Origin of the sequence: Pseudoalteromonas sp. SR43-7 (assembly GCF_014163785.1) — a bacterium.
Classification (GTDB): Bacteria; Pseudomonadota; Gammaproteobacteria; order Enterobacterales; family Alteromonadaceae; genus Pseudoalteromonas; species Pseudoalteromonas distincta.
In genome coordinates, this window is sequence record NZ_JACJDY010000014.1 from 1 (window position 1) to 57,671 (window position 57,671).

Here is a 57,671-nt window from a genome sequence, read left to right on the forward strand (position 1 = left end):
CCAAGCAAGTCATAAAGCTATGTAAGAGACGTATTACACAAAGCTATATAGAAAAAAGTTTAAAAAACTTTATTTTGAATTACGAAAAAGAGGCCGCTGGATAAAATGGGGATCCCTCAGCCCATAGGGTTATTTATTAGAAAGAATCCAGCAACACCGCGGGCTAAATAAATAAAAGTTATTAATACGAGAGCTAGGCGGATGAATGGAAGTTTAAAAATAACACCTGCGGCTGAAAATGCATACAATGACCAAGTTGATAGAATCAGAACAATTATACTAGTAATAAGAGTTGGTTTAATACTTCCTTGCTCAGAAAGTAATGCCATTTGCTCTCCTGCACCGAAGAACCGATACCAAGAACCTCCAAAATAGATACAACCTAAATGCAAAGTTGCTACAACAGCACTTAATGTGCCTGCAATTATTAGAAAAACATTCATAGAGCGATAAAACCTCCGTGAGACATAAATAAACCTGTAAATTAGCTGGTTTATTTATCTTGATAAACAAACCATAGCCGTGTTTCTACCTGGGTACAATCGATTGTTGAATGTTTACGTGTAATATCAAAGTCCGCATTGGTGAATTTATGCAGTCTCACGTATTCCCTGAGGCCGCAATGCAAGTAAGAGATGTGTTTGTTACAACTGAGGAAGATGCAAAGCTTATGTTGGTGATACCGAATTAATTTGCATGAAATAACCAATAATAAAACCTAAAGGCAAAAAGAAAGACCTTACCTCTACTCTTACTACATTAGCTTCTATTTCCAAGACGGCTTAACCCGCAGCTAAATTAATCTATAAATTTAATTTTGACCTCTATAGCTTTTAGCTTTTTTCATCATACTTAAAGTAAAAATTAAACTTATTTACATTTATAGAACAGCTTTAGGGTAGTAAAACTTGTTCAAATAACAACTCATCTGACCACTTTTAAAGCAAACAAACCAAATATTTAAATATTTAATTGATTTACACTTAGGTGATTGTAAAATATCGCTTTTCTTAAGTTACCGACTTAAGAACAAGATAAATTTAAAAGGAAAATTTAGTGAAAAATAAGATAATATTAGCTTTTAGTTTTTTAGTTTTAGCTGGCTGTGCTTCCACTACCCCTACAAGAACAACAGAACAAGCCTACATGGTAATAGATGTTAAAGGCGATGCTACTATCAGAGATAATTTGTTAGATACTATTGTTGAAACTGCTCAAAGTAGTATGAGTAGTCTTTCAGTCAACCGAGGAATCCCACCTTCATTACTGCCAGAAACGGCTTCAAGATTTGAGCTAGTCAGCCCATTTGAAAATACACAATTAGGTGGGCTAGTAAGTGGATTCTCTGCTTTATCACAAGCCTCTGGTGGGGCAACTATGAAAATCCCACAGTGTAAAGACCCTCTACTTACAATGAAGTCAGATAAATCTGCAAGTGGTTGGAGTGAAAGAACGACATTTTTCATATGTGTTGTACAATATCAAAAAGGGTTTCAAGTTGATGTATACACGACCTTTGAACAACAAACTGGTGGCATATCTGTTAATGCACTAAGCCAAAGTTTAGTTCGCTCTATTGCAGGAGATACGAGTCAGAATATCCCTACTACGATGGTTAAAATAAAAGATTCATTAGCTAGCTTAAACGCAGAAGTAAAAGTTATTGATAGTTATATACCAAGTAAGTGGAAGGGTCTCTTCGCGGATGATACTAAGACACTCTCAGAGTAATAATAAATAAGTAAGTAATATTTATTATTAAAATCGGGGCTTTTGAAGAGCCCCTATTTTAACTTAAAGCTTCATATCACCCTCGACACGGAGGCTTAAAGTTATAATTTATAATTTTTAAACTCACTTCGAATAAGATTAAATTACTATATTTTACCTTTTGCTTCAAATCTTCATTAATTTAAAATTTATTCATCTACCAGAATTAATTTATATCACCAAATATATGTCGGAAATGAGTGCTCGAGCTCATGCGTAGAAATTGATTCAAATCCTTATCAGTCATTTTCCTTGGCGCTAAAGATAAAAATCTTTTACTTTATTAAAATTTCTTAGTACTAATACGAATCTTTACTTAACAAAAAAGCTGCTGTTCATTACAAACAGCGGCTTTTTAATTATAATTTACAAGCTTAAAGCTTGCTTAACTTAAACTAGATTTTTATTGTTTACCAATCACTTCAAGTCCACCCATGTATGGGCGTAATACTTCTGGCACAACTACTGAACCATCGGCTTGTTGGTAGTTTTCTAGGATGGCTACTAATGTACGGCCAACGGCTAAGCCTGAACCATTTAGTGTATGTAGTAACTCTGGCTTTTTAACACCTTCACGGCGAAAACGTGCTTGCATTCTACGCGCCTGAAAGTCAGCCATGTTTGAACATGATGAAATTTCGCGGTACGTGTCTTGCGCAGGTAACCATACTTCTAAATCGTATGTTTTAGCTGAACCAAAGCCCATGTCGCCCATACATAAAATTACTTTACGGTACGGAAGTTCAAGCGCTTGTAGTATTTGCTCTGCGTGACCTGTTAACTCTTCAAGCGTTGCCATTGAGTCTTCTGGTTTTACAAGTTGTACAAGTTCAACTTTATCAAACTGGTGTTGACGAATTAAGCCACGTGTATCGCGACCATAACTGCCTGCTTCACTTCTGAAACACGGAGTGTGGGCAACTAAGCGAATTGGTAAATCGCTTTCGTCGTAAATTTCGTCACGGGCGCTGTTTGTAAGTGGTACTTCAGCTGTAGGAATTAAGCTAAAGCCGGCTTGTTGTTCGCCGTCGTCATTTACAAGCCCTAATGTGTGGAATAAATCGCCTGCAAATTTAGGTAATTGGCTGGTGCCGTATAGGCTTGCGCTATTTACTAGGTACGGTACATACATTTCTGTGTAGCCGTTTTTATCAGCGTGTGTATCTAGCATAAATTGCGTTAGTGCACGGTGCATACGCGCTACTTGGCCGCGCATTACGGTAAAGCGTGCACCACTAATTTTAACGCCCATTTCAAAGTCTAAGCCGTTTAGGTCTTGGCCTACATCTACGTGGTCTTTAACTTCAAAATCAAACTTTTTAGGTGTGCCCCACGTTAAAATTTCAACGTTGTCGTCTTCGTCTTTACCTGCAGGTACTGACTCGTCCGGCAAGTTTGGAATTGCTAACGCAATGTCATTAATCGCGGCTAATACTTCATCTTGCTCTGTTTTAGCGGCGTCTAGCTCACTGCCTAAGTTAGCCACTGCATCAAGTAGAGGCTGTGCGTCTTCGCCTTTAGCTTTGGCTTGACCAATTGCTTTTGCGCTTGCATTACGTTGACTTTGAAGTTCTTGCGTTTTTACTTGTAATGTTTTGCGTTTTTCTTCAAGTGCCGTTACCGTCGCTACATCGAGTTCGTAACCGCGAGCCGCTAAACGTGCTGCAGTTTGTTCGATGTCTTGACGTAAAAATTTAGAATCTAACATGTTAGTTTTTTAACCTTTTTGCATTACTAGCTGAAGGCCCAGCCAAGCCATAAAAATACACACCATCACGTTTAAGATGATATTGAGGGCCATTTTAATAAAGTGACCTTGTTGTAATAACAACAACGAGTCCATTGAGAATGTTGAAAAGGTGGTTAATGCACCTAAAAAGCCAATACCGACAAGGGTTTTGGCGGGGCTTGCGGTGATAATTTCTTTATCTATCAAACCGTACAAAATGCCCATTAACAATGAACCCAGAATATTAACCGTCAACGTGCCAAAAGGGAATCCCCTACCGAGGAGTTTTAGCATGCTTTCGCTAATAAAAAACCGTAAACAGGCTCCTGAGGCGCCGCCAAGGGCGATCATCATATAAAGTTTAATCATTTTCGTACCGTTTAAGTGGGCTTTGCGCATCGCGCTCTTTTAGGTAATCGAGTTTTTGTTTAATTTTTTGCTCAAGGCCGCGTTCGCTCGGTAAGTAATATTCTTTGCCGTCCATTTCTGGTGGTAAATATTTTTCACCTGCGGCAAATGCACCTTCTTCGTTATGCGCATAGCGATACTCGGCGCCATACCCTAAGTCTTTCATTAAGTTGGTTGGCGCATTGCGTAAATGCTCTGGCACTGGGTAACTTGGCTCGTTTTTGGCATCAGCCTTTGCTTGGTTAAACGCCATATACACTGCATTACTTTTGGGTGCGCTGGCTAAATATAGAGTGGCTTGTGCAATGGCGCGCTCGCCCTCACTTGGACCGACACGTTGAAATATATCCCACGCATTTAAGGCTACTTCCATTGCACGCGGATCGGCGTTACCAATGTCTTCTGTTGCTATGGCTAGTAAACGCCTTGCAACATACAAAGGGTCGCCGCCACCGGCTAAAATTCGGCAATACCAATACAGAGCACCGTCGGGGGAGCTACCTCGTACTGATTTATGAAAGGCCGATATTAGATCGTAAAACTCATCTCCGCCTTTATCATATTTAGCTAAATGCGTTGGTAATACTTGGCTAAGTACGTGCTCATCTACGTTGTATTGACCGTTTTGCTCGGACGTTAAATCAACTGCTTGTTCAAGTAAATTAAGTACTTTACGCGCATCGCCGCCACTTGCTTGGCACAGTGCCTTTTTAGCGTTGTCGGCAATGGTGATGTGTTTTTGGCTTAGCTGCTCGTCTTGTTTAAGTGCCCGTTCTATTACGGTGTATAAGTCGGTATCGGCAAGCGATTTTAAAACATACACGCGTGCACGCGACAATATAGCGTTGTTAAGGGCAAACGATGGGTTTTCGGTGGTTGCACCTACAAATATAAAGGTGCCGTCTTCTATGTGCGGTAAAAAGGCATCTTGTTGGGATTTATTAAAGCGATGAACTTCGTCAACAAACATAAGGGTGCGTTGGCCACGGCTTTCTAGGTTGTCCCGCGCTTGCGTTACGCTGTCGCGTATATCTTTTACACCTGCAGTTACCGCCGACATTTGAATAAGTGAGGCATCAGCATGGTTGGCAATAATTTGCGCAAGTGTTGTTTTACCTACACCCGGCGGGCCCCATAAAATCAAACTATGGCATCGCCCCGCGACAATGGCTTGATGCAGTGGTTTATCACCGCTTAATAAGTGCTGCTGACCAATGTATTCATCAAGCGTTGTAGGGCGCATACGCGCAGCAAGTGGGCGTACATCGGGCCCAAAATTAAAACCTAAATTACTCACCGTTACTCTGATCGTCTATTTCAACACCTTCAGGAGGCGTAAATTCAAAAGTGCTTTGATCAAGCGGCGTATTAACTTGGGCATTGTTAAACGTAAATGACGATAGCTGCCCTGAGTTGTCGGTAACCACTAGTTTAGCAAGCCCTTGCTCGTTACCCGCAAATGCTATATCAAGTTGTTCTACTTGGCTTTCTACGCCTTTATTTGGCGTTACGCTAAAGCCTGTACTTGTTGCAAGTACGCTGTATTTTCCCCACTGTGCTGGGTCTTTTGATGTCAGTAGCACAAATGGTGTTGAGTCGATTAGGCTGCTGGTTTTCATAATCGTTACTTGCTCAGCAAAGCTGTCGAAGTAATAGGTTTTATCACCGTTTGATACAAATAACGTATCGTCTGGATTAGTTTGCTGCCAGCGAATCATCATAGGCTGTTGAAGCGCTATTGTGCCCTCGCCTTGCATAACTGCTTGGCCTTCTTTGTCTGTTACTTGTTGTGCAAACTGCGCTTTAAAGCTTTTTAAAGTGGCAAGTCTGTCTTGTAATGCTTGGCTGTCGTCAGCAAAGCTTGGTGCGGCAAGTACGCTGCCTAACACTAATAATAAGGCGTTAACTTTTTTCATGAATTTGCTCCATTAGGTACTAATACATCGCGAGCACCGTTATGACCTGGTGAACTCACGATACCCGATGTTTCCATTTGTTCTACTAAACGTGCTGCGCGGTTGTAGCCAACACGTAATTTACGTTGCACTGACGATACCGATACTTTGCCGGTTTCAATTACAAACGACACAGCTTCGTCGTATAAAGGATCAGATTCTTCATCTGCATTTTCGCTAGCTTCACCCGGTAATAAAATATCTTCAGTGGCATCGCCATTGAGTATTTCGTCAATGTAATTTGGTTTAGCACGTGCTTTCCAATCGTTTACTACGGCGTGTACTTCATGGTCGTCTACAAACGCGCCATGCACACGCTCTGGTACGCTAGTGCCTGGCGGCAAATAAAGCATGTCGCCCATACCTAGTAAGTTTTCTGCACCTTGTTGGTCAAGTATTGTCCGTGAATCTATTTTGCTCGATACCTGAAACGCCATACGTGTTGGAATATTAGCTTTAATTAAGCCGGTAATTACATCAACCGATGGGCGCTGCGTAGCAAGCACTAAGTGAATACCTGCCGCACGTGCCTTTTGGGCTATACGTGCAATAAGTTCTTCTACTTTTTTACCTACAATCATCATCATGTCGGCAAATTCGTCAATAACCACTACTATACTTGGTAGTTTATCTAGCTCGTTTGGGCCTTCTTTCATGCCGTCGGTGTCTTTAAATAACGGGTCAAGAATTGGGTAACCCGCCTCTTTGGCTTCCATTACTTTTTGGTTATAACCTTTTAGGTTACGTACACCTAATGCTGACATTAATTTATAACGACGTTCCATTTCGCCTACACACCAACGCAGTGCATTAGCGGCTTCTTTCATGTCGGTAACTACTTCACACAATAAATGCGGAATGCCTTCATATACTGAAAGCTCAAGCATTTTAGGGTCAATCATGATCATACGTACATCGTCAGGACCCGATTTGTAAAGCAAGCTTACTATCATGACATTAACGCCCACTGATTTACCTGAACCGGTTGTACCGGCTACCAATAAATGTGGCATTTTACCCAAATCAGCACATACCGGCTGACCGGCTATATCTTTACCAAGCACCATGGTAAGTGGCGACGGATTTTGCTCAAATTTAGGGGCGTTTATAACTTCTGACAAACGAACTATTTCACGGTGTTTATTTGGAAGCTCAATACCAACATAGGTTTTACCTGGAATAACTTCTACAACACGTACACTAATTGCCGAAAGCGAACGGGCTAAATCTTTAGCTAAGCCTGTAATTTTAGACACTTTAATACCTGGCGCTAAATCTAGCTCAAAACGTGTAACAACGGGGCCTGGGTATACCGCTACTACAGTCGCCTGTACATTAAAGTCGAGTAATTTTGTTTCTACTAGGCGCGATACGCTATCAAGCTCTTCTTGCGAAATTGGGTTTTTAGCTTTGTCTGGTCTGTCGAGTAAATCAAGCGATGGTAATGGCCCCGGTGGTGGCTCTTGTGTTAATAATTGCTCAAATTTTTCTTTTGCCGTTGGTGGTGGTTGATATTGCGCTTTTGGTTTAGGCATTGGTCTTGCTGGCGATACCACCGTTGTAACTGGTTTTTCTAGTTCTACAACTGGGCTTTGATCAAGCGCATTTAATGCAGCAGCCGTGTCCATTGGTTCGTCATCTATTGCGCTAAAACCAATTTCTTGATCGAGTATATCGTCAAGTTCATCAAACGGCATAAAGTCATCACTAACTTGTGGTTCACTAAACGGTGTTTGAGGTTTATCTATCGCTTTTTGTTTATCTGCTTTTTTAGCTGATGTAGGCAGTTCTATTTGCTCTTTTATATCGTCTTCAAAATGGGCGTCTACTTCATCGTTATTATTTACTTTACCAGCAGCGTGTTCTCGGTGCATCCAGCCTTTTGCATACGACACAACATAGCGGTAAAGCCTAACCATTAAATCGCCAAGGTAATCAACAAAATCAACCCACGACACTCCCGTCAATAAGGTAAGCCCTGCAAAAAAGAAACACAGCAATAATATAGATGTACCGGTAAAGTTAAACGCAGGCATCATGGCTGATGCAATAACATCGCCCACTACCCCACCCGATGAAAAGTTATAAATATCGTCGAAATTAATACTACTAATAGCGGTAGCTGAGGTAATAAATAAAGCAAAACCAATAACACGCAGCGCTAAGGTGGTGTAATCAAGCTGTAAAATGCGATGAGGTTGTTTAAATAGCAAGTAGCCAAATAGCTGAATGGCCGCAGGCACTAAGTAAGCCAACCAACCAAAGGTGAGTAATAAAATGTCGGCTATCCATGCACCGGCAGCTCCTGTGATGTTGCTTACTTCGCTAAAACTAGTTTGCGACCATGCAGCATCTGCTGGATCAAAGCTGATCAAGGCACATAAAATAAATATTGCCGTAAAGGTACTGATAATCAGCCCTGTTTCTAATAGTCTTTGCACACCGTTTAGGCGCATAGTTCCCTATTCCTCTTTATTATTCTATTTTTATTCACACTTACTTAGCAGTGAAATACCTTAGCAGGAAATGCAATTTGTTGCACTTTATCTTAACCTTGATGGCCTGATTATGAACAAGTTTTTATAATTTGAGCTTATATAAGCAAATGACGCAGTTAATATAAATAACCTCAAGTAATATAAGGACGAATAATTACGCCTTCTTCACCTTTTACTTCTTCCATTACTACATAAGTTCGGCTTTCACTTACATTTGGCAGTTTCAATAGTATGTCGCCTAATACGCCACGGTATTCTGACATATCATTTACGCGCGTTTTAAGTAAAAAATCAAAATTACCCGATACTAAATGACATTCAATAATTTCTTCGTGCTTTTTAACCGCAGCACTAAACTCATCAAATACGTCGGGAGATGTTTTAGTAATCGTTACTTCTACGTAAACAGATAAACCTTGCCCAAGCTTAGCGGGATCGACCACCGCTTTATAGCCAAGTATATAACCTTCTCGTTCTAGCTTTTTTACTCGCTCCAAGCAGGGCGTGGCGCTTAGGCCAACTCGTCTGGCCAGTTCTACGTTCGACAAGCGTCCATCGTGTTGTAATTCCATTAAAATTTTACGGTCAATTCTATCTAATAATTGATGCATAGTACCAACTAGTTTTTTATGCTGTTTATTTTTATTATCTAGATGATAACACTAGATTTGAGTTTAAAAAAGGTGAGACACACGGGCTTATGATGAATATAATAGTGGAAAATGTTAATCCGTTCTTAATAAGGCAAATGATATGATTATTGGTGTTCCTAAAGAAATTAAAAACCATGAATACCGTGTAGGTATGGTTCCTGCAAGTGTTCGTGAATTAGTAAACCACGGTCACCAAGTGATTGTAGAAACTGATGCAGGCATGGGCATTGGTTTTACTAACGAAGATTACACACAAGCGGGTGCTGAAATTTTAGTAACTGCTGCTGATGTTTTCGCTAAAGCAGACATGATTGTAAAAGTAAAAGAGCCGCAAGCTGTTGAACGTGCAATGCTACGTGAAGACCAAATTCTTTTCACTTACTTACACCTTGCACCTGATCTTCCACAAACTGAAGACCTTGTAAAAAGCAAAGCTATTTGTATTGCATACGAAACTGTAACTGACTCACGCGGTGGTTTACCGCTTCTTGCTCCTATGAGCGAAGTTGCTGGTCGTATGTCTATTCAAGCTGGTGCACAAGCGCTAGAAAAATCTAACCACGGTCGTGGCATGCTACTAGGTGGCGTACCAGGCGTTGAAGCTGCTAAAGTTGTTGTAATTGGCGGCGGCATGGTTGGTCGTAGCGCAGCGCAAATGGCTGTTGGCCTTGGTGCTGAAGTTGTCGTTCTTGATCGTAACATCGACGTATTACGTGCACTAGACGCGCAATTTGGTAATAAAGTTAAAGCTATTTACTCAACTGCTGATGCATTAGAAAAACACGTACTAGAAGCTGATTTAGTAATCGGTGGTGTACTGATCCCTGGTGCAGCTGCACCTAAACTAGTAACTGCTGAGCACATTAAAGCAATGAAACCTGGTTCTGCAATTGTTGACGTTGCAATCGACCAAGGTGGCTGTATTGCTACTTCTAAAGCAACTACGCATGCTGATCCAACTTTCATCGTTGATGAAGTTGTTCACTACTGTGTTGCTAACATGCCAGGTGCTGTTCCACGCACATCTACGTTTGCACTTAACAATGCAACATTGCCTTTCATCATTAACCTTGCAAACAAAGGTTATAAAAAGGCGCTACTAGATGACGCTCACTTCTTAAAAGGCTTAAACGTAATTAAAGGCCAAGTAACTTACAAAGAAGTAGCTGAAGCGTTCAACATGGAATATGTTGACCCACGCACAGCGGTAGAAAACGCTTAATTTAGCGTTTTGTAGTTAAGTTGGTATTGAGTAATGTAGCAACCTAACTACAACCCATAAAAAAAGCAGCTAATTAGCTGCTTTTTTTGTATTTAAATTTCAGATTTATATAAACTTATTTAGATAAAACGCTTAATTATAAAATCTACTTTTACGCGCTTAGCTTGGCCTAGTAGTTTTTTAACTGGCTGCGGGTAATCATCCATTGTTTCTAAATCATCTGGGCCTGTTAAACGGCGGCAGTGTTGTAAAATTTCCTGCTTTTCGTTATCAATAGCATCCATAATTGTTTGCTCTGGATCTTCTATTAAAATACCGTTTTCGATATCAAGACCCCATGCACGCGGATTTAAGTTATGCCCGCTCAGTAAATGTTTTGTTCTATCTGAGCAAATACCTTTTAAATGAAACGAATTACTTTCATCTTTCCACAGATACACATTTAAATTACCGTTATCGATATGGCGTTTTTGCGTTTTTACAAACTTATGCAAAATAGTTTCGTATAAATAAGGCAACGCACCTATTTTACTAAACGGCTCGCTTGGCGGTAAATAAAAGTCATTTGCTGTTTTATCGCCTACAACAATAGTCACTTGCTTGCCTTGCTTTAATAATCGGCGCAGTGATCGCATAAGTGGCGCCGGAAAATTAAAGTATGGCGTATACAACACAAGCTCTTGCTCTGTGGTATCAAATAACGCTTTTATTAAACGATTTAATTCGTTATTACGACGACCAAGCCCTAAAAACAAACGAATACCTAATGCTTGCGTATTTAGTTGCTCTGCTGCGTTGTAACTTGCGACTTTTAAGTCACGCATTAATTGCTTTTGATCAAGTTTGAAGTCGTGTAAACGCTTAAGCGGTCGTGTGTCTATGCGTGGCACAGCAACGGAGCTAATTAGCTTTGTCTCAATAAAATCAACCACTGAGTCACAAAGCTCGCTCTGCGTTATTAAAAAGTAACGATCGAGTCTGTAACGCTCGTTATATTGCAAATACACGTTGTTTAAGCTTGCGCCGCTGTAAAGTAAGGTATCGTCAATGACAAAACCCTTTAAATGTAATACGCCAAATAATTCTTTAGCTTTTACAGGTACGCCATAAACTTGCACGTTCGATTTAAACTTTTCTAAATCGTCACAATATAAACTTGCGTTACCATCAGATTTCTCTGCACCAATTAAACCACGTTGCGCACGATGAAAATCCACCAGCACTTTTACATCAAGCGCAGGGTTCTCTAATGATACACGATGCAAGGCTTCTAAAATCTCGCGACCTGCTTCGTCATCCTGTAAATAAAGCGCTGTGATATAAATTCGTTTTTTTGCATTAGCTATCAAACGTAGCAATTGCGTTCGGTAATCTTGCGCATTGGTTAAGACGTTAACGTCTTTTGAAGTCAACCCGAATGCGGGTTTTTCCTGCCAAAATAACATAGTTGCCTATTCGCTTAGGTCACATAATCTATCAGTGACAAATAAAATTAGGTAAAACATAACAAAAAAAATCAAAGGGGTCATGAATTAACGCTGTTTTGTTGCCTGTTAGTCTATTTATTGAGCTACTTAGGTGTTTTAACTGTAAAAGTACTGAGCTCTAGTACACAATACTGCACAGCTTTTCGATTTGCGAAAAAAAATAATCGCGGATTTTGTTTACATCCGCCTTGATTTTCTTAGAATCGAGCGCATTAAAGACCGTATTAAACGTTTAGGAAAAAATAATGACTGAAGCAAAACATTGTAAGCTACTAATTTTAGGCTCTGGCCCAGCTGGTTATACTGCCGCAGTATATGCAGCACGTGCAAATTTAAACCCTGTTTTAATTACAGGCATTCAACAAGGTGGCCAATTAACAACCACGACTGAAGTTGAAAACTGGCCTGGTGATGCACACGGCTTAACGGGCCCTGCATTAATGGATCGTATGAAAGAGCACGCTGAGCGCTTTGAAACTGAAATCATATTCGATCACATCAATAAAGTAGATGTATCTAAGCGCCCTTTCACACTAACTGGCGACCAAGGTACTTACACATGTGATGCGTTAATCATTGCAACAGGTGCTTCTGCTAAATACTTAGGCTTAGAGTCTGAAACTAATTTCCAAGGCCGTGGCGTTTCAGCCTGTGCTACATGTGATGGCTTTTTCTATAAAGGTCAGAAAGTAGCGGTTGTTGGTGGTGGTAATACAGCGGTTGAAGAAGCGCTATACTTATCTAACATTGCTGACGAAGTACATGTTATTCACCGCCGTGATAGTTTCCGTAGTGAAAAAATACTTGCAGACCGCCTTGCTGAAAAAGCAGCTAACGGTAACGTTGTTTTACATTACAACCGCACGCTTGACGAAGTATTAGGCGACCAAATGGGCGTAACTGGCATTCGTATTAAAGATGCACACTCTGATGCAACACAAGAGCTAGATTTAGCCGGTGTATTTATTGCTATTGGTCATAAGCCAAATACAGATATGTTTGTTGGTCAACTAGAAATGAAAGATGGCTACTTAGTTGTAGAGTCTGGATTGAATGGTAACGCAACTCAAACAAGTGTAGAGGGCGTTTTTGCTGCAGGTGATGTGTCTGACCACATTTACCGTCAAGCAATCACATCAGCGGGTACAGGCTGTATGGCTGCCCTTGATGCAGAACGTTTCTTAGATAATTTATAAGCAATTAAATAAATTATAATAGGGCTGATTATTCAGCCCTTTTTTTATGTCTAAAATATAGTTACACTTTTACGATCAATTATAAAATAAGTACTGTATGAGAAATCAGCTATACCAATTAAGTGAAACCGATATAGCATTCCCCAATCCGGAATACGCATTAGAATCCCCTGATGGCTTGTTAGCAATTGGCGGAGATTTAAGTTTACCTCGCCTAAGTAATGCCTACAAAAGCGGAATATTCCCTTGGTTTAGCGAAGATGAGCCTATTATGTGGTGGTCACCGAGCGAACGCGGGATTTTTGAACTGGATGATTTTCATATAAGTAAGAGCCTGCGTAAACATTTAAAAAAGCACCCTGTAAAAGTAACCATTAATAATGCCTTTGAGGAGGTAATAGAAGCTTGTCGCGATCAACGCCTTGATACCGATGGCACTTGGATCACCTCTGACATGCTCAACGCTTACGTTAATGCACATAATGCTGGCATTGCCCATAGCTTAGAAGTGTGGAGCAACGGAGAGCTTGCAGGTGGCTTATACGGTATTATGCAAAATGGTGTTTTTTGTGGTGAATCAATGTTTCATCATCAAACCAATTGCTCAAAGCTTGCTATGTGGGCACTGGTAAATTGGCTTAAACGTCATAATGCGCATTTTATTGATTGCCAGTTAGAAAACCCTTATTTAATGACTTTAGGTGCACAAGTAATCCCCCGCTCAACATTTTTGACTAAACTAAAAGCTGCACATAACTATATTATTAATCCTATTATGTGGGAGCCACAAGAACTTGACGCAATCTATGAATGAGCAACTTCCTGCACGTGTTGGTTTAACCCAAGAGTTTGACTGTAGTTATCTACCCAACAGACAAGAGCAACTTTTAGTTATTCTAGATCCTAGTTGCTATAGCACAGACAAATTTGAGTCATTATTAGGCTTAGGGTTTCGTCGCAGTGGTAACCAAATATACCGTCCACACTGCCCAATATGCAGTGCATGTAATTCTGTACGTGTATTAGCACAAGACTTTATCCCTTCAAAATCGCAAAAACGTAAACTAAACAAAGCAAAAAACCAGTTTGAAGTGAAATACTCGACGCAAGAACGCCCTGAGTATTATCCGCTTTATAGTAAATACATAACGATGCGCCATCAGGATGGAAGTATGTATCCTCCTGAAAAAGAACAGTTTCAAAGCTTTTTACTTTGCAGTTGGCTCAAAATCACATTTATTGAACTATGGCACCAAGATACTTTAGCCGCAGTTGCCGTAACTGATTGTATGAACAGCTCTATTTCTGCAATTTATACTTTTTTTGACCCCGACTTTGAACACTATAGTTTAGGCTCTGTGATGATATTAGAGCAGCTTAAATTTGCAAAAGAGCAAAATAAGCAATACGTGTACTTAGGCTATCAAATTGATGAATGCGATAAAATGAAGTACAAAACTCAGTTTTTACCAGCTCAAAAACAGCTCAATGATGAGTGGGTGGCTATTTAATTTGCAAATATAGCCCCTGCGCCTTTACTTATTGGTGTATTTTGGGCAAAATCTGCAGCGTTTAACTATTAAAGAGGTGTTACGCTAAACATGGCGAAAGAAGACGTAATCGAAATGCAAGGGACAGTCCTTGATACTTTACCAAATACAATGTTCCGAGTTGAGCTAGAAAATGGTCACGTAGTTGTGGCTCACATTTCAGGCAAAATGCGCAAAAACTATATCCGTATTTTAACCGGCGATAAAGTAACGGTAGAAATGACTCCTTACGATTTATCAAAGGGTCGTATCGTATTCCGTGCTCGCTAAGTAAGTGCGTAAACGAGATTTAGTTTTTGGCTAGTGTTTTACTAGCTTTAAGCGTTTATTAAATGTAATTGATAGACATTGACTAGCAATTACATTTAATAAACAAAAAACCCAGTTTTTACTGGGTTTTTTGTTGCCTATAAAAATGGCAAAAAAATGGCCCACTATTATTTAGCGGGCCATTTTTATTTAGCTTAGTTGTGTAATTAACGTTTTACGCTGGCGTTAAATTGCTCTCGTAATCAAAGCGGATCTTCTTGTCTTTAACCGATACTTTAACTGTACCGCCATCAACAAGTTCACCAAACAGTATTTCATTAGCTAATTGCTTTTTAAGCTCTTCTTGAATAACACGTGCCATTGGTCGTGCACCCATAGCCTTGTCATAACCTTTATCTGCGAGCCATTCACGCGCTTTAGGCGTAAGCTCAAGATTAACCGATTTTTTATCAAGCTGAGCTTGCAGTTCCACAATAAACTTATCAACCACCAGTAAAATAACTTCACGTTCAAGGTGGTTAAACCAAATAATGTTATCTAAACGGTTTCTAAATTCTGGCGAGAAAACTTTATTAATTTCGCCCATTGCATCGTGCGTGTGATCTTGCTCTGTAAAACCAATCGACTTACGCGTAGTTTCTTGTACGCCCGCATTGGTAGTCATTACAACCACTACATTTCTAAAGTCAGCTTTACGACCGTTATTATCAGTTAACGTACCGTGATCCATTACTTGTAGTAAAATGTTGTAAATGTCTGGATGCGCTTTTTCAATCTCATCTAGTAGTACAACTGCATGTGGGTTTTTAATCACAGCTTCTGTTAATAACCCGCCTTGCTCAAAACCAACATATCCTGGTGGAGCACCAATTAGTCTGCTTATTGCGTGGCGCTCTACATATTCAGACATATCAAAACGAATAAACTCAACACCCATACATTTAGCAAGTTGCTTAGTTACTTCTGTTTTACCAACACCTGTTGGGCCTGCAAACAAGAACGAACCCACTGGTTTTTCTTCGCTTGATAAACCTGAGCGAGATAAGCGAATAGCCGATGTTAGCGCATCAATAGATTGATCTTGTCCAAACACAAGCATTTTAAGATTACGGTCTAGATTTTTAAGCGTCTCTTTATCTGTTGAAGACACATTTTGTGGTGGAATACGTGCCATCTTCGATATTATTAGCTCTATATCAGCCACACCAATGGTTTTTTTACGTTTAGAACTAGGCTGTAAACGTTGGTTAGCGCCCGCTTCATCAATTACATCAATTGCTTTATCTGGCAAGTGGCGCTCATTAATGTATTTAGCACTAAGTTCAGCAGCTGCTTTTAATGCTTTTTGAGTGTAGCGAATACCATGGTGCTCTTCGTAACGCTCTTTTAACCCATTTAAAATTTTAGTGGTATCGGCAACACTTGGTTCAAGTACATCAATTTTTTGAAAACGGCGTACTAATGCACGGTCTTTCTCAAAAATATTTTTATACTCATTGTAAGTGGTTGAGCCCATACAACGTAACTTACCACTTGAAAGAAGTGGTTTAAGTAAGTTTGATGCGTCCATAACACCACCAGACGCTGCGCCAGCACCTATTATGGTATGTATTTCATCAATAAATAAAATAGACCCAGGTTGTGCTTGTAGCTCTTTTAATAAACTTTTGAAGCGCTTTTCAAAATCGCCACGGTATTTAGTACCTGCAAGCAATGCCCCCATATCTAGTGAGTACACAACTGCATCTGCAATTACTTCTGGTACTTGCTCGTTCACAATACGGTACGCTAAACCTTCAGCAATGGCGGTTTTACCAACGCCCGCTTCACCAACAAGTAATGGGTTATTCTTTTTACGACGACACAATACTTGTACCGTGCGCTCTACTTCGTTGTCGCGCCCAATCAGTGGGTCAATATTACCTTCACGAGCCTGAGCGTTTAAGTTAGTTGTAAAGCTGTCTAGCTTACTTGCTTCTTCGTTTTGAACTTCTTGCACTTCTTCATGTATATCATCGCTGTCGTCGCCTAGTTCATCATCAGCTTTTGAAATACCGTGCGAAATAAAGTTAACTATATCTAAGCGCGATACATCATGCTTTTTGAGTAAATAAACAGCTTGGCTCTCTTGCTCAGAAAAAATAGCGACCAGTACATTGACACCCGTCACTTCGTTTTTTCCTGACGATTGCACATGAAAAACAGCACGTTGTAATACACGCTGAAAACCAAGCGTTGGCTGAGTTTCACGCTCTTCTTCTAAATCTGGGATGACGGGTGTTGTTTCGTCAATAAATTCTAATAATTCGGTTTTTAAGCCTGAAAGATTAACACCACACGCGTTTAAGGCTTCTCCTGCAGAAGGATTATCTAATAGCGCAAGTAAAAGGTGCTCTACGGTCATAAACTCATGACGGCGAGTGCGCGCTTCACGAAACGCGGCATTTAAAGTGAGTTCTAAGTCTTTGTTTAGCATTGGCAACCCCTTACTGAGATAATAATTTATACCACAACAATCGGATGTTTGATCACCCTAATTGGTATTTATACCAATTGTATTAAATTGGTATTATTCCTGCTCACAACTACAAAGCAGTGGATGCTCGTTATCCCGTGAGTAACGGTTAACTTGTTCAACTTTGGTGTAGGCAACATCGGCGCTGTAAACACCGCAAATACCCTTACCTTTTTCATGAACCTGAAGCATCACATCGGTTGCTCTATCGCTATCCATATTAAAAAACGTCGTTAAAACTTCAATTACGAAGTCCATCGGCGTGTAGTCGTCGTTATTTAAAACAACTTTATATTTTCGCGGCGGCTGTAGCTTTTGCTTTTCACTGTCGCGAACAGTGTCGATAACACCTGAATCTTTCATACCACTCATAATTAAATATAGTCTTGTCTTTGTAACTCAAGCAAACTTGAATAAAAAATAAATAAAATGTTAAAAAATAACTCAAAACACTTGACTGGTTGGCTAAATAAACTACAGTCAAACATAGATTGATTAAACCTTAGTCAGTCTAGCAAATTATACGGTTTAGAATAACTAAATTAGTCAACTTATTGAAGGATGTAGAAGTATGGCTTGTGGTAAAGTTAAATGGTTCAACAACGCCAAAGGTTTTGGTTTCATCGTAGAAGACGGCTGCGAGAATGATATCTTCGCTCATTACTCAACAATTGTAATGGACGGCTATAAAACGCTTAAAGCTGGTCAAGATGTAACATTCGAATTAGAACAAGGGCCTAAAGGCCTACACGCTAAAAATATTGCCCCAGATGGTGACATTATTGAGTGACGATTGTTTTGTTCGACTAAAGCGAGCGACCTTTTAAGATCCTCGCTTAATTCCTTAAGCATACTAACTTATCTCTTCTTCCCTTATTTATTGCCTCTTTTCATTCAAATTCAACCCTTTTCCTTGAATTTATTTTATATACCCCAATGTTCTAAGAGTTGATTGTTTAACTGCTTATTGGGCATGCTCAAACTCTAGCCCTTTTTATTTAAGCTTGTTACACTCTTGGTGCTAAAAGTTGTGCATAACACCTTATCGCCTCTTTTATATGTACTAGGCTAAAGGCTGATTTATTTTTGTTGATTTTTTAGCTATAAATACGATTCCAGTTCGTCAGGTGTGACTATTCTGCTTTTATAAAAGAGCAACGCTGAGTACCAACACCTAACAAACTATTCATTACGAGCGTACGTGTTCATTAACTTGTTTAATAATATGTACTCACTCATAAGTAATGATTTTCTTTGCATTGTTGAATAAGACCTTATCGGTCGACTATCTAGGAATGATGATGACATCAAAAATTATCTATACAAAAACGGACGAAGCTCCGGCACTAGCAACTTATTCGTTGCTACCGATCATCCAAGCATATACAAATGCGGCCGGTGTTGAAGTTGAAACTCGCGACATTTCATTAGCAGGTCGTGTAATTGCTAGCTTCCCTGATTATTTAACAGAAGAACAACGCATTGGTGATGCACTTGCTGAACTTGGCGAGCTTGCTAAAACACCAGAAGCAAACATCATCAAATTACCAAACATCAGTGCATCTGTACCACAGCTTCGCGCTGTAATTAAAGAGCTTCAAGCAAAAGGTTACGCTCTTCCAGAATACCCTGTTGAACCTAAAAATGATGAAGAAAAAGCAATTCAAGCGGCTTACGACAAAATTAAAGGCAGTGCAGTAAACCCTGTACTACGTGAAGGTAACTCAGATCGTCGCGCGCCAGGCTCTGTAAAAGAATATGCACGTAACAACCCACATTCAATGGGTGCGTGGAGCAAAGATTCTCAGTCTTACGTTGCAAGTATGAGCGAAGGCGATTTCTTCGGTTCAGAAAAATCAGTAACTGTTGATACAGCCACTGATGTGCGTATTGAACATGTTGCAACTAACGGTGACGTTACTGTTCTTAAACAAAGCACACCTCTTTTAGCTGGCGAAGTTATTGATGCATCAAGCATTAGCGCTTCTAAGCTTCAAGCTTTCTTAGCTGCAGAAATTGACGCTGCTAAAGAAAAAGGTGTTTTGTTCTCGCTTCACATGAAAGCGACAATGATGAAAGTATCTGATCCAATCATCTTCGGTCACGCTGTAAAAGTATTCTACAAAGATGTATTTGCTAAACACGGTGAGCTTTTTGAAGAGCTAGGTGTTGATGTAAATAATGGTTTAGGCGACGTATATTCTAAAATTCAAACATTAGACGATGCTAAGCGCGAAGAAATCGAAGCAGACATTCAAGCTGTTTACGCTAACCGCCCTGCTATTGCTATGGTTGATTCTGACCGTGGTATTACAAATTTACACGTACCAAGTGACGTGATCATCGATGCATCTATGCCTGCAGCAATCCGTTCAAGCGGTCAAATGTGGAATAACGATGGTAAATTACAAGACACTAGCTTTGTAATTCCTGATCGTTGTTACTCAAGTGTTTACCAAGCAACTATCGATTTTTGTAAAGAAAATGGCGCGTTTGATCCAACAACAATGGGTAGCGTTCCAAACGTTGGCCTTATGGCTCAAAAAGCTGAAGAATACGGTTCACACGACAAAACATTTGAAGCAAAAGCGGACGGTTCTATCCGTGTTGTTGATGCAAATGGTAATACATTACTTGAGCACAGTGTTGAGCAAGGCGATATCTGGCGTATGTGTCAGGTTAAAGACGCACCAATTCAAGATTGGGTTAAGCTTGCAGTAAATCGTGCACGCGCAACAGGCGTTCCAGCTATTTTCTGGTTAGACGAAAACCGTGCACATGATGCGCAGCTAATCAAAAAAGTAAATAAATACCTACCAGATCACGATACAGCTGGCCTAGATATTCAAATTTTAGCACCGCTTGAAGCAACATTGTTCTCATTAGCGCGCATTAAAGAAGGTAAAGACACGATTTCTGTAACAGGTAACGTACTACGTGATTACCTTACAGATTTATTCCCAATTTTAGAGTTGGGTACGAGTGCTAAAATGCTTTCAATTGTTCCACTTATGAACGGTGGTGGCTTATTTGAAACTGGCGCGGGTGGTTCTGCACCTAAGCATGTTCAACAATTCGAAAAAGAAAACCACTTACGTTGGGATTCTTTAGGTGAATTTTTAGCACTTGCTGCATCACTTGAGCATTTAAGCGTAACTGCTGGTAACAACAAGGCACAAGTACTTGCTGATACCCTAGATAAAGCAACAGGTACGTTCCTTGCTGAAAACAAATCGCCGTCACGTAAAGTGAAAGAAATTGATAACCGTGGTTCTCATTTCTTCCTATCTTTATTCTGGGCACAAGAACTTGCTAAGCAAAATGATGACAGTGAACTTAAAGCACAGTTTACTCAAATCGCTAGTGACCTTGAGTCTAATAAAGAGCAAATCGTAAGTGAACTTAACGATGCGCAAGGCCCTGCAGTTGATTTAGGCGGTTACTTCCAGCCTAACGATGATGCAGCCTTTAAAGCAATGCGTCCAAGCACTACATTTAACGATATTCTTGCTAAATTAGTATAAATATCGGTTTAAATTTAAAGCCGCTTACTTGCAAAAGTAAGCGGCTTTTTTATGTCTAGACTTTACAAAAAAAGGCCGCTATTTATAAAATAGCGGCCTTTGAATAATTAAATTTATTTATTTAATTAATTATTTATTTAGTATCATACCAATTCGCTTAATTAAGTGATCAACTTTGAGGCAAGAAAATCTTGTCGATAACAAGGCAAAAATTTCGTTATTTAGTTGCTCTATATCAGAAATTTTTAACGCAGTTACCGTCAGATTTAATCCCTCAAATTAATTAAGTATTATTGCGGGTTGGTATAAGCACGTGGCATTTTTGAATCTGTCGTATAGCGGTCACGCAGTTTATCTTGACGAGATTGTGTAGATACCTCAACGCCATTAATAAACATTTTGCTCACATGGCTGCTTAGCTCAAACGGGTCATTACTCCATATTACTACATCAGCAGCTTTGCCAACTTCAAGGCTACCTGCATTAATACCAAATACATCAGCAACGTTTGATGTAAGCGCTTTTAACGCACCTTCTTGGCTCATACCGTACGACACAGCATTACCAGCATCAAAACGCAGCTGATAAATATTGTGACTTGCATCACCACCTACCGTTAATAATACTTTAACTCCTGCTTTTTCAAGCATACTAGCATTATCTAAACTTGCATGAAGCGAATCAAAGCTTCCAGGTAAGCTATCCATTGCACTAATAATCACTGGAATATTTGCTTTAGCAACGCGCTCTTTTACTACAACAGCATCTTGCGCACCATTAAGTACTAGGTTAATACCAAATTGCTCTTTTACTTTAATTAGCTCAATAATATCCGCCGCACGCGAAACGCCAACCACTAATGGCATTTCACCACTGAGTACTTTAGCCATTACTTTATCTTCAGTACTTGGCTTGTCATCGTCTTTTTTCGCTTTTTTACCAGCTTTAGTTTTGTGCTCATCAAGCTTATTAATAAGTGTTTGCAAAGTAAAAGCACGTGAGCCTTTACTACGCTCACCTAAGTAAACAATTAAAGCCGCTTGTTTTTGCATGTCGCTGTCAAAACTACCACTTAAATCAACAACACTCGCAAGGCCTGAAAAAATGCTATCGCCGCCATGAGGAGTAATTACATCGCGTGTTACGCCGCCTTTACGAGCGTAAGGAATTAAGCTTGAATGTGCGTTGTAAGCAAGGCTTACATCAAAATCAATGCCAGCTTTTTCCTCACCTGCATCGCGTGAGCCTGCAACTGCACTTACTTCAACTAAACCAAGTTGATTAATACTTGCTATAAAGCCAGGGGTTACAATTTGCCCCTTTGCATCAATAATTTGATCTACTTTAATTTCAGTTGGGTTAATCGCTGTGATTTTACCATCTGTCATTACAATGCTTGCCGCTTCTAATACACCTTGATCAGAAGACGTATGCAATGTTGCATTAATAATTGCTAGTGATTGTGCGCTTACAGCACCAGATGCTAATAATCCTGCAGCAACCAGAGAAAGCGAAAACGAACGTGATAAATTTTTCATTCTGGGTGCTCCTTATTGTTGACCTAACATAAAATCACTTGTTGCTTGGTACGCGCTGTCGTTTCTATCGTAAACCTTTGCACCATCAACAAACACTTGTTCAGCTTTAGCATAGACACTAAATGGGCTTTGATTCCAAATAACAACATCGCCCTGCTTACCCGCTTCTAGTGAACCTGTTTTGTCATCAATACCTAACGATTTAGCAGCGTTAGACGTGATCCATTTAATAGCGTGTTGCTCAGAAATATCAAAACCATTTTCGTTAGCTCGGTACATCACCTTGCCCGCTTCTTGGTTTAAACGCTGAATAGTAGTATCTGAATCTGAGTGAACAACTGCACACGAGTTTTTAACCGCATCAACAATAGCCACGTTTTCTTGTACCATATCGTAGGCTTCCATTTTAAAGCCCCACCAGTCTGGCCAAAGTGCAGCACACGAACCATTTTGCGCAAGTAAGTCAGCAATTTTATATGCTTCTACACCGTGATGAAAAGTACCTGCGTGGTAACCAAATTCTTTTGACAGGTCAATCATCATTGCCATTTCTTCAGCTTTATAACAATGATTATGAATACGTACTTCGCCTTCAAGCACACCGCGTAGCGTATCGTGTTTAATATCACGTACTGGCGCTTCTGGGTTTAAACCGGCTTCATAATCGGCATCGTATTTATCCCATGCACGTTTATATTCAGCGGCTTCAGCCCATGCCATACGGTAACCAGCCATATTACCCATACGAGTTGAAGGCAATACACCTTGTCGACCATAAACACGTTTAGGGTTTTCACCACACGCCATTTTTAAACCATACGGCGCCTCTGGAAATTTCATCCCTTGCATAGTGTGCGCTGGTACGTTTTTAAGCGTAACGCCGCGTCCACCAAATAAGTTAGCTGAGCCTGGTAAAATTTGTAGAGAAGTAATGCCGCCTTCGCGTGCACGATTAAAGCCTGGATCTTGTGGCCAAACAGAATGCTCAACCCACACTTCTGCAGTGTTAGGGCTGGTCATTTCGTTACCATCTTGATGCGACTCGACCGACGGACTTGGGTATGCGCCTAGATGTGAATGTACGTCAATAATACCCGGTGTTACCCATTTCCCTTGTGCATCAATTGTAATATCAGCAGTGGCTGTTAAGTCTTTACCTACTTGTTGTACTTTACCATCAACAAGTAATACATCAGCCTCATCTAAACGCTCACCAGTACCGGTAAGTACTGTTGCATTTGTAATAAGAGTGCTTGATGTAGAAATTGGCTGATAAGTACTTGGGTAAGGATTTTTGTTAATTGTTATTTTATCGTCTTGTGGGCCGTTTTCTTGGCAGCCTACAAGCGCAGCAGCTAAGCCAACCGCTAATAAAGAGGGTGCAAATTTTTGCATGTTGTTTGGATCTCCTGTTTTTTTGCTACTTTAGCGAAACCTAAAGGATAAAGCCAAAAAAACAGGTGAAAACGCAGTTAATTAAGATGAATTTCTGTAATTATTTCTTTATATAATTGTTATACAGCTTTTCAAGCGCACCTTCGGTGGTAAGCGAGGGATCTTTACTAATAAAGTGCTTAACCGTACGCGTTACAAAATCAGAGTTTTGCTTATGTAGCTTAGAAAAATCTTTAATAAGTGTATTACCATCTTTAGCCGCCGTTACTTTGTCATGACGATGACGATACTGGCTCAATGCTTTATTAAAATCGCCTTGATAGTCTTCAACCAAAATTTTATAAAAGTCGCTTTTTTGAACATTTAAATCGTTAATGCAGTAATTTAACGCCTCTTTAAAGTCGGTAAATATCATGCCTTCTACATCAAACTCTTTTGTTTTTTCGCGCACTGCTACTTTGGCATCTTCTGTGGCATAGCTAAAACCCGTAAAGGCTAAACGCTCAGCGGCTTCTTTTCCTAATTTCATACCCGCTTGAATACTATGGGCAAACTCGTCGCTCATGTCGCCAAGTTCGCTTTCTTCCCACATGTTATAAACGCGCAGTGGTTTAGCATATTTATTTGAGAGCTTTTTTTTAAGCTTGGTAAAGCGCTCATCAATCGTCATCAGTCTTTCGTTATGTAAAAGTGCGTGGCACTCATAACACGCAGGGATAGAGATAAAGTCAGCCTCTTCACCTAAATCAACGATACTTTGTAGCATATGTAGTGGCGGACAATGATCGCGCTCTGTCGCTTCACAGCCACAATAAAAACACTGATTAAAATACTGCTGATCGCACGCGTATGCTTGCTGATAATAACTGGCTAACGTTTTGCTCACCGTTGCTCCTAAAAAAACACGACTAAATTATGGGGGCGATAATAACAGCCTGAAAAAATAAGTTATACCAATTGCATTAAATTAGTGCTCTATTATTTCGCTAAAAAGTAGTGCAATAACAGGCACAAATAACAACGTGTAGTTATTCTATACAAATAATTTTTAACGCAGTAAGTACACTATTTAATGCAATAGAATGATTATGTTTTTTATTAGTCGCTAGATTTAAATAACGGCCGCTATTAAACCAAACAAACCACCAAACACTCCGCCCCATACTACAAGCCAACCTAGGTGCTCGCGGATCATGGTCTGAATAATCTCTTTAACCATTTTAGGAGTAAGCTCATCTAAGCGCTCATCAACTAGTTTAAGCACCGTTTTATGTAGGCTTTCTGCGCTATTACCCTGTGAAAGTGTTTGGCTTACTAATGCTTTAAAGTCGTCCGTTTGAGAAATCTCACTAAGAGACAATTGCATTTTTTCAATAAACTTTTCACGCATCGGCTCTATTGCCGCTGTACCGCCAAACATTCCTAGCATACTACCAAACTGAGACTGCTCTATTACCTCTAACAAATTGTCGAATGCAGGGTTTAAATCAACATTGCTAATTATTGGCTCAAAGTCGATATTGGGCTGCGCTTTATTGAGTAAATTATTAATTTTTTGCTCTGAAAAAAACTCCGTTAATATCAGGTTTCGTATAGCTACTTTAAAGCTTTCAAACTTAAGCGCTATAACACCAGAACCATATAAAAACGGGACTTTTTCGAATAACATATGAATAGCTAATAAATTAGTTACCGCGCCAGAAAGTGCAAATAAACCAACAGACAACACAATTGCTTGGTTAAACATAAAACCTACAACAACACATAAACCCGCTAGCAAATTGGTTATTAAACTTTTGTTCATTTTAACTCCACTACAGTAAGTGTAATTTTATTCAATATAGCCGTTAATTTTACAACGTTTAGATTGTTAAATTAATACCTTTTTGCCATAGTTTAAGTATCTGTTTAAAAGGCGAGCAATTGTTATGTGGAAAACAGTAAATGAGCACATCAGCCGAGCCATCAATTTTGACTTTAAGCACACCTACAAACGCCAATTACAAAGTACAAACACCGACAAACTATTTCATATTACCAATGGTACGCATAACTACCTCGTTAAAATAGCACTAAAAAGCGAGCTCGAGCGTTTAGAAAGTGAATTTATTGGCTTAAAGCTTTTGGCGCAAAATAGTAATTTTAAAGTACCTGAATGTATTACAACTGGTGCAAATATAGAGTTTTCGTTTATTGTTTTACAATGGCTCGTTTTAGATAAACAACCCCACGACACGTGGACTAATATGGGGCGTAACCTCGCTAAAATGCATAAAAAACATGACCAAGCTATGTTTGGTTTTGATGTAGATAATTATCTAGCCACAACCATACAGCCAAACCGCTGGCACAAAAAGTGGGATGTATTTTACGCCGAAGAGCGTATAGGGTGGCAATTACAACTACTCGCTGAAAAAGGCATTAACTTTATTGAGCCCGAACGCTTAATTAATACCGTAAAAGAGCAACTACATAGCCATCAAGTACAACCTTCATTACTGCATGGCGATTTTTGGCGTGGCAATATGGGATTTTTAAAAGCAGAACCAACAATATTTAACCCGGCTTGTTATTATGGTGATCGGGAAGTGGATATTGCAATGAGCGAACTATTTGCCCCCCTGCCTAAAGACTTTTATAGCGCCTATAACGCGCACTACCCGCTTTCTCAAAATTACGAAAAACGTAAGTTAATATACCAGCTATACCCCATTTTAAATCACGCCAACATCTTTGCCGGTCACTATCTTACTGAAGCTAAACAACATATAGAAAAGCTAGTATTTGAAGGTATAAAATAAGTGTCATAAGCTGCATTTGAGCACTATATTTAATGAGTAAGTAGACGTTCATCTGTAAGCGATTAAGTTGAACCTAACTTAATTATTTATAACTGGAGTGATTATGAAAGATTTTTTATCACAACGAATAACGTGCCCACACTGCGGACACCACATACATCTAGACTTAGACGCAAGCAGCGGCGATCAAGACTATATAGAAGATTGCACTGCCTGTTGTAACCCAATTCATTTAAATATGCATATAGACCATGCTAACAATAAATTGGAGCTACACGTAGACAGTGACGACGAACAAATATTTTAACTTAAGCCTGATGGCGTAAGTAGTTCTCTACCGTATTTACAATAGTGTAAGTTTGCTGATCAACTTCAATATTAAACTTGTCACCCACTTGCGCTGCACCAATGTTTGTAATGGCGAGCGTTTCCGGAATTAGGTGTATCCAAAAACCTTGTTCATCAACTTCGCCTACGGTTAAGCTTGCGCCATTTATAGCAACAAAGCCTTTATATAACACGTACTTTTGCCACTCTTTTGGCAAGCTTAATTGTATTTTGCAGTTATTCTCAAGCTTCACTATTTGAGAGATTTGTGACGTACAATGAATATGCCCAGACACTATATGCCCACCTAGCTCAGTACCAAACGTAACAGAGCGTTCGTAATTTACTAAACTACCTAGCTCAAGCAGGCCTAAATTAGTTAACTTTAGGGTTTCGTCAATCACATCAAAATGCACTTGCGCCACCACATCATGATTACTTAGCTCAACTTGCACAACCGTTAAACAACAGCCATTAATAGCAATACTTGCGCCTAAATCTAAATGCTTAACGTACTCATCGCTCACCGATACAACTAAGCGTAACACACCATCAGCTTGAGTTTTAGAGACCACTGTTGCTTGTGTTTGCACTATTCCTGTAAACATAAAATCACTTAAAATTATTACAAAGTGCTAGTTTAACGTATCAACTCATAAAATCATTCACTACTGTGATTTTTATTTGAAACGCAATAGATTACAATTGCCGCCTGTTTTATTTAATAGCTTTTTTTATGACCTTTTGCAATCGGGAAGCCAAGCGTTTACTTTCCCTAGCCTTACCTGTTTTTTTAGCGCAAGTTACACTTATCTTAATGTCGGTAGTCGACACAATTATGGCCGGCCAAGTTAGCCCTACTGACTTAGCTGCACTTTCTATTGCAACAGGAATATGGAACCCATTATTACTTGCTCTGCAAGGTATTTTATTAGCGCTTACTGGGATTATTGCGCAGTTTTCGGGCAGCGATGATCGCAAAGGAATTAGCCACTATTTTCAACAAGCGCTTTATTTAACCGCTATTTTAAGCTTTACAGGTTTTGGTATTGCCCATTTAGCATATGCCATTATTTTAAAGCTCGATACAACGCCTGCTATTGCAAGCCTTGCCATTGACTACATCCATTTTGTGAAATGGGGTGTGTTTGGATTTTTAATTTTTACAGTATACAGAAACGTTACCGAGGGCATGGGGATGACCAAACCCGCCTTTTATATAAGCCTATTAGGTTTAGCCGTTAATATTCCAGTAAATTATATTTTCATAAATGGCTTATTTGGTTTTCCTGCTTATGGCGGCGCAGGCTGTGGCATTGCCACAGCAATTGTTTTAACTGTTATGGCAATAGCACAAGTTACTTACTGCCAAATGAGTAAAAAGGTAGATGCTAAAGGCCTGCTTTCATCATTCGAAAAACCTAATTTCACTACCATTGGTATTATTACTAAGCTAGGTATACCAATTTCACTTGCCACCTTTTTTGAAGTCACTTTATTTGCGTGTATACCGCTATTTATTGCGCATTTAGGTGCAGTGGCTGTATCGGGGCATCAAATAGCAGCGAGTGTAACTACATTGCTGTTTATGATGCCGCTAAGCCTCTCTATTGCTATAAGTATTCGTATTGGTAATCTATATGGTCAAAATAATTTACAGCAGTTAAAAGTTGCCGTATCGACTAGTTACATATTAGCTATTGTAATTGCACTATTTTTGGCACTTATGACTTTTACAGGTCGTGATTTAATTAGCCAACTGTATACCGACAGCCCCGCTGTAATGGCACTGGCTTCATCAATTATGATACTAGCGTGTGTCTACCAGTTACCCGATGCATTACAGGTTGCTGCAAATGGCATGCTTCGTGGGTTAAAATACACCACGCCTATATCGTATATTACGTTTATATCGTATTGGTTAATCGGCTTTTGTTTAGGTTACGTATTGGCAAGAACAGACATAATTGTGCCAGCTATGGGACCGCATGGCTTTTGGGTTGGAATAATAGTAGGCCTTAGTGTCGCTGCTATTTTATTAATGCTAACAGTAAGAAAGCGTCTAAAATATGAATTTGCTAACAGTGATGCACTCAATCAAAACTAATAAACTCAGCCTTAAATCATTACCAGCTGCTTTGCTGGTAATGTGTTTTTTAATGCTTACTGGCTGCAACAAACCACAAAGTACTGTAAACGCTACTTATATTGAACGCTTAAGTAGCACAGTTAATGCAAGCCCAACACAGCCTAAGCCGCTCAAGCAACTTCCTTTACTGCAGCCTCCCCCAATAGCACAAAGTGACTTAACACTGAGTATTGTTGAGCTTGCAGGCATTAGCCAATGTAAGCTTAACGTACTTATAAGTGAGCACAACAACCAATTAGGAAAAACAGCCAGCGCTGCTGGGCAATTAAAATATCAAATAAACTTTATTAAAAGTGCGCAGGTTTGCTTAAATACGCTTGATAAAAATAGTCCTAGTTACACAAAAATACTCGCAGCCAAAAACTATAAAGAAACACACCTAATGTACTTTTTTAATACCATGTTATTTAAAGAACCTGAGTTAAATCGTACCTGGCAACTCACCACAAACGAGCTCACTACAGAACCCGCTGGTTTTAGCGATACCGTATTTGCGCTAAAACAACTTGTACTCATTAAGCAGCAAATTAAGGCCAAAGAGTTTAGTGAAATTAATAGCGACTCTATTTTTAGCGCACTCGAGCAGCTTAATAAATTTCAATTTAACCAAGCACTCATTCAATCAGTGCGCATGCAGGTCGTGTTAAATAACAGCGCCACACAGTTTGTAAAAAAACTAAACTTTAATACGCTGTGCCCTCAGGGTAAAAATAATAAAAACGCAAAAATCATAAGCAACGTATTTCAAAAGTTTTACCTAAAAGAAATTCAGCCCTATCAAGCGCAATTAACTGGTTATCTAGAGGTATTACAACCGCTTTATAACGAACTTTGGTTTAACGTAAGTATCTCAAGTCCTCAAATTAATAACTTAGTCAAAACGGGCTCGACAAGTGACTTACTGAACTTACTTAAAAGCTCAGCTAAAAAACATGTGGTTTGGTGGCAAGGTTTTTATAAAACGTGTGAAATAAGCCCAATATGAATAAAAAAACGGCAAATAAACTCAAAAACAACAAACTTGCTTGATTCACCAACCGCCACGCTATATATTAGCCGCCGTTGTTAAGCAATTAACACCTACTTAAATAAAGTAATACGACTGTAGCTCAGTTGGTTAGAGCACTACCTTGACATGGTAGGGGTCGGTGGTTCGAATCCACTCAGTCGTACCAACATTTAAGAACCCTAAAAAAATTGTACGACCGTAGCTCAGCTGGTTAGAGCGCTACCTTGACATGGTAGAGGTCGGTGGTTCGAATCCACTCGGTCGTACCAATTAAACTCTATATTTCAAACAGTTAAAAAACCCTATTCAATATACCCATTAATTTTTTGTTGAAAATTAAATTCTTAGCTTTTTATTATTTTGTATTCAAAATTTAAAAATAACGAGAGTCAAGCCTTAAAAGATCATCCTAAAAATTACAGTTATTATCGATTTGTGCCCAAACTAGTGCCCAAGCGCCCAAAGCACATTTTTAGCTCTTTAATCCACCTCAAAATTAGACCCCCACCCCTGAGAATTACAAGTCAAATTATAAGATTGAATGGCAATGTATAAATACAGCACAACAGGGAATGACAGCTCTAGGCTATCTGCTCTACTTCTACTAGCGTAAAGTAAGGAAACACACCGCATACTATTGAACACAACTGGTAAGCTAAAGCTTTATACCAGTGATTTATAGCTATAATAAAAAGATTCAAGTAAGTATCACCGGCTAACAAACGCTCCTAGCACATATACAAGAGGCGCATTCCAATTAATTGCCACTTCGTTCGTTGAATAACTACACCAGCTATCGCTGTATGATTTTGCAGGTTCGTTGGAATCATAGTTACACTCATCCTGCTGCCCAGCTTGGGGACCGCCAACTAACATACCTGGTACTGGAGCTGTAATGCCATCACTTTGTGAAATTCGATGATGCGGGTGTTGTGGTGTTTTATCACCAAAACCAGTAACAAACGAATATCCTGTTGGGTTGCGTCCTAGAATGTAATCAACAAGCCCTTGCGCAGCCTTTAAGTACTGCGAATTATTATTTAACTCAGCGGCTTGTAGCAAAATTATCGCTTTATTTAACGCTGCTGAATTACTTCCCCACACAAAGTCAGACTTTTCCATCGCAACAATATATGGGCTATTTTTATGTTGTTTTAAATACACATCAGCTAAGTGTTTTTGCTTTATTTTAAGATCTTCGTATTCTTGTTCACTCAATAAATCTTTTGCTTTAAACAGTAAACTGCTTAAAGAAAGATACGATACATTTCTCCATGAAGGAGCTGAATAATGAATATTTATCTCTTTGTAAGTATTATAAAAACCTTTATCTCTAGTTGTTATAAATAACTCTGCAGCGGCCCAAGCAAACTCATCTTTTAGCTGATTATCACCATACTCTCCACTTTTAATATCATCAGGTTGCTCATAATATTGGGTTTGATTTTCAAGCGAGTACTTCCATGCGTTAATTGCAGCCGCTAAATATTGCTTACTTTTATTGGGATAATAGGGAGCAATTACTCTACTGGCCACCGATAACGTCGCGGCAAAATCAAGGCTAGCCGCTGTGCTTTTTCCTATCATGTAGCGCGCTCTTTTATCTTCATGCGGCATTTCATAGCCTGGCCATTCACGCGTTGTGAGTTTATGATAAACACCCCCATCATCGCTTTGCATAGTGATCAGCCATTCAAGGTTCCATAGTGCTTCGTTTATAATATCGGGGACGTCATCTGACGATTCAGGGATGTTTAATATTTGCTTTTGATACACTTCAGGGTAGTGCTCAAACGCCGCAAGTAATGTGTACGTGGTAATACCAGAATTAACAACATACTTGCCATAATCGCCCGCATCGTACCAGCCTTTTTGAGATTGCACCTCTTTCGCTTTAAAGTCATTGCCTTGCTCTGCTGATGAGTGATAAAGCACGTCGTCGTCTTTATGCCCTAAAGGCCGCGCATAAATACCTGCATACTTTTTCTCTATTACAATACTTGAACGATTTAAGTAATAGTATTTTAACGCCGCTGCATGAATCGAGTCATATACATGATTATTAATTGAGAATACGGCAGAATCTCTCACTCCTTTTACACGTAAAAGGTAATCTCCTGGTGTTACAATATCTGTAAATTCAGCGCGTTTAAAGGTGTTATTTCCTGAGTTGTCCCACATTTTAGCGTGTGATAACTGGCCGCTACGTATTATTTTATTAGTATTTACATCCACTAAATCATAAGTAGTCGCGGTTACATTTGGCACTATTGCTATTTTTTCGCTATTAACTAAATAACCAAGCTGATTAACTGCTATTTTTTGATTAGATGACTCTGTGCTCAGTTTACTAAAATCATCTTTTACTACCGCCGTGCATGCACTCAAGAAAAGCACAGCGATTAACGTTAATTTTAAAACAACATTTTTCATAATGCCCTTTCCGTATGCGCATAAATTCAAGCAAAAATACAACAAGGGTGCACTAATATGCACCCTTTGCCATTTATTCACCGCATTTTATATTAGCTGTTTCCTTTGCTTTAGGTTCAAATTGAACATTAGCAACGCGTACTTTAGCTGCGCCTTCACTTGATAAAACAAATGGCGCACTAGAGCGTTCAAATTCAACTCCCTTATTAGCAAAACACAATAGGTCTATCGATACTTTATGCCATGTACTTAATTTAAATTCTTTAATAAGAGGCGCTATGTCAAACGAACCACACTTGCTTTTACCACAGCCCATTTGAACATTTAACGTTTTTTCTGGGTAGGCTTCTACACGCACATCGAATGTTAAGGCACTTTTATTGATTAAGTACTGCGATAAATCTTCTCTGTACCATGTTGAGCTAATTAATGCAGATGCATGATTACTGCCAGTCCAAGTGAATTCTTTTGCGTCTCCTTGAATTTCCTTGTCAGCTTCAATCATACTTAAGCCTTGAATTTTACCGACCGGAGTTTGGATATCCTTTGTTTCTTGCTCTGTTTGCAATTGATAGTTCCAATCACCTTTTGCCCTCCCCTGCATAATTACATAGGGTGTATTAGTGGGTACTTCAAATACAAAATCATTGTGAGTATTTAACTTACCAAGATTTACATTATCCTTGTAAGTTAAACCAAATCCATAAGCAAATAATGGGTCGTAAGGTTTATCGAATCTATTTAATACAACTTGCGACGCGTATTTAGGCCATGAAAAAGAAAGCTTACCTTTGAAGTCATACTCGATATTTCCTTTTTTATTGGAAAATAACACGTCAGCTACACCTACGCCTTCACTACCTGGAAGCCAAGCAGCAACAAACGAATCAGATGCGTTGATTTCTCTATTAACCCAAAGTGGCCGGCCAGATAAAAATACAGATACCACTTTTATGCCCTTTGATTTTAATGACTCGATTAATTTAGCGTCACGATGAGAGTGAGCCTGATAAGCTATTGATTTCAAGTCACCAATCCACTCTGCGTATGGGTTTTCACCAAATACAACAATAGCTATATCGGGTTTTTTATCAAAGCTTCCATCAGGGCTTAATACAGCCTTACCACCGGCTTTGTTTACCGCCTGTTCAATACCATCAAAAATTGACGTTCCCCCAGGAAAATCAGACTTTACATTACCCTCACCAGTCCAATTAATCGTCCAACCGCCAGTTTGCTTACTCATATTATCAGCGCCGTCACCAGCAACTAAAACTTTACTATTTGGGCTAAGCGGTAACAAATTATTATTGTTTTTCAGCAGCACTAAAGATTCTCGTACAGCTTGCCTTGCAATCGCCTTGTGTTCAGGAGCACCTAATAATTGTTTTTGGTTTGCGTATTTACGCTTTGATGGAAGTCCTTTATTGAATAGCCCCGAACGTATTTTTACTCGTAAAATACGCCTAACTGCATCGTCAATACGTTCAATGGGAATAATGCCATTTTCAACTTGCTCTATAGTATTACCTATAAAAGCTTTCCAGTCTTCGACTACCATAAACATATCAAGCCCAGCATTTACAGCCTGTGGGCAGCTGTCATTAGTACAACCAGGTATTTTACTATGCGAATTCCAATCACCTACTATAAAGCCATCAAAACCGAGTCGAGTTTTTAACACATCAGTAAGCAGATATTTACTGCCATGTAAACGCAGTCCATTCCACATATTATGCGAGGCCATAATACTTTGTACACCCGCTTTTATAGCCGGAAAATAAGCCGCAGCATGATTTTTAATTAAATCTTTTTCAGTTTCTCTATTATCGCCTTGATCAATCCCTTGATAAGTACCACCATCGCCTACCCAATGCTTAGCGGTAGAATAGATATGGTCGTCATCTAAAAAGTTAGATGTGTTTACTTTACCTTGCAGTCCTTCAATCATTTCTTTTGAATACAAAGCAACTATCTCTGAATCTTCAGAGTAGCTTTCATAGGTTCGCCCCCACCGATCATCTCTGGCAACTGCCAATGTAGGTGCAAAGGTCCAATCGATTCCTGCAAGGAGGACTTCTTTTGCTGTTGCTTCACCAATTTTATAAATTAACGCTGGGTTATGCGCTGCACCCAAACCAATATTATGAGGATATAAAGTAGCGCCAATAAATTTATTATTACCATGTACGGCATCAATACCATACGTAACAGGAATAGCTACACCACCAGCGGATGTATCCATTGAGGCTAAGTACAACTCATCCATAAACGACACCCAATCAGACACACTTGCATTGCGGTCATTATGCAAAAATGTACCTCCTCCATTTAAAACCGATCCTAAATGGTATTTTTTAACATCTTGTGGGGTGACCCATGTTATTTCTGCTTGAACCATTTGACCGACTTTTTGTTCAAGCGACATTTTATTTATTAAGCGTGTAATGTCAGCTTCTAGCGCTGCATTTTTTTCTATTGCGGGTTTTTGTTTTGGCCATAGCGTTATATCATTTTTAGCAAATGCAGCTGAGCATGAAATGCTCAAAAATGAGCCTAAAACAAATGAAGAATAAATATTTTTCATTAAATTGATAACCTGATACTTTGTTAGTGTGGCGAATAGTTTTATTACAAATACACTATAATGTCGTTCAAATAGATGTTTTAGGCGTTCTAATACGTGTAATACACTTTATTTGAACGCTAAAACTGTTTTAAATATTTAAACTTGTTCGATAATACATACCCACACGAATGACATAGATGTGCCAAATAACAATTTTAATAAAAGGTGTATTAAATTGTGAAAGAAGTACTTTTTAACACTCACGATCTCGCTTTAATTTTTACCATGTTTATATGCTTATCGTTTAGCGTATTTTTAATCACATTAAAAAAAGGGAATAAATTAAGTAACTGCCTACTTGCCTGCTTTTTATTAGCTCAAGCTGCTATTCCTATGGATAATCTTATAAACTTTGGTGAAGCATTTAGACCTTTTGCATTAAATTTATCGCCAAATTTGTTTTATACATTCGGCTTAGCATTTTGGTTAGAAGTCCCGCTACTTTTGCTCTATATAAAATCGTTAGTTAATAAAAATTATGAAGTTAAAAAAGTTGACGCACTGTATTTTATTCCTTTTATACTTTATGCCATCTATTTCACACTAGATTGGCTTATGCTTGACAACAGCGTTAAATTAGATGCACTCCAGAACGGTACCATTGAAACTACACCTATCGTTGATCGTATAATTTATTTTTCTCGGGAATGTTTTCGTTTTTCTATCAGTGTTTTATGCTTTTTAGAACTACAAAAATATCAAAAAAATATCAAAAATGAATTTGCAGAACTAGAGAGTGTCGATCTGACTTGGTTAAAAGTCTTAGTTATTGGCTTTTTAATTGTTCATTTAAACGCGATATTTGTCTCGCTTGGTATTATTATGTCTTATGACATTGGAATAATTGTCGATCACGAACTATTGGGGCTTACCTCTAACTACGCGGTACTTTTATTAATAACAAGCCTAATATTTTTTAGTGCAGGTCATTCAAGAATATTCCAAGGTATTGACGACACACTCACTACCGAACAAAGTAAATTGCCAGAGGTCTTTGAACCCGAAAAAATACAAAAAATTGAAAGCTACTTGCTACAAAACAAGCCTTATTTAAACCATTTACTCACACTAGATAACCTAGCAAGCCAATTAGAAATGGGGTCAAGAAACCTTTCATCAATAATTAATAGGCACTTTGGTAAAAACTTTTTTGAGTTTATAAATCACTACAGAATTGAAGAAAGTAAACGGCTGCTACTTTTAGAAGAAAATAAAACAGTGACCATGTTGGACATTATGGATAAAGCAGGGTTTAACAGCAAAGCGACTTTTAATACATTTTTTAAAAAACTAGTGGGTATAACACCCACTCAATTTAGAAAAGAGCATTGGGAACGCCAAGCAAAAGCTTAGATTGTCCACTTACAACTCTCTACAACAATGTATTATGGCGTATAATTTTTTAAAATATACGCCTGATGATCGGGCATTACATTTGCTGAGCGACTAATTACTGATTCAATATTTTTTAGTCTGCGTTTTATCTCATCACGGCTTAGCCTGTCAACTAATGGGTGGTAGCTTTTAGGTTTAATGCCTTGTCCGTGCATAACAGCAAGCCAAGATGTTTCGTTAAATAACTCGTTGTCATGTCTAAATATACGACCGTTTTCACTAAACATATCTATTTTTTGTTTTAATGAATCTGGCATTTCTATGTTTTTACAATAACGCCAAAACTCACTATCATCGCGATTTGTTAACTTATAATGCAAAATAATAAAATCTCGAATACGATGATACTCTGTTTCAGTTTGCTGATTAAACAAATCAATATCGCACTGCGTAAAAGCTTTACTTGGGAACAACGTCATCAGTTTTGCAATAGCCGACTGAATTAAATGTAACCCTGTAGATTCAAGTGGTTCAACAAAGCCTGCCGATAAACCAATAGCAATACAGTTTTTATTCCAACTTTTTTTACGCATACCTGTAACCCATTGTAAGCTATTTATATCATTTAAAGGGCTTGATTCCAGTGTGTTTAATAATAAACTCTGCGCTTTATCGTCATCCATAAACTCGCTTGAATACACAAACCCATTACCTACTCTGTTTTGTAGCGGTATTCGCCAAGTCCAGCCAACACTCTGCGCCGTAGACTGTGTATAAGGGTTTAGTGATTTTGTAGATAAACAAGGCGCTGCAACCGCTTTATTACAAGGAAGTAGATGTGTCCAATCTTCGTAGCCCGTTTTAAGTGCTTGCTCAATTAGCAGTCCTTTAAAACCTGAACAATCAATAAATAAATCACCGCTGAGTACCGTGTTATCGTTTAACACTAACGACTCTATCATTCCTGTTACAGGGTTGGTTTTTACTTTATCAACCTGACCTTCAATACGCTTAACACCTTTATTTATAGCGTATTTACTTAAAAATTTAGCATAAAGGGTTGCATCAAAGTGGTAGGCATAATTAATACCTGCTAGCGGTGTATTTTGCTGGGTAGACGGGTGCATAAATTTGTTGGCGTAAGCACCTACCGATGCCAGTGAGTAGTTAGATAAGTTGGAAGTTTTTTCAAATTTTGGGTCATCTTGCATTTTCAACCAAAAATGATGAAAAGGCAGCGCCTCCATATTAGTACCGTAATTTCCAAAAGGATGAAAATAGCGATGCCCCTTTTCCTTCCAATCTATAAATTCGATACCTAGTTTAAACGTTGCATTTGTAAAACGAATAAACTCAGATTCATCGATGTCGAGTATTGTATTAAATAGCTGAATTTGCGGAATAGTTGCCTCACCTACCGACACAGTCCCTATCTCGCTCGATTCAACAAGTGTAATGCTACAATTATCGCAACCAATAACTTTTGCAAGTGCCGAGGCGCTCATCCAACCTGCCGAACCGCCACCCACAATTACAATCGACTTAATGTGTGTATCGCTCATTTTGTATAACCTTTTTAACTAAAAAATACGCTACTACTGCAACTTAGCCAGTAATAGCGTATATTTATGTGCCAGTGGTATTTATTAAAAGTTACCTTTTAAAATAATGCTAAATCGACGTTCGCTGGCAAACCAAGAGCGTGATATACGATTATTATCGTTGTCTATTTGCATAGAAGTACGCGCCACTTCGTTAGTTAAATTGGTACCTTGTAAGCCAATTTGAAATGAATCCGTTAGATTATAAAATACAGAACCATCAAGCTGGCCACCCGCCTCGTTATAAATAGGTAATTGGGTTATAACATCTTTACTGGTTAGCAAATATTCAGAGCGCCAGTTGTAAGCTAAGCGTGCATTTATGCCGTACTTTTCGTACATCGCTACAATATTTACGTTGTCTTTAGAAAGCCCTTCAAGAGGCAATCCATCAAATGCAACATCGGCGCCTTCTGTTGAATCAGGCTTATCTGGTGATAATCCTGCATTTGGTGATCCTTCTTCTTCAATATAGGTGTAGTTAAACTGCATCCCGATACCACTAAAGGCACCAGGTAAAAAGTCATAAAATTGCTGGTAAGCCAGCTCAAAACCCTGCACAGAGCCTTCATCACCATTTGTGGCACCGTTTACTTGTACTACCTGAGTAGCACCATTATTAGTAAACTCTCTATCTACTGAGCCATTAATAAAATAATTACTCATATCTTTATAAAAGAATGATGATGTAAGTGAACCCACTCCTTCAGAAAAATACCACTCAAGTGCTAAATCGTAGTTGTATGACTCCATTGGTTTTAAAAATGGATTCCCCGAGTTAGCTGTATAGCGCGAATAGCGTGCGTCTTGAATTTGTCTTTCATCTGAGCTTTCATCGTAGGTGATCACTAAGTCTTCAGGCGTGATTTTTACAAAGTTTCTTAGGTTTCCTAGAGCCGGTAGTGCTATAGCTTCTGAAAAGCCAAAGCGTAAAATTAAATCATCCTTTAAATTTAATTTTATATTTAAGCTAGGCAGTATATTTGTGTATTCGCTGTTTGCAGTTTGCTCTGTAAATCCTGCATTGCCAAAGGCCGCTTGATCCGAGGGTAAAAAATTATCGGGATCGGATGCATCGTTAATATCGCCAACGGTATCTGGGAATGTTAAAAAGCCATCTGTTTCATTTTTTATTTTTACATAGCGAAGACCCACATTGCCGCTATAAAACATGTCACCTAATTCACCTTCAAAATTACCTTTAATATAAAACGCATTATTTACTTCAGACGTTTCATTAATTTCATTATTTAAAAAATCTCCAACCGCGCCGTCTCTGCTCGACAAACGTTGCCAATTTGGTGATAAAGACGCAAAGGCAGATTCTGCATTATTGTAGTCTTTTACAAACGACTCTTTAGGAAACAAAAATGCTCCCTCTGAGGCAACATTTAATACCCCGCCTCTGGCGAAGTTATCAAAAGTTACCTCCTCATAGCTATCGCCTAAACTTGCACCTAACTCGTCGCCTTGCGCATCAAACCATGCACTGCCATTACCTGCCCACGCCTCAGACAGCCATCCCCAATTAAAAGTAGACTGACGTGTAGTTTGCTCTCGCTTAGCATAACGAGCACCAACTTTTACGCTAGTAAAAAAGCCACTATCAAATGTGTATTGTGTATCAGCTGCAAAGGCAACTTCTTTACCATCATTATCAGATATGTGATCCATTGCACTGCGCCAAAAATAGTTATGAGGATCGGTAAAAAATCCTGCATCGCCGCTATTTGCAGGGTCAAGTAAAGTAATATCAGGTAACTCTGAGCCGTTTTGTTCAATACCAATTACAGCGCGAGTTGCGCCCATCACAGAAAAATCAAAAATCTCTGATGTAGACTCTACATATTGAGCGTCAAAATTAAACGACCATGTATCGTTAGGGCGATACTTAAGATTAAAGCCGTAATCGTCCACTACGTTATCTTGATCTCTAAAACGTGTGATCATCGCATGTTGTGCACCAAATTCACCTGATGGTTGACGCTGCGCATCATTACCACGCCAACCTGCATTTGATGTAATAAAACCCGATTCAAAAAGCCCTTGGTCAGTAATGTCAAATTCAGTACCTTCAAGAGCCACTAAATCATTAATAACAGCATCATCGGCCATTTCAATAGCGTGTTCGGTCCACGCTAGTGACGAATCAGAGCGAATAAATTGGGCTGTAGCTAAAAGCGTTTTACTTTCATTTTCAAACTGTAGTGCTCCTGCAAAACCTTCTCTGTCTCTGTCATCTTCTTTTCGGGTTAAACGCGTAGTACGAGGTACAAATACAGCTTGCCCATTAACAAGTTCATTTTGCTCTTCGTAACGCCCTATTTGTGTACCGTCTGACTGCGCTTTTAGTTTAGAGTTTGAATAATTTACTAATACGCCGAGCCTGCCATTATCTAAATCAAATATATCGCTATATAGGCCAGAAAATGATGGTGTTGTTTTATCTGCAAAATCGCTATATGTTCCATCTAAAGTAAAAGCAATTACTCGATCATCGGCATCAAAAGGTTTACGTGTAACCAGGTTGACAGTACCAGCTATACCGCCCTCAATCATATCTGCCGATTGGTTTTTAAATAATTCAACGGACCCCATTAATTCTGGCGGTACATCTTGGAAACTTAACCCTCGTCCTGAATCTGCAGTAAAAGTGTCACGACCGTTAAATTCACTGCGTGTATGTGTTAATCCACGAACAACAACACCGCTACCTTCAACACCATAATGATCTGGATCATTTGCAGCTGCAAAGCGTTCAATAGACACTCCAGGTAAACGGGTAATTGCCTCAAGTACACTTCGATCAGGTAAAGACCCAATATCTTTTGCTGATATAGCATCGAGTACTGTTTCGCCTTCTCTCTTCATATTTTGGGCATTAATGAGATTTGAGCGTGTCCCTTCTACAATCACAATTTCTATATTATCTTCATTAGCTTTTGCTTCGGTTTCTTCTTGTGCTGCAAATACATTAAAAGAAAATGGTGATGCCATAATTGCAGTGGCAATTATCGACAACTTAAATTTACTGCTCTGTTTTATGTTCTTCATTCTTATTTCCCCAATCAGAATTTAAAGACTACTCACGTAGCACTTAAAATTCTTATCCTGTCTTTTTTGTGTATGTGATTATCGTGCAGGTATAGGTTTAATAAAATTAAAGGCAAAAATCGCCTAACTAACCACACATACCGCTATTTGAACGCTTTATTGAGCCACTTTGGTAATATATACATACCTAGTTTTTATAAATGGATTAATACATAGGGACTGAAAATCATACTGTTAAATAATAATTAACACGTATTTGCAGCGTAATTCCTATTATTTAGGCAATAGGAGTATGAACTTATGTAAATACGTTCATTTAAACGTTCAAATTTATATTAATCTTACCCTTAGACGACTCTAATAATAAGCTCTGTTAGTTTATTTTTATCACACACCCATAAAGAGTTGATAACAATGATTAACAAAAATATAAAAGGTTTTATTGCACTTACAGCAATCGCTACTTTAGTTAGTTGTGCGCCCCATAAACAATCAAATACAGAGACACCAATTTATCTAAATGAATCAGCTGCAACTGAGGAGCGCGTAAATGACTTAATAAACCGCTTAACATTAGAAGAAAAAGTAGCCCAGCTATTCGATAAATCCCCCGCAATTGAGCGCTTAAACATACCAAAATATAATTGGTGGAACGAAGCGCTTCACGGTGTAGCAAGAGCCGGTAAAGCAACTGTTTTTCCTCAGGCGATTGGTCTTGCTGCTACATTTGATGAAGACTTAATGCTAAGAGTTGGTACGGCTATTTCTGACGAAGGCAGAGCAAAGCATCATGCCTTTTTAAATGAAAATAACCACTCAATGTATACAGGGCTGACGTATTGGTCGCCAAACATAAATATTTTTAGAGATCCACGCTGGGGCCGTGGCCAAGAAACCTACGGTGAAGACCCTTATTTAACAACCCGTATTGCGGTTAATTTTATTAACGGCTTACAAGGTGATAACTCTAAGTATTTAAAATCTGTAGCGACACTTAAGCATTATGCAGTACATAGCGGCCCGGAGGTTTCAAGGCACAGTGACGACTACACTGCTTCTAAAAAAGATTTAGCAGAAACCTATTTACCTGCATTTAAAGATGTAATAGCACAAACGGATGTAGCATCAGTGATGTGTGCATATAACAGCGTAAATGGCACGCCGGCTTGTGGTAACAACGAGTTAATTCAAAATAAATTACGCGATGAATTTAATTTTAAAGGTTACATCGTATCTGACTGTGGTGCTATAGCCGATTTTTACGACATAAAATCCCACAATATAGTCAGTACAGAAGCACAAGCTGCAGCTATGGCGCTTAGAACAGGAACCGATTTAAACTGCGGTGATCATCATGGTAATACCTATAGTTATTTAACTCAGGCAGTACAAGAAGGATTAGTTGAAGAAAATGATATAGATATAGCATTAAAACGCCTTATGTATGCGCGCTTTAAATTAGGAATGTTTGATGATGCTAACAATGTGCCTTTTTCTAAAAAACCGATGACGTTAGTTGGATCTACAGAGCATTTAAAACTCACCGAAGAAGCAGCTCAAAAATCATTAGTATTACTTAAAAATAAACAATTGCTGCCTTTAAAAGGTAACGAAAAAATAGCATTAATCGGCCCGAATGCAAATAACACCGCTATTTTATTAGGAAATTACAACGGCACACCTATCAAACCTATTACTCCTAAATACGCATTAGAAAAACGCCTAGGTAAAAATAAACTTACATATTCTGCAGGCTCAAGCATTACCGGTGAGGTTTATACACATTACCAACCTATTGAGGCAAAGCATTTTTTTCATCTAGATCATAATAATCAAATGCAGCCAGGGTTAATTGCCCAGTATTACCCAGCGAGTAATTTTGACCGTCAACCAGCTAAACGACAAATAGATAAAAATATCGATTTTAGCTGGGAACGCTCCCCTATCGACAACTCTATTGAGCAAGAATTTGCTGTTAAATGGGACGGAATAATTAAACCTGAGCAAACAGCACAATACTATTTTAAAGCCACCAATATAAGTTTTACACTTAATGGTAAAACTGTTAATGGCGCTATAACGCTTAATAAAAATGAAGAATATATATTAACTGCACAAGCTAAATTCAATCATTTTTGGCATAGCAACGTTATTAACCCAACAGCGAGTTTAGGCTGGTTAAAAAACCCTCAAAACCTTACTCAACAAGCGCTAGATAATGCCAATGAAGCGGATGTTATTGTATTTGTAGGCGGTATTAGTGCCAATCTTGAAGGTGAAGAAATGCCACTGCAAATTGAAGGATTTTCTCACGGAGATCGAACCAATATTAATTTACCTAAAAGCCAACTTAATTTACTTAAAAAGCTAAAGCAGACCGGTAAACCTATCGTACTTGTAAATATGAGCGGTAGTGCAATGGCATTAAATTGGGAGAACGAAAATATAGATGCCATTGTTCAGGGCTTCTATCCAGGTGAGGCAGCAGGAAGCGCGCTAGCTGGTTTACTTTACGGCGACTTTAGCCCATCAGGTAAATTGCCTATCACCTTTTATAAATCAGTTTCAGATTTACCTGACTTTAAGAACTACTCAATGCAAAACCGTACATACAAATATTATGAAGGTGAAGTACTTTACCCATTTGGTTACGGCTTAAGTTACGCAGACTTTAAATACAAAAACACACGTCATTCAATAAACGCAGACACTGGCGATTTAAACCTAACAACAATAATCGCTAACCAAAGCAGTTTTACAGCTGACGATGTTGTTCAAGTTTATATTTCTATGCCCGACGCGCCAATTAAAACACCTAATAAACAATTAGTGAGTTTTAAACACGTTACCCTTAAAAACAAAACGCAAAACGAGGTTGAATTCACAGTTCCTAAAAACCAACTCACTTATATCAATGAGCAAGGTAATGCCGTGGCTTACAAAGGACGCTTAATTGTTACGGTGGGCTCTGGGCAAGGTATTAAAATACCAAAAGATAAATTTACGGTGTCTAACATTGTTTTATAAAAATAATAAAAATCTAGGAATTAAAAAATGGAAAATACAGCAACAGATCCCACGCTCAGTGGTACATCTATTCAATTAAAGAGTATCGAAAATGAGAACTTACTACGTATATTTTTTATCGCGTGCGTAGCTGCGATTGGTGGGTTTTTATTTGGTTTTGATAGCGGTGTAATTAATGGCACAGTTGATGGACTTAAAGGTGCCTTTAACTCAGACAGCGTAGTAACCGGCTTTAATGTAGCAAGTATGCTGCTAGGCTGCGCTATTGGTGCATTAATAGCAGGTAAAAGCGCCGATCACTTTGGTCGAAAAAAGGTATTACTTGCAACTGCTGTTCTTTTTATTATCAGTGCCTGGGGTTCAGGCATTGCAGGGTCGTCGGGGGAATTTATAATTTATCGCTTAATTGGCGGCTTAGCGGTAGGTGCAGCTTCAATACTAACGCCCGCTTATATAAGTGAAATAGCCCCGGCACGTTTACGTGGTACGCTTACTTCTATTCAGCAAATTGCTATTATTTTAGGATTATTTTGCTCTTTTTTAAGTAACTATTCATTAGTACAAATATCAGGGAACTCAACCGAAGTACTTTGGTCAGGCTTTGATACGTGGCGATGGATGTTTTGGATAGAATTAGTCCCTGCAACTATTTTTTTGGTCACTTTATTTTTTATTCCAGAAAGCCCGCGTTATTTAGCAATGAAAAATAAACAACAAGCAGGAATGAAAATTCTATCGCAGTTATTCGGTGCTAAAAACGCCAAACCAATGTGGGAAGAAATAAGGCAGTCATTAGGTAATAGCGAAAAAACAAAGATAAGTAACTTATTTCAAGCACACTCATTCAAGCTAAAACCAGTCGTTTATATTGCAATTGGGCTTGCAACATTACAGCAACTAGTCGGTATTAACGTGGTATTTTATTATGGTGCTATATTATGGCAGGCTGTTGGTTTTTCAGAATCAGATGCGCTTTTAATCAATATTATTAGTGGCGTAATTAGCTTAGTTGCCTGCTTTATTACTTTATCGCTTATTGATAAATTAGGCCGAAAGCCATTTTTATTAATCGGTTCAATAGGCATGACCTTCTCACTCATTGGTTTGGTTGTCGCATTTTCTAACGGCACTATAGACCCTCAAGGACAATTACAACTTGGCGACTGGGGCTTTACTGCACTCGTACAGGCCAACTTATATGTATTCTTTTTTAACCTTTCATGGGGTCCTGTAATGTGGGTAATGCTCGGCGAGATATTTCCAAATAACATGAGAGGATTAGGCTTAGGGCTTGCAGGGCTTGCTCAATGGCTGGCTAACTTTTTAGTTACTATGACCTTTCCAATATTGCTAGCCGGTGGAGGGCTTGCACTCGCGTATTCGCTCTATGCTTTTTTTGCTTTTATATCGGTACTTTTTGTTATTTACTTAGTAACTGAAACCAAAGGAACGAAACTAGAAAACGTATAACTTTATCGTCCTAAATAGCTAAATTTAGGACGATAATTTTTTAGTGCCTACCCAACTAATCTATAACCTACCGCTGGCTCAGTTAAGATATGAATAGGGCTTGCAGGGTTTACCTCAAGCTTTTGTCTTAGTTGCGCTACATGTACACGAATATACTCAGGTCTATTAATGTATTGCTCCCCCCATACCTGACTTAAAATAGCATTATGAGTAAGCACTTTATCTTTATTTTGAAATAACATAAGCAAAATTTTATATTCTTTATTAGTGAGCTTTACATCGCTGCTGTTAAGCGTAACTGTGTGCTTATGCGGATCTATAATGATGTTACCGCATTGCAGTGCCAAACTGGGCTGTGTATTTACTCTTAGTAGCACACGCATTCTTGCCAGAAGTTCGTTTGCACTAAAAGGTTTGGTTATATAATCGTTTGCCCCATTATCAAGGGCTGTAACCTTTTCCACCTCGCCATCGCGAGCCGAAAGCACTAATATTGGTATTTGGCTCCATTGTCGTACTTCAAGTAACCAAGTCTGTCCATCCATATCAAGCAATCCCAAATCAAGTAACACTAAGTCAAAGCTTTGCTCACTCATTAATGAAAAACCATCAAGCCCTTTCGCACTAATTGATACGTTATAGCCACTGGCACCTAGTAATGTTTTTAAAAAACTTTGCAGTGCAGGTGAGTCTTCTAGCACCAATACATTAATCATTCTTTGCACTCCAGCTAAGTATTGCTGTGGCTACTTGGGTCAGCTCATCAATAGCTAATACAAATTCGCCTTGATGAAATTGAGCAACTACATCGCAAATTACGCTACCAAGCCCAACTCCTTCATCCGAACTGCTTGGATGAGTAACTATGAGATTGCTTACGGCTATTTTATAGTGTGTTATATTAGCAATTCGTTCAGTATTAAAGTCCACTGTCGCCACTCCATCACCGTAACGTGCCGCGTTTTCGAATATATTCGCAAGCGCGATTTCTAAAAGTGTTATATCACCTATACAACAAGTAGCTTTATCAAAGACTAACGCTAAGTTAAAACCGCTTAATTGCTGCTGCCTGCGTGCTTTAGCCTCAGTAACCAGTGTATGTACGTTGATAGCTTGCCATGCTAGCTGCTCTCCTATTTTATTTACCCGGCTAAGCTCCATCACTTTATTAAAATGCTGATTTAAGATTTCACTTTGCTCATAAATATTTTTTGCTTGTTCTGTAATTGATGCCTTACTTAGCTCAATATTTTCGTCAGCTAACATGCTTGATGAGCCCATAATAGTAGCCAAAGGCGTGCGTAGATCATGAGATAAACTACGCAGCAATGCGTTTTTAGCACGTTCTAACTCTGCTTGTACTTTCATCGATGCCGACTGGTTTCTAAGATTTGAGTTTTCGTGAACCTGAAACAACAAAGACAGTGCCGTGTCTATAAATGCACGGTTATCAGGACTAAGTTCGGCATCTGAAATAAAGCCGCCCCATTGTGTGTTTTGTTCGATATTGAAGTACTCTCCATTATCCATTGTATTATTGTTCCAACGAAGCGTAATACCTAGATGGTTTTTAATCGATGTTGTAAATACTTGGCGCTGAGCGTTTATATCATCAAGCCCATTAAGCGCCTTAGCTAACTCATATAAACATCGTGTATTACTGGCATGTAACTGGGTATCACGAACGTTTTTACTTAGCTCGCCCGCCAATTTGCTTATCATCAAGCCAACTATAAGCATGACAGTAAAAGTGACTAAGTATTCAATTTTTTCGATATGAAATGTAAAGTACGGCAGTACAAAAAACCAGTCGGTACATGCCACACTAACTAACGTTGTAATCCCCGCTAAGGCGGCATTTTGACGCACCGCAACCCATGCCACCCAAAGTAATTGCAACATCACAATGTCGGTGGTCGTTAGCCACTCTCGAACTGGAAAAATAGCCAGCACAATAAAAATAGGCGCAATTGTTGTTAATAAAAGCGGCTTAAGCCATTTATTAATACCCATTTGTGCACTCCCATAAAATTCTCTTTTTATAGGTTACTGCTTTTTAATACGTTGTGTATAAAGTTTTTATAAAGATTTTTGGCTGTAGTGTTAAATGTTTATAAAGCTTAATTGATATGGGGTGACTCTTTTTTAAAATTCCATAGTCTTTGCTATGTAGTATTTTTTAAATAGGAACGCACATGGCACAGTTTGCAGTAATTGGATTAGGTAGTTTTGGTGTTACCGCCTCGCTTGAGCTTGCTAATCAGGGGCATCACGTTTGCGCAGCCGATATAAGCGAAAGCACCATTAACACGTTTGCTAATCAGTTAAATTACACTGTCATTTTAGATGCTAGTGATGAAACACAGCTTGCTCGACTCGACTTAACCAGCTGCCAAGCTGTATTAGTTGCAATTGGTGAAAATATAGAAGCGAGTATTTTATGCGTGCTGCATTTAAAAAACCTTGGTGTTAAACAAATATGGGTTAAGGCGTGCTCTAAAAGTCACCATCAAATTTTAAGTAAACTTGGCGTATCCCGTATTATTCACCCCGAAGAAGAAATGGGTATCAGAGTAGCACATGCACTTAACTACCCTATGGTTAACCAGTACTTTGCGCTTACACAATCTACATTTATTGTTGAGCTTGCCATAGATTTACATTTATCAGGGCGCAATATTGGCTGGCTTTTAAAAGACCGTAACTCAGATATAAAACCGCTCACCTTACGCCGAGATGATAATTTTAATACAGACCTAACACTCGACACCGAGTTACGCCATGGTGATAGCCTTGTATTACTGGGCTCTAAACATTACCTAACAAAACTCACCAAACGGTTTAAAGCTTTATGATCAACTGGCAAGCACACGTACTTCCAAAGCAATTTAATCGCCGTTTAAAAAATTTGAAAAGGCCTGTTAACCCCCCTTTAATTTTAACTGCTGGTTTTTTTGTTCTCATTATTTTAGGCACTTGCTTATTACTATTACCTTTTGCAAGTGTTGAATCGCTTAGCTTTATTCAAGCTTTTTTTACTGCATCCTCTGCGGTTACAGTTACAGGCTTAGTTGTTATTGATACAGGCACTGCGCTAACCACATTTGGGCAATGTGTTGTTATGGTACTTATTCAAATTGGAGGAATCGGCTTTATGACCGTGGCCGTTATTTCATTTTTAAGTATTGGTAAAAACTTAGGATTAAAACAACGTTTACTTGCAAGCCAAGCATTCGATACAAGCGATTTAAATGGAGTGATCCATGTAGCTAGATGTGTAATAACTTACTCGCTAATAATTCAGACTATAGCATTTTGCTTACTTTTTATTAGCTGGGTAGATGACTATGGTATTGCGGGTAGCGCCTATCAAAGTCTATTTTATACTATTTCGGCTTTTAACAATGCCGGGTTTGCACTCGATAGTAATAGCTTAATGGCTTTTAAAAGTGATGTATCTGTTAATCTTATTATCAGTGCATTATTTATAATCGGTGGCTTAGGGTTTACCGTTTTAATAGATATATATCAACAACGTCGCTGGCATAAATTAGCAACTAATACACGTATTGTATTAATTGCAAGTGCTGTAATTAATTGCTGTGCATTTTTGCTTATTTTTTTATTTGAATATTCAAATCCAGCCACACTTGCCAACCTACCTATTAACGAGCAAGTAATTGCTGCTTGGTTTCAAGCAGTTACACCACGTACTGCAGGCTTTAATACTTTACCTATTAGCCAGCTCAGTTCCGACTCGACATTGCTTACATTGTTATTAATGGTAATAGGTGGCGGTTCGGTAAGTACAGCAAGCGGCATTAAAATAGGAACTTTTGTTATTTTACTACTTGCTATGTATAGCTATTTACGCCAAAAACCACAGGTAACCATATTTAACAGAGAGCTAAGCGACAAACTTGTGATAAAAGCATTGAGTGTTGTAATTTTATACTTATTTACGGCTTTTTTAAGCATCATGATTATGAGTAAAATCGAGCAAGCGTCTCTTTTAGATATTACTTTTGAAGTAATTTCGGCATTGAGCACTGTAGGGCTATCTCGTGATTTTACTAGTAATTTAAGTATGCCAAGCCAGCTAATAATAATTTTACTTATGCTGATTGGCAGAGTAGGTCCACTGACATTTGCTTATTGTTTTGCAAAACCTAAATTACAACCTCTTAAATTTGCTAAAACAACCATACAAATAGGGTAACTATTATTAAGGCCACTTAGCCAGCATAATTTATGTAAGGTTTTTGGCAGTGTAAGCAAGGAAATTAGCGACTCCTAAATACGGCTTTATCAATTGAGAGACTTTTATAGAAAAAAACAAAGGTAACTATAACCTCACTTTATTATTGCAGATATGAAAATTAATAAAATAAGCGCCAAAACCATTACAATAGTTTTGGCGCTTATTAAAGGGGTAATATTTATCCTTTCATTTGTTCAAGCTCTTTGCCTTTGGTTTCGCGTAAAAACTTAAATACAAATATGACTGAAACAAACGCACAAAATGCGTAAAAACCATAAGCCCCAGCTAAACCAATGCCTGTGAGCATAACAGGGAACGACCAGGTAATTAAAAAGTTAGCTATCCACTGGGCAAAGCCGGTAACTGCAAGGCCAGAGCCGCGAATTTGGTTAGGGAACATTTCGCCTAACATAACCCACATTACAGGGCCCCACGATAAGTTAAAAAAGAAAACATACGCATTAGCGGCTATTAAAGCAACTATGCCCTGCTCTCCTAGTTCTAAGTTACCTGTTGAGCCAATATCTGCGTTTAAAAAGGCATAAACAATAACAGAAAGCGTAACCGTCATACCAATTGAGCCGGTTAACAAAAAAGGTTTTCTGCCAATTTTGTCTATAAAATACATGGTAATAAACACTGCTAAAATACTTACAAAGCCGCTTATTATATTAATAAGTAACGCGTCAGATTCAGTAAAACCGGCTGCTTGCCAAAGTACCGCGCCGTAGTAAAAAACAACGTTAATGCCGACTAATTGCTGAAATGTAGCTAAGCCAATTCCTATCCAAACAATGGGGCGTAAACGTTTTTTAGGTTTATCAATAAGATCAGATAATTTAGGTTGGTGTTTATCGCCAGCAAGAGACTCTGCTATTTCATTTAATTTCAGAGAGGCAGTTTCAGCACCATATAATGACGATAAAACACGTGCAGCAGCGTCTTTTTTACCAGCCATAATTAAGTATCGAGGGCTTTCAGGGATAAAAAATAAAGCGATTAAAAACAAGCATGCAGGTAATAATTCAACCCAAAACATCCAACGCCATGTTTCAAAGTCGAGCCAAAATAAAGCCGTAGAACCGCCAGCCGTATTTGCTAAAAAATAGTTACTCACAAATGCGCTAAACAAACCAAATATAATAGCCACTTGTTGAAGTGTAGAGAGCGTGCCTCTGTATCGTGCGGGGGCAATTTCGCTAATATAAGCTGGGGTCATAACCGATGCAGCCCCTACAGCTAAGCCGCCTAAAATGCGATAAATCACAAATTCAAACGATGTGACTGAAACACCCGAGCCCCAAGCACTTATAATAAATAAAGCAGCGGCAAAAAGTAAAATTGGACGCCGACCAAATTTATCAGCCAATCGACCTGCGCAAAACGCACCAATGGCACAACCAATTAGCATGCTCGATACGTTAAATCCCGTACCCGCACTACTGGAGCCAAACGCCGTTTGTAATCCATCAACAGTGCCGTTAATTACGCCGCTGTCAAAACCAAATAAAAAACCGCCAATGGTCGCAACAAAGCAAACCAGTACGATTAAAAGTACATTTTCTTTCTCGTTCATAAGTATCCATATTGTGTGTTGTTGTTATTTTATATAGATTTTGAAGCTCAAAAGGGTGTGCTTATTTAGTTGTTTTTATTGGTTGAGCTTGATTCTCTTTCTATTAATTCAAAATCTAAAATATGTCTTAAGTCTAAGCTTTTTACATTGCTTAAATCGTTATACTGACCCGATGCAAGTAAAGTAATCGCAAGCTCAGCCATTTCATTAATGGGCTGTTTTACCGTAGAAATATTTGGCCAAACTATGGTTGCAAGTTGCGTGTCATCAAAGCCAACAACCGACAGTTCGCTTGGAATATTAATACCTTGTTTTTGAGCTATTGAGATTACAGCGGCTGCCATATCATCGTTAGCTGCAAAAATAGCCGTTGGTTTATCATCAAGCGAAAGCAATTTTATTGCCGCTTCCATACCCGATTGATAGGTAAAACTGCCCTGCTCTATATACTCAGGTGGCGTTATTATTTTATTAGAGCGCAGCGCATCTAAATAACCTTGGTAACGCAAACGACTTACACCTTGTTTGGTGTCACCAATAATATGTGCAATTTTGCTATGCCCTTGATTTATTAAATGCTCTGTAACATCAAACGCTGCTTGGTAATCGTCCATGCATATATAAGGGGAGCGATTTAATTTTGTATCTGGCGTTATTCTTACAAATGGCACTTGTGCTTTAGTAAGCACATCTAAAACCTGTTCGTTGTCGCACATAGGTGGCAGTAAAATCATGCCATCAACCTGTGTAACATCAATAAGTTGCTTTACCGATTCAATTGTTTTGTCAATATCGGTATGCGCTTCGTCAACAACAAGGTGGTAGCCCAATGCGCGGCATTTTTTAAGCGCTGCCAATAAAAATTGGCTTATGTAAGAGTCACTTGGGTTATCGTATAAAAGCCCTAAAAAGAATGACTTAGTACTAGCAAGGCGCCTAGCAGACACATTTGGCCTGTAATTTAATTGCTCAACAACAGTCATTACTTTTTCGCGGGTTTTGTCGCTTACTTTTTTGTCTTGGTTGAGCACGCGCGAAACTGTCATCATTGATACACCAGCCTGCTCGGCTACATCTTGTATTCTTGCTCTTTTAGGATCGGCCATTACTGTTATTACCTACTCACAATCAGTGGATTGTTATAATTAACTTTCTTAGTTTTCATTATACATAATTGTAAAGCTTGATATTGTTTACAGCGCGTTTTAAATGATTACTTATTGACAAAGTCTTATACTACACTGAAAATGTTAGCGCTAACAACAAATTTATAATATTCACACCCAATAATATAAAAAACTTAAAAAGGCCTATATTATGAGCATGCTGCAAAACCCAATTCTAAGAGGCTTTAACCCAGACCCAAACATTGTCAGAGTTAATAACGACTACTACATAGCCACTTCAACATTTGAATGGTTTGGCGGTGTGCAAATTCACCACTCTACCGATTTAGTAAATTGGCGAGTTATAGGCCAAGCACTTAACACCGTAGAGCAACTCGATATGCGAGGAGTGCCCGACTCTTGCGGCGTATGGGCACCGCAACTTAGTTACAACAATGGCCGTTTTTATTTGGTATATACCAATGTAAAAAGCTTTGATGGCCCTTACAAAGACACACCAAACTATTTTGTATCAACCACTGATATTACCGGTAACTGGTCACAAGCGACTTACTTAAACTCTAGCGGTTTTGATCCGTCTATTTTTCACGATGATGACGATAAAAGCTATTTGTTAAACATGCTGGTTGATCACCGTAATAACGCACTATTTGGTGGTATAGTAATGCAAGAGCTTTGCCTAAAAACCAATAAATTAATAGGCGATGTTAAACCTATATTTTCAGGCACAGAACTTGGTTGCACTGAAGGCCCGCATATTTTAAAACGCGGCGATTACTACTATTTAATTACCGCTGAAGGTGGCACTGGGTATGAACACTGCATTAGTGTAGCGCGTGCTAAAAACGTATTTGGCCCTTACCAAGTACACCCGCACAACCCCGTTATTACAGCAGCCCACGAGCCGAGTAATACGCTACAAAAATGTGGCCATGGAGATTTTTTTCAAACACAAACCGGTGATTGGTACACGGTATTTTTAACATCTAGACCACTGACTGAGCGTGGCCGCTGCATTACAGGGCGTGAAACAGGGATTGAGCAAATAATCTGGAAAGAAGATGGCTGGCCTTATGCCAAACACACAAATAAAGCCCCGAGAATACACGTACCCGTTGAGGGTTTAACACTAAACCCACAGCCGCAACCCACAACACATATTGATTTTAGTAAAGATGATCTGACTGTTGATTTTCAGTCATTGCGCATACCTATGTGCAAAAATTGGGTCTATAAAAATACTCAAAAAGCATCGCTCACCCTAGTGGGAAAAGAGTCTTTAAGCTCATTGCATCAGCAAAGTTTTATTGCCAGGCGTGTACAGGCTCATCATACTGTTAGCAGCACATGCGTTGATTTTGCGCCGAGCAGTTTTCAGCAAATGGCGGGGCTAGTATGTTATTACAACACCGCTCATTACTACTATTTGCATATAAGCGGCGGCGATGTAGGCGATGAAACCACACCACGTTATTTAAATATAATAAGCTGCGATAAATACCAAACAAGTACGCCTGTTGCACCGCTTTTGCTTAAAACAAACAAACCTGTTCACTTAAAAGCTGATTTTAGTGGCGCTCAGCTGCAGTTTTACTACGCCACCGAGGAAAACTGCTGGATAAAGTTTGGTCCAGTGCTCGATGGCAGTATTTTATCTGATGATTACGTGCAGCAATCACCGCAAGGGTATCGCCCGTGTTTTACCGGCGCTTTTGTTGGTATGGCGTGCCAAGACTTATCGGGGAGAAATAAAGAAGCTCACTTTTCATTTTTTAATTATGACGAACCTAGCGACGAATAAATCGCCGCCAGTAAAGTTTATTAGTTGATTGAAAGCTTTTTGAAACTGCTTTAAAGCTCATTCAAAACTCTTTTAAAACAGGGCTTTAATACGCTCCATTTGTGATTGTAAAAGTAAACTTTGAGAGTGGCTCATAATGTCACTCTCTCGTTTGTTTTCGCTCAGTAAGCGCCCTACTTCTTGCACTTCAAAGCTATAACCTTGTGACTGCCTGCCATCTTCAAAATGCTCAATTAAGTCATCAAGCTCATACAAAGAGCACTCATAAGCCCTGAATGCATCGGGTATTTTTATATAGCCTTTGTCGCCAATAATATACGCGCCATTCCCTAACCGGCATTGAAATGACGTTGCTAAGCTCACCATTACATCACCACAATTAGCAGTAATAAGTACATCGTCTTCCACGCCTTTGTAGCGAATATTTGCTCTTACGTATAAGTTTTCAAGGTCGTTATTTAAAAAGTAATTGGCAATGGCAAGCGGATAAATTCCCATATCGAGTAAACAACCGCCCGCTAAATCTGGGTTGTATTCACGCCCATCGGGATTAAAAGGCACAGGGTAGCCAAAGTCAGCTTTAACATGTTTAATAGTGCCAATTCGCCCTTGCTCTACCCATTGTTTTGCTTTTTGTATTGCAGGTAAAAAGTACGTCCACATGGCTTCCATTAAAAATACGTCGTGCTTTTTAGCCAGTAAAGACAACTGCTTACACTCTTCAGCCGAAACCGTAATGGGCTTTTCGCACAATACATGCTTACCTGCTTTAATAGCATCGCTGGCATTTTTAAAGTGAAAGTTATGCGGGGTCGCAATATAAACTACATCAACGTTTTTATCGTCAAATAATGCCTGATACCCTTCGTAAGCATTGGCCGCACCATACTTGCTCGCAAAAGCGGTTGCATCATCTCCATTTCTTGCTGCAACTGCGTACACAACACCATTATTTGTATGTGCTAAGTCTTCACAAAATTGTGCAGCAATTCGGCCACAACCAACAATACCCCAGTTTATTTTTTTCATAGTGTTTCCTTATGATCTTAAAAAGAAATTTAAGTGAACTCCAACAACCAAGCAATAAACTTGCAAATTAATTGTTAAACATAGTTTAAAACTAGCTTGACTTAACAATATCAAATCATTAATGTTAGCGCTAACATTAAAACAACATTAAGTATCACATTCATGTTCCTTGGTATCGATTTAGGCACTTCAGGTGTAAAAGTAATTATTTTAGACGAGCAAGACCAATTGCTTGCTCAAGCAAGTGGGTCTTTAAGCGTTTCACGCCCAGCCCCCCTTTTTTCTGAGCAAAACCCTACAGATTGGTGGCTTGCTACCTGTAGTGCAATCGAGGAGCTTAAAAATACTCACCCTGCATTACTAAAATCGGTAAAGGCTGTGGGCCTTTCTGGGCAAATGCATGGCGCTACGCTGCTTGATAAAAACAATAACATTATTCGCCCAGCCATTTTATGGAACGACGGGCGCAGTGCAGCACAATGTGTAGAGCTTGAAAAACGCGAACCAAATTCTCGTAATATAACCGGCAACATAGCAATGCCTGGTTTTACTGCGCCTAAATTGGTGTGGTTAAAAGAGTTTGAACCAGAAAACTTTGCAAAAGTAGCCAAAGTATTACTACCAAAAGACTACCTACGCTTTTTAATGACCGGCGATTTTGCATCAGACATGTCTGACTCTGCAGGCACACTGTGGCTAGACGTAGAAAAAAGAGCATGGTCTCAAAAAATGCTCAGCGCTTGCGACTTAACAGAGCAGCACATGCCTACCCTTTTTGAGGGAACACAAATTACTGGCAAATTAACAGCCCAAGTTGCTGCTAAATGGGGAATGGAGCAAGTACCTGTTGTTGCAGGCGGTGGCGATAATGCCGCAGGCGCTGCAGGTGTTGGCGTTGTAAAACCAAAGCAAGCATTTTTATCGTTAGGTACTTCGGGTGTTTACTTTGTTGCCAACGAAAAATACCTGCCTAACCCAGAAGGTGCAGTACATACTTTTTGTCATTGTATTGAAAACACCTGGCACCAAATGTCAGTGGTGTTAAGCGCAGCAAGCTGTTTAACCTGGGTGACTCAATTAACCGGTTTTGAAAACGAAAGCGCATTGCTTGAACAAGTAAGTAAATCCGACTTTAGCAAACCAAGCTCAGTGATATTTTTGCCTTATTTAACCGGTGAGCGCACGCCGCACAATAACCCCAACGCAAAAGGCGTTTTTTTTGGTTTAGACAGCGACACCGATGCAGCAACCCTTGGCCGTGCAGTACTCGAGGGCGTTGCCTTTGCTTTTGCCGATGGCCAACAAGTACTGCTTGATGCTGGCGCACAAATTGACGATGTAACCGTTATTGGTGGTGGCGCTAAAAGCTCACTGTGGGGAGAAATCCTCGCAAGTGTACTTAATCGCCCTCTAATTTACCGAGAAGGATCAGAAGTTGGCCCTGCATTTGGCGCAGCACGATTGGCCAGAGTAGCCACAGAGCAATGCCCAGCACAACAGGTATGTGTTAACGGTAAAGTTACGCAAACCATTGAACCAAATCCAGTTATGCAAGATTTTTACGCACAGCAATACACAACATACAAAGCACTTTATCAAAGTGTAAAAACATACTTTTAAAACACTATTATAAAATTAATGGAGCACATTATGAGCGAACAATTTTTCACAAACGTTGAAAAAATCAAATTTGAGGGTGAAAACTCTAAAAACCCATTTGCATTTCGTTACTACGACGAAAACCAAGTAGTGCTTGGCAAAACAATGAAAGAACATTTACGTTTTGCAGCCTGTTACTGGCATAACTTTTGTTCTACAGGGTTTGATATTTTTGGTGAAGGTACGTTTGACCGCCCCTGGATCCAACCTGTAGGCAACCAATTAGAACTTGCTGAACAAAAAGTAAAAGTAGCTTTTGAGTTTTTCGAAAAACTAGGCGTACCTTACTTTTGTTTTCATGATGTTGATATTGCCCCTGAAGGCAAAACACTACAAGAAAGCCACGATAACGTAACGCACATAGCTAACATTATCGAAAAAGAAATGCAGCGCACAGGCGTAAAACTACTGTGGGGTACTGCTAACTTGTTCTCAAACAAACGTTTTTGTGCCGGTGGTGCAACAAACCCTAATCCTAATACGTATGCATATGCAGCAGCGCAAGTTAAACATGCAATGGAAATTACGCATCGTTTAGGCGGCGAAAACTACGTACTTTGGGGTGGTCGTGAAGGTTACGACACACTACTAAATACAGACCTTGCGCAAGAAAGCGAGCAGTACGCACGCTTTTTGAAAATGGTTGTAGAGCACAAGAAAAAAATTGGTTTTA

Annotated in this window: 44 protein-coding genes and 2 tRNA genes (1 of these 46 running past the window's edge); 22 read left to right on the forward strand and 24 right to left on the reverse strand. The window is 39.0% G+C overall.

The window, feature by feature from the left end:
- Nucleotides 1–116: 116 nt before the first annotated feature.
- Nucleotides 117–443 (reverse strand): hypothetical protein, encoded by a 327-nt coding sequence (locus H5087_RS11725; protein WP_182672145.1) that lies wholly within the window; start codon nt 441–443, stop codon nt 117–119.
- Nucleotides 444–1,056: 613 nt separating this feature from the next.
- Here H5087_RS11725 and H5087_RS11730 point away from each other — a divergent pair.
- Nucleotides 1,057–1,731 carry a hypothetical protein gene (locus H5087_RS11730; RefSeq protein ID WP_182672146.1) on the forward strand — a complete coding sequence of 225 codons (675 nt, stop codon included), beginning with the start codon at nt 1,057–1,059 and terminating at the stop codon, nt 1,729–1,731.
- 442 nt (nt 1,732–2,173) lie between these two features.
- On the opposite strand, the gene serS is transcribed toward H5087_RS11730, so the two are convergent.
- The 6 genes from serS to lrp form a co-directional block, all read right to left on the reverse strand.
- Nucleotides 2,174–3,478 carry a serine--tRNA ligase gene (gene serS, locus H5087_RS11735; RefSeq protein WP_008133608.1) on the reverse strand — a complete coding sequence of 435 codons (1,305 nt, stop codon included), beginning with the start codon at nt 3,476–3,478 and terminating at the stop codon, nt 2,174–2,176.
- 9 nt (nt 3,479–3,487) lie between these two features.
- Complete coding sequence (gene crcB / locus H5087_RS11740; protein WP_182672147.1) at nt 3,488–3,868, reverse strand: fluoride efflux transporter CrcB; 381 nt, start codon at nt 3,866–3,868, stop codon at nt 3,488–3,490.
- Nucleotides 3,861–5,204: a replication-associated recombination protein A gene (locus H5087_RS11745; protein WP_182672148.1), complete on the reverse strand. Its 1,344-nt coding sequence runs from the start codon at nt 5,202–5,204 to the stop codon at nt 3,861–3,863. Before H5087_RS11745 ends, crcB begins: the two co-directional genes overlap by 8 nt.
- Nucleotides 5,197–5,823 carry an outer membrane lipoprotein chaperone LolA gene (gene lolA / locus H5087_RS11750; protein ID WP_182672149.1) on the reverse strand — a complete coding sequence of 209 codons (627 nt, stop codon included), beginning with the start codon at nt 5,821–5,823 and terminating at the stop codon, nt 5,197–5,199. Before lolA ends, H5087_RS11745 begins: the two co-directional genes overlap by 8 nt.
- Entirely contained in the window at nt 5,820–8,318 is a 2,499-nt protein-coding gene (locus H5087_RS11755; protein WP_182672150.1) for a DNA translocase FtsK, read from the reverse strand. Before H5087_RS11755 ends, lolA begins: the two co-directional genes overlap by 4 nt.
- A 173-nt stretch (nt 8,319–8,491) precedes the next feature.
- On the reverse strand, nt 8,492–8,971 hold the full coding sequence (gene lrp / locus H5087_RS11760) for a leucine-responsive transcriptional regulator Lrp (RefSeq protein WP_007582985.1): 480 nt from the start codon (nt 8,969–8,971) through the stop codon (nt 8,492–8,494).
- A 142-nt stretch (nt 8,972–9,113) separates the two neighbouring features.
- On the opposite strand from lrp, the gene ald reads away from it, so the two are divergent.
- A complete protein-coding gene (ald, locus tag H5087_RS11765; protein WP_182672151.1) occupies nt 9,114–10,235 on the forward strand; it encodes an alanine dehydrogenase in 1,122 nt (373 codons plus the stop codon).
- A 119-nt stretch (nt 10,236–10,354) separates the two neighbouring features.
- Here ald and pssA read toward each other — a convergent pair whose 3' ends face one another.
- Complete coding sequence (pssA, locus tag H5087_RS11770) at nt 10,355–11,680, reverse strand: CDP-diacylglycerol--serine O-phosphatidyltransferase (RefSeq protein WP_002962483.1); 1,326 nt, start codon at nt 11,678–11,680, stop codon at nt 10,355–10,357.
- Nucleotides 11,681–11,967: 287 nt separating this feature from the next.
- Between pssA and trxB the strand changes: the two genes are divergently transcribed.
- The 4 genes from trxB (at nt 11,968) to infA (ending at nt 14,738) form a co-directional block, all read left to right on the forward strand.
- Nucleotides 11,968–12,918, forward strand: a complete 951-nt coding sequence (gene trxB / locus H5087_RS11775; RefSeq protein WP_002962484.1) for a thioredoxin-disulfide reductase — start codon at nt 11,968–11,970, stop codon at nt 12,916–12,918.
- 97 nt (nt 12,919–13,015) lie between these two features.
- Entirely contained in the window at nt 13,016–13,732 is a 717-nt protein-coding gene (gene aat / locus H5087_RS11780; protein WP_024595507.1) for a leucyl/phenylalanyl-tRNA--protein transferase, read from the forward strand.
- Nucleotides 13,725–14,429, forward strand: coding sequence for an arginyltransferase (locus H5087_RS11785; protein WP_024606094.1), 705 nt, complete (start codon nt 13,725–13,727; stop codon nt 14,427–14,429). The genes aat and H5087_RS11785 overlap by 8 nt, the downstream gene beginning before the upstream one ends.
- A 90-nt stretch (nt 14,430–14,519) precedes the next feature.
- A complete protein-coding gene (gene infA, locus H5087_RS11790) occupies nt 14,520–14,738 on the forward strand; it encodes a translation initiation factor IF-1 (protein WP_002962494.1) in 219 nt (72 codons plus the stop codon).
- 214 nt (nt 14,739–14,952) lie between these two features.
- On the opposite strand, the gene clpA is transcribed toward infA, so the two are convergent.
- Both clpA and clpS read right to left on the reverse strand, forming a co-directional pair.
- Nucleotides 14,953–17,214, reverse strand: coding sequence for an ATP-dependent Clp protease ATP-binding subunit ClpA (clpA, locus tag H5087_RS11795; protein ID WP_182672152.1), 2,262 nt, complete (start codon nt 17,212–17,214; stop codon nt 14,953–14,955).
- Nucleotides 17,215–17,307: 93 nt separating this feature from the next.
- A complete protein-coding gene (gene clpS, locus H5087_RS11800) occupies nt 17,308–17,616 on the reverse strand; it encodes an ATP-dependent Clp protease adapter ClpS (protein ID WP_021032429.1) in 309 nt (102 codons plus the stop codon).
- 208 nt (nt 17,617–17,824) lie between these two features.
- Here clpS and cspD point away from each other — a divergent pair, with 208 nt between their 5' ends.
- Nucleotides 17,825–18,043 carry a cold shock domain-containing protein CspD gene (gene cspD, locus H5087_RS11805; protein ID WP_002962500.1) on the forward strand — a complete coding sequence of 73 codons (219 nt, stop codon included), beginning with the start codon at nt 17,825–17,827 and terminating at the stop codon, nt 18,041–18,043.
- 511 nt (nt 18,044–18,554) lie between these two features.
- On the forward strand, nt 18,555–20,777 hold the full coding sequence (locus tag H5087_RS11810; protein WP_182672153.1) for an NADP-dependent isocitrate dehydrogenase: 2,223 nt from the start codon (nt 18,555–18,557) through the stop codon (nt 20,775–20,777).
- Nucleotides 20,778–21,067: 290 nt separating this feature from the next.
- Here the strand turns inward: H5087_RS11810 and H5087_RS11815 are convergent, their stop codons facing one another.
- The 4 genes from H5087_RS11815 to H5087_RS11830 all read right to left on the reverse strand — a co-directional run bounded on the left by H5087_RS11815 (nt 21,068) and on the right by H5087_RS11830 (nt 25,514).
- Entirely contained in the window at nt 21,068–22,315 is a 1,248-nt protein-coding gene (locus H5087_RS11815; RefSeq protein ID WP_182672154.1) for an amidohydrolase family protein, read from the reverse strand.
- 12 nt (nt 22,316–22,327) lie between these two features.
- A complete protein-coding gene (locus H5087_RS11820) occupies nt 22,328–23,710 on the reverse strand; it encodes an amidohydrolase (protein ID WP_182672155.1) in 1,383 nt (460 codons plus the stop codon).
- Nucleotides 23,711–23,810: 100 nt separating this feature from the next.
- A complete protein-coding gene (locus tag H5087_RS11825; protein WP_096793239.1) occupies nt 23,811–24,596 on the reverse strand; it encodes a hypothetical protein in 786 nt (261 codons plus the stop codon).
- Between the two features lie 225 nt (nt 24,597–24,821).
- Complete coding sequence (locus H5087_RS11830) at nt 24,822–25,514, reverse strand: hypothetical protein (protein ID WP_024603971.1); 693 nt, start codon at nt 25,512–25,514, stop codon at nt 24,822–24,824.
- 124 nt (nt 25,515–25,638) lie between these two features.
- Between H5087_RS11830 and H5087_RS11835 the strand changes: the two genes are divergently transcribed.
- Both H5087_RS11835 and H5087_RS11840 read left to right on the forward strand, forming a co-directional pair.
- Nucleotides 25,639–26,511, forward strand: coding sequence for a fructosamine kinase family protein (locus H5087_RS11835; protein WP_182672156.1), 873 nt, complete (start codon nt 25,639–25,641; stop codon nt 26,509–26,511).
- A 103-nt stretch (nt 26,512–26,614) separates the two neighbouring features.
- A complete protein-coding gene (locus H5087_RS11840) occupies nt 26,615–26,818 on the forward strand; it encodes a CPXCG motif-containing cysteine-rich protein (protein WP_002962509.1) in 204 nt (67 codons plus the stop codon).
- A gap of 1 nt (nt 26,819) precedes the next feature.
- On the opposite strand, the gene H5087_RS11845 is transcribed toward H5087_RS11840, so the two are convergent.
- Entirely contained in the window at nt 26,820–27,446 is a 627-nt protein-coding gene (locus H5087_RS11845) for a riboflavin synthase (protein ID WP_024603969.1), read from the reverse strand.
- A 128-nt stretch (nt 27,447–27,574) separates the two neighbouring features.
- Here H5087_RS11845 and H5087_RS11850 point away from each other — a divergent pair, with 128 nt between their 5' ends.
- The 4 genes from H5087_RS11850 (at nt 27,575) to H5087_RS11865 (ending at nt 30,265) form a co-directional block, all read left to right on the forward strand.
- Nucleotides 27,575–28,945 (forward strand): MATE family efflux transporter, encoded by a 1,371-nt coding sequence (locus H5087_RS11850; protein WP_182672157.1) that lies wholly within the window; start codon nt 27,575–27,577, stop codon nt 28,943–28,945.
- Nucleotides 28,926–29,972: a DUF3080 family protein gene (locus tag H5087_RS11855; RefSeq protein WP_182672223.1), complete on the forward strand. Its 1,047-nt coding sequence runs from the start codon at nt 28,926–28,928 to the stop codon at nt 29,970–29,972. Before H5087_RS11850 ends, H5087_RS11855 begins: the two co-directional genes overlap by 20 nt.
- 113 nt (nt 29,973–30,085) lie before the next feature.
- A tRNA-Val gene (locus tag H5087_RS11860) sits at nt 30,086–30,162 on the forward strand.
- A 26-nt stretch (nt 30,163–30,188) separates the two neighbouring features.
- Nucleotides 30,189–30,265 (forward strand) — tRNA-Val (locus H5087_RS11865).
- Between the two features lie 439 nt (nt 30,266–30,704).
- Here the strand turns inward: H5087_RS11865 and H5087_RS11870 are convergent.
- Entirely contained in the window at nt 30,705–32,429 is a 1,725-nt protein-coding gene (locus H5087_RS11870) for a glycoside hydrolase family 9 protein (RefSeq protein WP_182672158.1), read from the reverse strand.
- Between the two features lie 73 nt (nt 32,430–32,502).
- A complete protein-coding gene (locus tag H5087_RS11875; protein WP_182672159.1) occupies nt 32,503–35,016 on the reverse strand; it encodes a glycoside hydrolase family 3 protein in 2,514 nt (837 codons plus the stop codon).
- A gap of 219 nt (nt 35,017–35,235) precedes the next feature.
- On the opposite strand from H5087_RS11875, the gene H5087_RS11880 reads away from it, so the two are divergent.
- Nucleotides 35,236–36,411 (forward strand): AraC family transcriptional regulator, encoded by a 1,176-nt coding sequence (locus H5087_RS11880; protein ID WP_182672160.1) that lies wholly within the window; start codon nt 35,236–35,238, stop codon nt 36,409–36,411.
- Between the two features lie 32 nt (nt 36,412–36,443).
- Here the strand turns inward: H5087_RS11880 and H5087_RS11885 are convergent, their stop codons facing one another.
- Both H5087_RS11885 and H5087_RS11890 read right to left on the reverse strand, forming a co-directional pair.
- Nucleotides 36,444–37,955 carry a tryptophan halogenase family protein gene (locus H5087_RS11885; protein ID WP_182672161.1) on the reverse strand — a complete coding sequence of 504 codons (1,512 nt, stop codon included), beginning with the start codon at nt 37,953–37,955 and terminating at the stop codon, nt 36,444–36,446.
- 84 nt (nt 37,956–38,039) lie between these two features.
- On the reverse strand, nt 38,040–41,048 hold the full coding sequence (locus tag H5087_RS11890; protein ID WP_182672162.1) for a TonB-dependent receptor: 3,009 nt from the start codon (nt 41,046–41,048) through the stop codon (nt 38,040–38,042).
- Between the two features lie 414 nt (nt 41,049–41,462).
- On the opposite strand from H5087_RS11890, the gene H5087_RS11895 reads away from it, so the two are divergent.
- Together H5087_RS11895 and H5087_RS11900 are read left to right on the forward strand one after the other, a co-directional pair.
- Nucleotides 41,463–44,075 (forward strand): glycoside hydrolase family 3 C-terminal domain-containing protein, encoded by a 2,613-nt coding sequence (locus tag H5087_RS11895; protein WP_182672163.1) that lies wholly within the window; start codon nt 41,463–41,465, stop codon nt 44,073–44,075.
- Between the two features lie 27 nt (nt 44,076–44,102).
- Entirely contained in the window at nt 44,103–45,545 is a 1,443-nt protein-coding gene (locus H5087_RS11900) for a sugar porter family MFS transporter (protein ID WP_182672164.1), read from the forward strand.
- A 47-nt stretch (nt 45,546–45,592) separates the two neighbouring features.
- Here the strand turns inward: H5087_RS11900 and H5087_RS11905 are convergent, their stop codons facing one another.
- A complete protein-coding gene (locus H5087_RS11905; RefSeq protein WP_182672165.1) occupies nt 45,593–46,261 on the reverse strand; it encodes a response regulator in 669 nt (222 codons plus the stop codon).
- Entirely contained in the window at nt 46,254–47,558 is a 1,305-nt protein-coding gene (locus H5087_RS11910) for a DUF4118 domain-containing protein (RefSeq protein WP_182672166.1), read from the reverse strand. Before H5087_RS11910 ends, H5087_RS11905 begins: the two co-directional genes overlap by 8 nt.
- Nucleotides 47,559–47,740: 182 nt before the next feature.
- Between H5087_RS11910 and H5087_RS11915 the strand changes: the two genes are divergently transcribed.
- Nucleotides 47,741–48,400 carry a TrkA family potassium uptake protein gene (locus tag H5087_RS11915; protein WP_182672167.1) on the forward strand — a complete coding sequence of 220 codons (660 nt, stop codon included), beginning with the start codon at nt 47,741–47,743 and terminating at the stop codon, nt 48,398–48,400.
- On the forward strand, nt 48,397–49,764 hold the full coding sequence (locus H5087_RS11920) for a TrkH family potassium uptake protein (protein WP_182672168.1): 1,368 nt from the start codon (nt 48,397–48,399) through the stop codon (nt 49,762–49,764). Before H5087_RS11915 ends, H5087_RS11920 begins: the two co-directional genes overlap by 4 nt.
- 220 nt (nt 49,765–49,984) lie before the next feature.
- On the opposite strand, the gene H5087_RS11925 is transcribed toward H5087_RS11920, so the two are convergent.
- Nucleotides 49,985–51,388 carry a sugar porter family MFS transporter gene (locus tag H5087_RS11925; protein WP_404936097.1) on the reverse strand — a complete coding sequence of 468 codons (1,404 nt, stop codon included), beginning with the start codon at nt 51,386–51,388 and terminating at the stop codon, nt 49,985–49,987.
- A 59-nt stretch (nt 51,389–51,447) separates the two neighbouring features.
- Nucleotides 51,448–52,488, reverse strand: coding sequence for a LacI family DNA-binding transcriptional regulator (locus tag H5087_RS11930; RefSeq protein WP_138489173.1), 1,041 nt, complete (start codon nt 52,486–52,488; stop codon nt 51,448–51,450).
- Nucleotides 52,489–52,699: 211 nt separating this feature from the next.
- Here H5087_RS11930 and H5087_RS11935 point away from each other — a divergent pair, with 211 nt between their 5' ends.
- On the forward strand, nt 52,700–54,310 hold the full coding sequence (locus H5087_RS11935) for a glycoside hydrolase family 43 protein (protein ID WP_182672170.1): 1,611 nt from the start codon (nt 52,700–52,702) through the stop codon (nt 54,308–54,310).
- 72 nt (nt 54,311–54,382) lie between these two features.
- Here the strand turns inward: H5087_RS11935 and H5087_RS11940 are convergent, their stop codons facing one another.
- Nucleotides 54,383–55,339 (reverse strand): Gfo/Idh/MocA family protein, encoded by a 957-nt coding sequence (locus tag H5087_RS11940; RefSeq protein WP_182672171.1) that lies wholly within the window; start codon nt 55,337–55,339, stop codon nt 54,383–54,385.
- Nucleotides 55,340–55,501: 162 nt separating this feature from the next.
- On the opposite strand from H5087_RS11940, the gene xylB reads away from it, so the two are divergent.
- Entirely contained in the window at nt 55,502–56,959 is a 1,458-nt protein-coding gene (gene xylB, locus H5087_RS11945; protein ID WP_182672172.1) for a xylulokinase, read from the forward strand.
- A 30-nt stretch (nt 56,960–56,989) separates the two neighbouring features.
- Nucleotides 56,990–57,671 carry the 5' portion of a xylose isomerase gene (gene xylA / locus H5087_RS11950; RefSeq protein ID WP_182672173.1) on the forward strand. 638 nt of this gene lie beyond the right edge of the window, so only the first 682 of its 1,320 coding nucleotides appear in the window; it begins with the start codon at nt 56,990–56,992; its stop codon lies beyond the right edge, outside the window.

Coding starts and splice junctions, on each gene's coding strand:
- H5087_RS11725 (WP_182672145.1), bottom strand. CDS start 443: ATGAATGTTTTTCTAATAATTGCAGGCACATTAAGTGCTGTTGTAGCA.
- serS (WP_008133608.1), bottom strand. CDS start 3,478: ATGTTAGATTCTAAATTTTTACGTCAAGACATCGAACAAACTGCAGCA.
- crcB (WP_182672147.1), bottom strand. CDS start 3,868: ATGATTAAACTTTATATGATGATCGCCCTTGGCGGCGCCTCAGGAGCC.
- lolA (WP_182672149.1), bottom strand. CDS start 5,823: ATGAAAAAAGTTAACGCCTTATTATTAGTGTTAGGCAGCGTACTTGCC.
- H5087_RS11755 (WP_182672150.1), bottom strand. CDS start 8,318: ATGCGCCTAAACGGTGTGCAAAGACTATTAGAAACAGGGCTGATTATC.
- lrp (WP_007582985.1), bottom strand. CDS start 8,971: ATGCATCAATTATTAGATAGAATTGACCGTAAAATTTTAATGGAATTA.
- ald (WP_182672151.1), top strand. CDS start 9,114: ATGATTATTGGTGTTCCTAAAGAAATTAAAAACCATGAATACCGTGTA.
- pssA (WP_002962483.1), bottom strand. CDS start 11,680: ATGTTATTTTGGCAGGAAAAACCCGCATTCGGGTTGACTTCAAAAGAC.
- trxB (WP_002962484.1), top strand. CDS start 11,968: ATGACTGAAGCAAAACATTGTAAGCTACTAATTTTAGGCTCTGGCCCA.
- aat (WP_024595507.1), top strand. CDS start 13,016: ATGAGAAATCAGCTATACCAATTAAGTGAAACCGATATAGCATTCCCC.
- H5087_RS11785 (WP_024606094.1), top strand. CDS start 13,725: ATGAATGAGCAACTTCCTGCACGTGTTGGTTTAACCCAAGAGTTTGAC.
- infA (WP_002962494.1), top strand. CDS start 14,520: ATGGCGAAAGAAGACGTAATCGAAATGCAAGGGACAGTCCTTGATACT.
- clpA (WP_182672152.1), bottom strand. CDS start 17,214: ATGCTAAACAAAGACTTAGAACTCACTTTAAATGCCGCGTTTCGTGAA.
- clpS (WP_021032429.1), bottom strand. CDS start 17,616: ATGAAAGATTCAGGTGTTATCGACACTGTTCGCGACAGTGAAAAGCAA.
- cspD (WP_002962500.1), top strand. CDS start 17,825: ATGGCTTGTGGTAAAGTTAAATGGTTCAACAACGCCAAAGGTTTTGGT.
- H5087_RS11810 (WP_182672153.1), top strand. CDS start 18,555: ATGACATCAAAAATTATCTATACAAAAACGGACGAAGCTCCGGCACTA.
- H5087_RS11815 (WP_182672154.1), bottom strand. CDS start 22,315: ATGAAAAATTTATCACGTTCGTTTTCGCTTTCTCTGGTTGCTGCAGGA.
- H5087_RS11820 (WP_182672155.1), bottom strand. CDS start 23,710: ATGCAAAAATTTGCACCCTCTTTATTAGCGGTTGGCTTAGCTGCTGCG.
- H5087_RS11830 (WP_024603971.1), bottom strand. CDS start 25,514: ATGAACAAAAGTTTAATAACCAATTTGCTAGCGGGTTTATGTGTTGTT.
- H5087_RS11835 (WP_182672156.1), top strand. CDS start 25,639: ATGTGGAAAACAGTAAATGAGCACATCAGCCGAGCCATCAATTTTGAC.
- H5087_RS11840 (WP_002962509.1), top strand. CDS start 26,615: ATGAAAGATTTTTTATCACAACGAATAACGTGCCCACACTGCGGACAC.
- H5087_RS11845 (WP_024603969.1), bottom strand. CDS start 27,446: ATGTTTACAGGAATAGTGCAAACACAAGCAACAGTGGTCTCTAAAACT.
- H5087_RS11850 (WP_182672157.1), top strand. CDS start 27,575: ATGACCTTTTGCAATCGGGAAGCCAAGCGTTTACTTTCCCTAGCCTTA.
- H5087_RS11855 (WP_182672223.1), top strand. CDS start 28,926: ATGCACTCAATCAAAACTAATAAACTCAGCCTTAAATCATTACCAGCT.
- H5087_RS11870 (WP_182672158.1), bottom strand. CDS start 32,429: ATGAAAAATGTTGTTTTAAAATTAACGTTAATCGCTGTGCTTTTCTTG.
- H5087_RS11875 (WP_182672159.1), bottom strand. CDS start 35,016: ATGAAAAATATTTATTCTTCATTTGTTTTAGGCTCATTTTTGAGCATT.
- H5087_RS11885 (WP_182672161.1), bottom strand. CDS start 37,955: ATGAGCGATACACACATTAAGTCGATTGTAATTGTGGGTGGCGGTTCG.
- H5087_RS11890 (WP_182672162.1), bottom strand. CDS start 41,048: ATGAAGAACATAAAACAGAGCAGTAAATTTAAGTTGTCGATAATTGCC.
- H5087_RS11895 (WP_182672163.1), top strand. CDS start 41,463: ATGATTAACAAAAATATAAAAGGTTTTATTGCACTTACAGCAATCGCT.
- H5087_RS11900 (WP_182672164.1), top strand. CDS start 44,103: ATGGAAAATACAGCAACAGATCCCACGCTCAGTGGTACATCTATTCAA.
- H5087_RS11905 (WP_182672165.1), bottom strand. CDS start 46,261: ATGATTAATGTATTGGTGCTAGAAGACTCACCTGCACTGCAAAGTTTT.
- H5087_RS11910 (WP_182672166.1), bottom strand. CDS start 47,558: ATGGGTATTAATAAATGGCTTAAGCCGCTTTTATTAACAACAATTGCG.
- H5087_RS11915 (WP_182672167.1), top strand. CDS start 47,741: ATGGCACAGTTTGCAGTAATTGGATTAGGTAGTTTTGGTGTTACCGCC.
- H5087_RS11920 (WP_182672168.1), top strand. CDS start 48,397: ATGATCAACTGGCAAGCACACGTACTTCCAAAGCAATTTAATCGCCGT.
- H5087_RS11930 (WP_138489173.1), bottom strand. CDS start 52,488: ATGGCCGATCCTAAAAGAGCAAGAATACAAGATGTAGCCGAGCAGGCT.
- H5087_RS11935 (WP_182672170.1), top strand. CDS start 52,700: ATGAGCATGCTGCAAAACCCAATTCTAAGAGGCTTTAACCCAGACCCA.
- H5087_RS11940 (WP_182672171.1), bottom strand. CDS start 55,339: ATGAAAAAAATAAACTGGGGTATTGTTGGTTGTGGCCGAATTGCTGCA.
- xylB (WP_182672172.1), top strand. CDS start 55,502: ATGTTCCTTGGTATCGATTTAGGCACTTCAGGTGTAAAAGTAATTATT.